This is a genomic window from Binatus sp. (SeqCode) (assembly GCF_049584895.1).
GTDB lineage: Bacteria > Desulfobacterota > Binatia > Binatales > Binataceae > Binatus.
The window spans coordinates 1-57480 of sequence record NZ_JBAUYR010000043.1 but is presented as its reverse complement, the minus strand read 5'-3'; the positions used below and the strand labels follow the sequence as shown (position 1 = coordinate 57480).

Annotated in this window: 55 protein-coding genes and 2 pseudogenes (1 of these 57 only partly in view); 25 read left to right on the top strand and 32 right to left on the bottom strand. The window is 60.4% G+C overall.

Features of this window, described 5'->3' with window-relative positions; translation table 11 throughout:
- The 4 genes in view from WB650_RS08995 to WB650_RS08980 are tightly spaced (at most 26 nt apart) and all read right to left on the bottom strand, a layout consistent with a single transcriptional unit that may run on beyond the window.
- Positions 1-462, bottom strand: the 5' portion of a protein-coding gene (locus WB650_RS08995; protein WP_422302642.1) for a TIGR00725 family protein. It extends 39 nt beyond the left edge of the window; 462 of the gene's 501 nt are visible here — the first part of the coding sequence; its start codon is at positions 460-462; the stop codon falls past the left edge of the window.
- Between the two features lie 14 nt (positions 463-476).
- Entirely contained in the window at positions 477-1235 is a 759-nt protein-coding gene (locus WB650_RS08990) for an HAD family hydrolase (RefSeq protein WP_422302644.1), read from the bottom strand.
- On the bottom strand, positions 1228-1698 hold the full coding sequence (locus WB650_RS08985) for a DUF4149 domain-containing protein (RefSeq protein ID WP_422302646.1): 471 nt from the start codon (positions 1696-1698) through the stop codon (positions 1228-1230). Before WB650_RS08985 ends, WB650_RS08990 begins: the two co-directional genes overlap by 8 nt.
- A gap of 26 nt (positions 1699-1724) precedes the next feature.
- Positions 1725-2150, bottom strand: coding sequence for a DUF2203 domain-containing protein (locus tag WB650_RS08980; RefSeq protein WP_422302647.1), 426 nt, complete (start codon positions 2148-2150; stop codon positions 1725-1727).
- 155 nt (positions 2151-2305) lie between these two features.
- On the opposite strand from WB650_RS08980, the gene lon reads away from it, so the two are divergent.
- The 3 genes and pseudogenes from lon to WB650_RS08965 form a co-directional block, all read left to right on the top strand.
- Positions 2306-4750 carry an endopeptidase La gene (gene lon / locus WB650_RS08975; protein WP_423960205.1) on the top strand — a complete coding sequence of 815 codons (2445 nt, stop codon included), beginning with the start codon at positions 2306-2308 and terminating at the stop codon, positions 4748-4750.
- A 347-nt stretch (positions 4751-5097) separates the two neighbouring features.
- Complete coding sequence (gene glgA, locus WB650_RS08970) at positions 5098-6555, top strand: glycogen synthase GlgA (protein ID WP_422304026.1); 1458 nt, start codon at positions 5098-5100, stop codon at positions 6553-6555.
- A 36-nt stretch (positions 6556-6591) separates the two neighbouring features.
- Positions 6592-6963 (top strand): annotated as a pseudogene (locus WB650_RS08965) (ribonuclease H family protein); the annotation flags it as partial.
- A gap of 219 nt (positions 6964-7182) precedes the next feature.
- Here WB650_RS08965 and WB650_RS08960 read toward each other — a convergent pair.
- Entirely contained in the window at positions 7183-7956 is a 774-nt protein-coding gene (locus tag WB650_RS08960; protein WP_422304025.1) for a methyltransferase family protein, read from the bottom strand.
- 314 nt (positions 7957-8270) lie between these two features.
- Between WB650_RS08960 and WB650_RS08955 the strand changes: the two genes are divergently transcribed.
- On the top strand, positions 8271-8447 hold the full coding sequence (locus WB650_RS08955) for a hypothetical protein (RefSeq protein ID WP_422304024.1): 177 nt from the start codon (positions 8271-8273) through the stop codon (positions 8445-8447).
- A gap of 31 nt (positions 8448-8478) precedes the next feature.
- Positions 8479-8655: a hypothetical protein gene (locus WB650_RS08950; RefSeq protein WP_422304023.1), complete on the top strand. Its 177-nt coding sequence runs from the start codon at positions 8479-8481 to the stop codon at positions 8653-8655.
- Here WB650_RS08950 and WB650_RS08945 read toward each other — a convergent pair.
- Both WB650_RS08945 and WB650_RS08940 read right to left on the bottom strand, forming a co-directional pair.
- Positions 8652-9272 carry a hypothetical protein gene (locus tag WB650_RS08945; protein WP_422304022.1) on the bottom strand — a complete coding sequence of 207 codons (621 nt, stop codon included), beginning with the start codon at positions 9270-9272 and terminating at the stop codon, positions 8652-8654. The genes WB650_RS08950 and WB650_RS08945 overlap by 4 nt on opposite strands.
- 175 nt (positions 9273-9447) lie before the next feature.
- Positions 9448-10806, bottom strand: a complete 1359-nt coding sequence (locus WB650_RS08940) for a GH1 family beta-glucosidase (protein WP_422304021.1) — start codon at positions 10804-10806, stop codon at positions 9448-9450.
- A gap of 143 nt (positions 10807-10949) precedes the next feature.
- On the opposite strand from WB650_RS08940, the gene WB650_RS08935 reads away from it, so the two are divergent.
- The gene (locus WB650_RS08935) at positions 10950-11483 is read left to right on the top strand and encodes a hypothetical protein (protein ID WP_422304020.1); all 534 of its coding nucleotides are present in this window, start codon (positions 10950-10952) and stop codon (positions 11481-11483) included.
- 57 nt (positions 11484-11540) lie between these two features.
- On the opposite strand, the gene trxB is transcribed toward WB650_RS08935, so the two are convergent.
- Positions 11541-12479: a thioredoxin-disulfide reductase gene (trxB, locus tag WB650_RS08930; RefSeq protein WP_422304019.1), complete on the bottom strand. Its 939-nt coding sequence runs from the start codon at positions 12477-12479 to the stop codon at positions 11541-11543.
- 101 nt (positions 12480-12580) lie between these two features.
- Between trxB and moaC the strand changes: the two genes are divergently transcribed.
- From moaC to WB650_RS08885, 9 genes are all read left to right on the top strand, one after another.
- Positions 12581-13120 carry a cyclic pyranopterin monophosphate synthase MoaC gene (gene moaC / locus WB650_RS08925; protein WP_422304018.1) on the top strand — a complete coding sequence of 180 codons (540 nt, stop codon included), beginning with the start codon at positions 12581-12583 and terminating at the stop codon, positions 13118-13120.
- Positions 13105-14301 (top strand): class I SAM-dependent rRNA methyltransferase, encoded by a 1197-nt coding sequence (locus tag WB650_RS08920; RefSeq protein WP_423960201.1) that lies wholly within the window; start codon positions 13105-13107, stop codon positions 14299-14301. The genes moaC and WB650_RS08920 overlap by 16 nt, the downstream gene beginning before the upstream one ends.
- Before the next feature lie 93 nt (positions 14302-14394).
- Entirely contained in the window at positions 14395-15531 is a 1137-nt protein-coding gene (locus WB650_RS08915) for a WD40/YVTN/BNR-like repeat-containing protein (RefSeq protein ID WP_423960199.1), read from the top strand.
- 37 nt (positions 15532-15568) lie between these two features.
- A complete protein-coding gene (locus tag WB650_RS08910; RefSeq protein ID WP_423960197.1) occupies positions 15569-17959 on the top strand; it encodes an efflux RND transporter permease subunit in 2391 nt (796 codons plus the stop codon).
- Positions 17960-17997: 38 nt separating this feature from the next.
- Positions 17998-18381: a VOC family protein gene (locus tag WB650_RS08905; RefSeq protein ID WP_422303201.1), complete on the top strand. Its 384-nt coding sequence runs from the start codon at positions 17998-18000 to the stop codon at positions 18379-18381.
- Between the two features lie 40 nt (positions 18382-18421).
- A complete protein-coding gene (locus tag WB650_RS08900) occupies positions 18422-19372 on the top strand; it encodes an ABC transporter ATP-binding protein (RefSeq protein WP_422303198.1) in 951 nt (316 codons plus the stop codon).
- Positions 19373-19415: 43 nt separating this feature from the next.
- Positions 19416-21143, top strand: coding sequence for an ABC transporter permease (locus WB650_RS08895; RefSeq protein ID WP_422303197.1), 1728 nt, complete (start codon positions 19416-19418; stop codon positions 21141-21143).
- Between the two features lie 31 nt (positions 21144-21174).
- Positions 21175-21828, top strand: coding sequence for a YceI family protein (locus WB650_RS08890; protein ID WP_422303196.1), 654 nt, complete (start codon positions 21175-21177; stop codon positions 21826-21828).
- Positions 21829-21872: 44 nt separating this feature from the next.
- Positions 21873-22793 carry a ParB N-terminal domain-containing protein gene (locus WB650_RS08885; RefSeq protein ID WP_423960194.1) on the top strand — a complete coding sequence of 307 codons (921 nt, stop codon included), beginning with the start codon at positions 21873-21875 and terminating at the stop codon, positions 22791-22793.
- On the opposite strand, the gene WB650_RS08880 is transcribed toward WB650_RS08885, so the two are convergent.
- Both WB650_RS08880 and WB650_RS08875 read right to left on the bottom strand, forming a co-directional pair.
- The gene (locus tag WB650_RS08880) at positions 22790-23569 is read right to left on the bottom strand and encodes a TatD family hydrolase (protein WP_422305903.1); all 780 of its coding nucleotides are present in this window, start codon (positions 23567-23569) and stop codon (positions 22790-22792) included. The two genes, WB650_RS08885 and WB650_RS08880, sit on opposite strands and share 4 nt — an antisense overlap.
- Complete coding sequence (locus WB650_RS08875) at positions 23569-25116, bottom strand: class I tRNA ligase family protein (RefSeq protein ID WP_422305901.1); 1548 nt, start codon at positions 25114-25116, stop codon at positions 23569-23571. The genes WB650_RS08880 and WB650_RS08875 overlap by 1 nt, the downstream gene beginning before the upstream one ends.
- A 181-nt stretch (positions 25117-25297) precedes the next feature.
- Here WB650_RS08875 and WB650_RS08870 point away from each other — a divergent pair, with 181 nt between their 5' ends.
- From WB650_RS08870 to WB650_RS08850, 5 genes and pseudogenes are all read left to right on the top strand, one after another.
- Positions 25298-25486 carry a hypothetical protein gene (locus WB650_RS08870; protein ID WP_422305899.1) on the top strand — a complete coding sequence of 63 codons (189 nt, stop codon included), beginning with the start codon at positions 25298-25300 and terminating at the stop codon, positions 25484-25486.
- A gap of 65 nt (positions 25487-25551) precedes the next feature.
- A complete protein-coding gene (locus tag WB650_RS08865) occupies positions 25552-25881 on the top strand; it encodes a hypothetical protein (protein ID WP_422305897.1) in 330 nt (109 codons plus the stop codon).
- A gap of 239 nt (positions 25882-26120) precedes the next feature.
- Positions 26121-26288: pseudogene (locus tag WB650_RS08860) on the top strand (choice-of-anchor Q domain-containing protein); the annotation flags it as partial.
- Between the two features lie 319 nt (positions 26289-26607).
- Positions 26608-26835, top strand: coding sequence for a hypothetical protein (locus tag WB650_RS08855; RefSeq protein WP_423960225.1), 228 nt, complete (start codon positions 26608-26610; stop codon positions 26833-26835).
- A 237-nt stretch (positions 26836-27072) separates the two neighbouring features.
- Positions 27073-28710, top strand: coding sequence for a choice-of-anchor Q domain-containing protein (locus WB650_RS08850; RefSeq protein WP_423960191.1), 1638 nt, complete (start codon positions 27073-27075; stop codon positions 28708-28710).
- A gap of 254 nt (positions 28711-28964) precedes the next feature.
- Here the strand turns inward: WB650_RS08850 and WB650_RS08845 are convergent, their stop codons facing one another.
- From WB650_RS08845 to WB650_RS08765, 17 genes are all read right to left on the bottom strand, one after another.
- Positions 28965-31181 (bottom strand): thaumatin family protein, encoded by a 2217-nt coding sequence (locus tag WB650_RS08845; RefSeq protein WP_423960190.1) that lies wholly within the window; start codon positions 31179-31181, stop codon positions 28965-28967.
- A gap of 238 nt (positions 31182-31419) precedes the next feature.
- Positions 31420-32265 (bottom strand): PSP1 domain-containing protein, encoded by an 846-nt coding sequence (locus WB650_RS08840; protein ID WP_422305889.1) that lies wholly within the window; start codon positions 32263-32265, stop codon positions 31420-31422.
- 6 nt (positions 32266-32271) lie between these two features.
- Positions 32272-33351, bottom strand: coding sequence for an ATP-binding protein (locus WB650_RS08835; protein WP_422305887.1), 1080 nt, complete (start codon positions 33349-33351; stop codon positions 32272-32274).
- Between the two features lie 10 nt (positions 33352-33361).
- Positions 33362-34003 (bottom strand): dTMP kinase, encoded by a 642-nt coding sequence (tmk, locus tag WB650_RS08830; protein WP_422305885.1) that lies wholly within the window; start codon positions 34001-34003, stop codon positions 33362-33364.
- A 2-nt stretch (positions 34004-34005) separates the two neighbouring features.
- Entirely contained in the window at positions 34006-34845 is an 840-nt protein-coding gene (locus WB650_RS08825) for a prepilin peptidase (RefSeq protein WP_422305883.1), read from the bottom strand.
- A gap of 4 nt (positions 34846-34849) precedes the next feature.
- Positions 34850-35221, bottom strand: coding sequence for a secondary thiamine-phosphate synthase enzyme YjbQ (locus WB650_RS08820; RefSeq protein ID WP_422305905.1), 372 nt, complete (start codon positions 35219-35221; stop codon positions 34850-34852).
- Positions 35222-35273: 52 nt separating this feature from the next.
- The gene (locus WB650_RS08815; RefSeq protein WP_423960187.1) at positions 35274-36659 is read right to left on the bottom strand and encodes a M20/M25/M40 family metallo-hydrolase; all 1386 of its coding nucleotides are present in this window, start codon (positions 36657-36659) and stop codon (positions 35274-35276) included.
- Positions 36660-36769: 110 nt separating this feature from the next.
- Complete coding sequence (gene mutM, locus WB650_RS08810; RefSeq protein ID WP_422305880.1) at positions 36770-37603, bottom strand: bifunctional DNA-formamidopyrimidine glycosylase/DNA-(apurinic or apyrimidinic site) lyase; 834 nt, start codon at positions 37601-37603, stop codon at positions 36770-36772.
- Complete coding sequence (rsmA, locus tag WB650_RS08805; protein ID WP_422305878.1) at positions 37596-38468, bottom strand: 16S rRNA (adenine(1518)-N(6)/adenine(1519)-N(6))-dimethyltransferase RsmA; 873 nt, start codon at positions 38466-38468, stop codon at positions 37596-37598. Before rsmA ends, mutM begins: the two co-directional genes overlap by 8 nt.
- 10 nt (positions 38469-38478) lie before the next feature.
- On the bottom strand, positions 38479-39483 hold the full coding sequence (tsaD, locus tag WB650_RS08800) for a tRNA (adenosine(37)-N6)-threonylcarbamoyltransferase complex transferase subunit TsaD (RefSeq protein WP_422305876.1): 1005 nt from the start codon (positions 39481-39483) through the stop codon (positions 38479-38481).
- A gap of 5 nt (positions 39484-39488) precedes the next feature.
- Positions 39489-40415: a tetratricopeptide repeat protein gene (locus WB650_RS08795; protein WP_423960184.1), complete on the bottom strand. Its 927-nt coding sequence runs from the start codon at positions 40413-40415 to the stop codon at positions 39489-39491.
- A gap of 15 nt (positions 40416-40430) precedes the next feature.
- Positions 40431-42797 (bottom strand): penicillin-binding protein 1A, encoded by a 2367-nt coding sequence (locus tag WB650_RS08790; protein WP_422305872.1) that lies wholly within the window; start codon positions 42795-42797, stop codon positions 40431-40433.
- A gap of 18 nt (positions 42798-42815) precedes the next feature.
- Positions 42816-44306, bottom strand: a complete 1491-nt coding sequence (locus WB650_RS08785; protein ID WP_422305870.1) for a DegQ family serine endoprotease — start codon at positions 44304-44306, stop codon at positions 42816-42818.
- A gap of 25 nt (positions 44307-44331) precedes the next feature.
- On the bottom strand, positions 44332-44820 hold the full coding sequence (locus WB650_RS08780) for a DUF1844 domain-containing protein (RefSeq protein WP_422305868.1): 489 nt from the start codon (positions 44818-44820) through the stop codon (positions 44332-44334).
- A gap of 12 nt (positions 44821-44832) precedes the next feature.
- The gene (gene htpX, locus WB650_RS08775; RefSeq protein ID WP_422305866.1) at positions 44833-45693 is read right to left on the bottom strand and encodes a zinc metalloprotease HtpX; all 861 of its coding nucleotides are present in this window, start codon (positions 45691-45693) and stop codon (positions 44833-44835) included.
- 58 nt (positions 45694-45751) lie between these two features.
- Positions 45752-46783, bottom strand: coding sequence for a glycosyltransferase family 9 protein (locus WB650_RS08770; protein ID WP_423960181.1), 1032 nt, complete (start codon positions 46781-46783; stop codon positions 45752-45754).
- Positions 46784-47223: 440 nt separating this feature from the next.
- Positions 47224-47829, bottom strand: a complete 606-nt coding sequence (locus WB650_RS08765; protein ID WP_422305242.1) for a hypothetical protein — start codon at positions 47827-47829, stop codon at positions 47224-47226.
- Between the two features lie 515 nt (positions 47830-48344).
- On the opposite strand from WB650_RS08765, the gene WB650_RS08760 reads away from it, so the two are divergent.
- The 5 genes from WB650_RS08760 to bioB all read left to right on the top strand — a co-directional run bounded on the left by WB650_RS08760 (position 48345) and on the right by bioB (position 53795).
- On the top strand, positions 48345-48887 hold the full coding sequence (locus tag WB650_RS08760) for a hypothetical protein (RefSeq protein ID WP_422305240.1): 543 nt from the start codon (positions 48345-48347) through the stop codon (positions 48885-48887).
- A 366-nt stretch (positions 48888-49253) separates the two neighbouring features.
- Positions 49254-50189: a cysteine synthase A gene (gene cysK, locus WB650_RS08755; RefSeq protein WP_422305238.1), complete on the top strand. Its 936-nt coding sequence runs from the start codon at positions 49254-49256 to the stop codon at positions 50187-50189.
- 2 nt (positions 50190-50191) lie between these two features.
- The gene (gene larE, locus WB650_RS08750) at positions 50192-51049 is read left to right on the top strand and encodes an ATP-dependent sacrificial sulfur transferase LarE (protein WP_422305236.1); all 858 of its coding nucleotides are present in this window, start codon (positions 50192-50194) and stop codon (positions 51047-51049) included.
- A gap of 4 nt (positions 51050-51053) precedes the next feature.
- The gene (locus WB650_RS08745) at positions 51054-52712 is read left to right on the top strand and encodes a nitrilase-related carbon-nitrogen hydrolase (protein ID WP_422305234.1); all 1659 of its coding nucleotides are present in this window, start codon (positions 51054-51056) and stop codon (positions 52710-52712) included.
- Between the two features lie 90 nt (positions 52713-52802).
- Positions 52803-53795, top strand: a complete 993-nt coding sequence (gene bioB, locus WB650_RS08740; RefSeq protein ID WP_422305232.1) for a biotin synthase BioB — start codon at positions 52803-52805, stop codon at positions 53793-53795.
- 142 nt (positions 53796-53937) lie between these two features.
- On the opposite strand, the gene ispD is transcribed toward bioB, so the two are convergent.
- The 5 genes from ispD to WB650_RS08715 all read right to left on the bottom strand — a co-directional run.
- Positions 53938-54675 carry a 2-C-methyl-D-erythritol 4-phosphate cytidylyltransferase gene (gene ispD / locus WB650_RS08735; RefSeq protein ID WP_422305230.1) on the bottom strand — a complete coding sequence of 246 codons (738 nt, stop codon included), beginning with the start codon at positions 54673-54675 and terminating at the stop codon, positions 53938-53940.
- Positions 54676-54749: 74 nt separating this feature from the next.
- On the bottom strand, positions 54750-55583 hold the full coding sequence (locus WB650_RS08730; protein WP_422305228.1) for a class I SAM-dependent methyltransferase: 834 nt from the start codon (positions 55581-55583) through the stop codon (positions 54750-54752).
- Positions 55584-55613: 30 nt separating this feature from the next.
- A complete protein-coding gene (locus WB650_RS08725) occupies positions 55614-56108 on the bottom strand; it encodes a CarD family transcriptional regulator (protein WP_422305245.1) in 495 nt (164 codons plus the stop codon).
- Positions 56109-56311: 203 nt separating this feature from the next.
- Positions 56312-56761, bottom strand: a complete 450-nt coding sequence (rimI, locus tag WB650_RS08720) for a ribosomal protein S18-alanine N-acetyltransferase (protein ID WP_422303320.1) — start codon at positions 56759-56761, stop codon at positions 56312-56314.
- A 62-nt stretch (positions 56762-56823) separates the two neighbouring features.
- Positions 56824-57480, bottom strand: a 657-nt coding sequence (locus WB650_RS08715) for a hypothetical protein (RefSeq protein ID WP_423960177.1), incomplete at its 5' end; no start/stop codon positions are given.

Sequence of the window (57480 nt, the reverse complement as noted above, 5' to 3'; positions counted from 1 at the left end):
CGCGAGTGCAACCGCGTCAGCTGGGGTGTCCGCGCGATTCAGGCCGTCGATTTCGGCCCACGAATCGAGCGCGACGATCGGTTTGCCGAATTTTTTCGCGAAGCCGATCTCGGCCAGCGTGCCGCCCTCGCCCGCCAGCGCAATTATCGCGTCTGCGCTGGCGACAATCACGGCGTTGCGCGCCTCGCCGATGCCGGTGGCAATCACGAACTCGACATGCCGGTTCGCAGCGCTGCGATCGTAGCCAGGCAGTATCCCGATCGTATGCCCACCTTGCTTGCGCGCGCCGGCCGCCGCGGATTCCATCACGCCCGTTCGCCCGCCGTTCAGCAAGATGGCGTCGTGGCGAGCGATCTCGCGGCCCAGCTCGAACGCGAGCTTGCAGACAGCGGCGGGAGCGTCAGCCCCGCCGATGACCGCGACCACTTGTTGCCGTTTCGTTCTCTTCGGTGAAACCGGCACCGGCGGAATTGCTCCTACAGGCCGAGCGCGGCCGGGAGTTCTGCGAGGTCCTGGATAATGATGTCGGGCGCGGGGATTTTTTCGGGCAGCTCGCGATTGCGCGTGCGAATCCACGCGGAATGCATCCCGACGCCTTTGCTGCCGAGCACGTCGTCGAGCGGAGTGTCGCCGACGAACAGGATGTCGGCAGGCTCGAGACGCATCGCGTTGAGAAGTTTTTTGAAGATGAGCGGATTGGGTTTTCGATAACCGGTGTCGGCCGAGATGATCACTGCGGTGAAGAGCTCGCGAATACCGGTATCACGCATGATTTGGTGGCCGGTTTCGGAATCGTCGAAATTGGAGATGAGGCCGAGGCGATGATGCTCTGCGATTTTCTTCATCGCTGCGATGCGCGCGGGCGGCGCCTTGGTGACCTCACGCACGCGGGCCATGTGGATTCGGCGCAGATCCTCGGCCAGCGGCACTGCGATGCTTTCGTCGACCTCGAGAATCTTGAGCGTGCGTGCGAACCGCTCGAGGCAGGTTATCTCGACCGCGTCGGCCCTGGCCCGCTCAGAGAATATGTCGCTGTAAACCGACGCGTGCGCCTCCGAGAATTTCTCGCGGTCGAAGTCCTTGCCCAGCGCGGTTTCCAGCGTCGAGTAGAGCAGGGGAGTCGTGCTGCGAATCTCGCGCCCGCGAAACTGCATCAGCGGCAGTCCTTCCGGATTCCAGGTGACGAGCGTGTCGAACAGATCTATTACGATCGCTTTGTAACGATGCTCAGCCACGCGGAATCAATGCTCCCGAAGTGCCGACGACAGCGGCGATGTTCAACAACAGCACAGTGCCGTTGAGAATTACCGACTCGCGATGCAGTTTATCGAACTCAGCTTTTTTGACGAGGTCGGGATTTGGATCTTCGTTAACGGTGCGAATAGCGTCGGCGCGCGGGAGGATGACCGTGCCCGCATAGAAGGTGATTCCGAGCGCGATCGCGATCGCGACCGTCGTGCCGCCCCACCAAATCCGCGGGCCCCGCACTGCGGTGAAGTAGATCGCGAGTACCAAGCTGATCGTCCCCACGATGTAACCGAGCATGTAGTAGCGCGGGAAGATCGTGCTGATCAGCTGGCCGGCCTCGGCTCGCGGCAGAACCGTGAACACCGCGGGCGCGGTGAAGAATGAGAAGAAGACGATTCCTCCAAGCCAACATCCGAGTGCGGCCAGGTAAATAGTCAAAACTATGATCATCTTTTTCAGTAATAAGGGAGTGGCGATCAGTTGAGGTATCTGTTGGGCGCGCCGGGCAGCGGCTGACGCTCGGAGAATCCACTATCGACGCTGTGCCATGCGACGACCCTCGACTCACCGAACTGCCAGCAGAGGAAAACGATGTCGTCGCCGGCGTCGTACGGGAAGTCGATCAGGCCGAGGTCGATGTCCTTGAGGATGCATCCGAAGGATTCGATTTGCGCGGCTGCCTCGGCCATGTTGGTCGCGAACGACCGCAGCTCCGGATAGCGCCCCACAATTTCGCTCATCGCGGAGTGCACAATCGAAGGATCGTCGACCGACAGCTCCTCGATTCGCGCGCGCAACGACGTCGCCTGCATTTGAAGCTGGCGCATTAAAATTTCCAGCCTGGGAATCAGCTCATTGGCTTCTTCCTCGCTGAATAACTTATCAAATCCAATATTAGGCAACGTTTTTCCGTTGGTAGCGCAAACCGATCACCGTGATTAGCTTTTTACACAAGAGGTAACCTTGTCTGCATCACAACCGTATATTACGGTGAAATCCGGGTTGCGGGGAAGCGGCGTTCGCGGCGGGGTCCCTCCTTACGAGGTTCGATTGATCTATGGCAGATAAACCCAAAGGGGAAAAACGTTTCGAGATTGAAGAAGACCTGAGCAAGGTCGAGATACCCGATATCCTGCCGGTGCTGCCCTTGCGCGGCATCGTGATTTTTCCAAGTCAGATACATCCGTTCCTGGTTTCGCGGCCGTCGTCGCTGAAGCTGATCGAAGAGTGCGGCCAGACCAACAAGGTCATCGCGCTCGCGGCCCAGAAAAATCCGGAAGACGAGCAGCCCACGCCCGAGGGCTTGTTCCAAAGCGGCACCGCCGTGAGCATCGTCAAGATGTTGCGCTATCCCGATCAGAGCGTGCGCGTGCTGGTGCAGGGTCTCGCGCGCATCGAGCTGGGGCAGTTTACTCAGCGCGAGCCGTACTTTCTCGCGCACGTCAAGCGGCTGGTCGAGCCGGTTTCGTCCGACAAGGAAATCGACGCGCTGCATGCGCACCTGGTAAGTCAGTTTTCCAAGTTCGTTTCTCTGGTGCCGTACCTGCCCGATGAATTGCAGGTGATGGCGATGCAGGTGAAGGAGGCCAGCCGGCTCGCCGACATGGTCGCCTCCTACCTGAAAATACCAATCGAAGAGGCGCAGGATCTGCTGGCGACGCTCGACGTTCGCGGGCGGCTGGAAAAGCTGATTGCGATTCTGGGGCGCGAGATCGAGATGCTCGAACTCGGGCACAAGATCCAGTCGCAGGTGCAGACCGAGCTCAACAAAAATCAGCGCGAGTACTATCTGCGCCAGCAGCTTAAGGCGATTCAGAAAGAGCTGGGCGAAGGCGACGCGCGCTCATCCGAAGTCGAAGAAATCGAAAAGAAGATCGAAGAGGCGAAGATGTCGCCCGAGGCGCGCAAAGTCGCCGACAAGGAACTCGAGCGCCTCAAGATGATCCCGCCGGAGTCGGCAGAACACACCGTCGTGCGCACCTACCTCGACTGGCTGGTGAGTCTCCCGTGGGGCGTTTCGACCGAGGACAACCTCGACATTCGGCACGCGCGCCAGGTGCTCGACGAGGACCATTACGACCTCGAAAAAATCAAAGAACGCATCCTCGAGTTTCTCGCGGTGCGCAAGCTCAAGAACGACACCAAGGGACCGATCCTGTGCTTCGTCGGGCCTCCGGGCACCGGCAAGACTTCGCTCGGCAAGTCGATTGCGCGAGCGCTCGGGCGCAAATTCGTGCGGCTGTCGCTCGGCGGCATCCGCGACGAGGCCGAGATTCGCGGGCATCGCCGCACTTACATCGGATCGTTGCCGGGGCGAATAATCCAGGGGCTGCGCAATGCGGGCTCGAACAACCCGCTGTTCATTCTCGACGAAGTCGACAAGCTCGGCATGGACTTCCGCGGCGACCCGGCATCGGCGCTGCTCGAGGTGCTCGATCCCGAGCAGAACAACACCTTCGCCGATCACTACCTCGACGTGCCGTTCGATCTTTCGAAAGTGCTGTTCCTGACCACCGCCAATATGCTCGATCCGGTGCCGCACGCGCTGCGGGACAGGATGGAAGTGCTCGAGCTGCCGGGATACACCGAGGAAGAGAAGCTGCAAATCGTGCAGCGCCACCTGATTCCCAAGCAACTCAATGAGAACGGACTCGGCGATCAGAAGATCGAATTTTCGGAAGACGCGCTGCGCGAGATAATTCACAGCTACACGCGCGAGGCCGGGCTAAGAAATCTCGAGCGCGAGATAGCGCGCGTCTGCCGCAAAATCGCGCGTTCGGTCACCGAAGGCGAAACCGCGCCGGCGGTCGTCACCGGAGACGACGTGCAGAAGTATCTTGGCGCGCCGCGCTTCTTCTCGGAAGTCGCGGAACGCACGCAGGAGCCGGGGGTTGCGACCGGACTGGCGTGGACGCCCAACGGCGGCGAGATAATGTTCATCGAGAGCACTCGGATGACGGGGCAGAAGGGTCTCAACCTTACCGGCTCGCTCGGCGACGTGATGAAGGAATCGGCGCAGGCGGCGCTGTCTTACGTGCGCAGCCATGCGGCAGCGCTCGGAATCGCGCCGGACTTCTACGATAAGTCCGACATCCACGTTCACGTCCCTGCCGGTGCGATCCCGAAAGACGGGCCGTCCGGTGGCGTGACGATCGCTGCGTCGCTGGCGTCATTGCTCAGCGGCCGGCCGGTGCGGTCGGACGTTGCGATGACCGGCGAGATAACGTTGCGCGGCAAGGTGCTGCCGGTCGGCGGAATCAAGGAGAAGGTGCTCGCCGCAAGGCGCGCCGGCATCAAGACCATCATTCTGCCGCGGCGCAACGAGCGCGACCTCGAAGACATCCAGCCCGAAGTCCGCAAAGAGCTCGAGATGATTTTCGTCGACACCGTCGATGAGGTCATCCGCCACGCCCTGCGCGACGGCGACGCGGTAAAGCCGGGCGCCGAAGCCGTAGCCCCAACGCCCGCAACAGCCCGAACCGAGCGAACCGTCCTGAACTAGGCAGGCAGTCGCTCCGACTCTTACCTCGCCCGAGTTAGGGTGTTGCGTTCCGCGCCACCTCGTACCCGCCTCGCCCGCTTAGTTGCGGGAGAGGCCGCGCCGAAGGAGCGGGTGAGGGCGGACTTTACGGGAGAGGAGGCCGGCCGCATCGCGGCCGGTAGGTGAGGGTGCTGGATCATTCCACCAAACCCAGCTGGCTCTCTTTTTTGTGTAGTCCTTTTTTGTGTCATTCTAAAGCACAGCGAAGAATCCCGATCCTTCTTCGCCTCGTCGATGTGCCCAGAACCCTCACCTAACCTTTCCCGTAAAGTAACGGGCAAGGGATCAGACTCCAGAATTTCGACCCCGTGAAGATAGTGATCGTTGCGGCTGAAGCCGCGCCCTACGCAAAAGCCGGCGGCCTCGCTGACGTGATCGGCTCGTTGCCTGGCGCATTAAAAGAGGCCGGCGCGGACCCGTCGCTGATCGTGCCGGGCTACAGTTCGATCATCGAGAACGTCGAGACCGCGCCGGTCTTGCGCAACATCCCGATGCGATTCGGTGCGGGCATCGAACGTTTCTCGGTATTGCGGGCGAGCGATTCGCACGGCGTGCCGATGTATCTGATCGACCACCCGGGATTTTTCAGGCGCCCCGGAATCTACGGCGAGAACGGCAACGACTATCCCGACAACATGCGGCGCTTCATCTTCTTTGGCCGCGCCGCCGCGATCGCATCGTCGGAGATAATCGCGCCGGACATTTCGCACGCGCACGATTGGCACGCGTCGGCCGTGCCGATTGCGATGCGCGCCGACGGCGGCCTCAGCCCGATGTTCAAGCAAGCGCTGTCGGTCTTCACGATTCACAATCTCGCTTTCCAGGGAATCGGCAAACGGGAGGATTTCGCGCTGCTCAATCTCGACGCCTCATATTTTTCGCCCGCGTATCTCGAATTTTACGGCCATCTGAATTTGATGAAGGGCGCAATCGTGCTGTGCGACGGCGCGTCGACCGTGAGTCCCACCTACGCGCACGAAATTACCACCGACCCGGAACTCGGCTTTGGACTCGAAGGAGTGCTGCGCGACAAGGGCGAAAATTTCGTGGGAATCCTCAACGGCGCCGATTACCACGAATGGAATCCCGCGACCGATCGCGAAATCGCCGCGAACTACACGCCCGCGAAGCCCGACGGCAAACGCAAATGCACGCGTGCGTTGCGCGAGTCGCTCGGGCTGCCGAACCGCGAAGATTGGCCGGTCGTCGGGATGGTCACGCGAATGACCGGCCAGAAAGGCGTTGACCTGCTGAGAGACGCGCTTGACGCTGTGATGCAGCTGGATTTGCAACTCGTCATGCTCGCGAGCGGCGACGTCGAGCTCGAAAAATTTTTCAAGGACGCGGAGAAGCGTTATCCCGAAAAGCTTCGGGCGATAATCGAGTTCAACAATGCAACCGCGCATCGAATCCAGGCCGGCAGCAACGCCTTCCTGATGCCCTCGCGATTCGAGCCTTGCGGACTCACGCAAATGTACGCGCTGCGCTACGGCACCGCGCCCGTCGTCCGAGCCACCGGAGGACTGCGCGACACGGTCAGCGAATTCGACCCCGCGCGCGGGACCGGGAACGGTTTTGTGTTCGAAAAGTTCAACGCCACTGAAATGGTAGCGGCGCTGAATCGTATGGTGACGATGTTCCACGATCACGCGAAGTGGCGGCGACTGATGGCGAACTGCTTCGCATCGGATTTTTCATGGGAGGCCGCGGCGCAGCAATACCTCGACTGGTTCACGCGGCTGCGAAAAGCTCGCGGCCTCAGCTAGAATCCGGCCGTGGCGCTCAACTCTCGCGAATATCTCGTGTACGCTGACGGCTCGTGTCTCGGAAATCCCGGGCCCGGCGGATGGGGCGTCGTGGTCCGCGATCCGGATGGCGTCGTGACCGAACTCAACGGCCACGAAGACGCGACCACCAACAATCGGATGGAATTGATCGGCGCAATCGAAGGCCTGCGCGCGACCGAGCGTGGCGCCGACGTAGTTCTTCGCAGTGACAGCCAATACGTCGTCAAGTCGATGACGCTCAATTGGAAGCGCAACGCGAATCAGGACTTGTGGGCGCTGCTCGATGCCGAAACAAAGTTGCGGCGCGTGCGATTCGAGTGGGTGCGCGGACACGGCGTCGATCCGATCAACAATCGCGCCGACGAACTCGCTCTGATGGGTGCGAATGGCAGGCTGGTTGCTGACGGTGCTTTGCCGGAACAGCGAAAAGCGCGCACGGCGAAGACCTTCGACTCTTCTGAAGAAGCAGACCTGATGACGCGTCTGAAGCCGGGCGAATCGATTCGCAAATGCGCGGGATGCGGCGCGAAGTTCGTGAGCGCCGGCGATAGCAACGACTTCTGCTCTCATGCGCGCTGCCAGCTCGATGCGCGCAGTCGCTGAAAGCTACCAGATAACCGGAACCAACGCGTCCGTCACGCTTTGGTAGTCGTCGTATTCTTCGCCGAATCGCGCACGCAGCATCGCTTCTTCCGACTTTATCCGCCGCTGCGCGAGAATCGCTCCGATAATAAGCGTCAGGATCGCCGCGACAGGCGCGCCGTAAATGATCGTCCATGCGAACGTCACCAGGAAGGTGCCCGCGTAAATCGGGTGCCTGAGGTAGCGATAAAATCCGCGCGTCACCAGCACCGGCCGCTGGGGCGTTCGACCCGCTGTAAAAAATCCGAGTTGGATGCGCGCGCCCAGCGCGAGCCACATACCGAGCAGCTCGAGTAACAATCCAAGCGCGCTGGCCCAGGCAGGCGCCGAGCCGCCGTAAGCGTAGGTGCGCTCGAACGGCGCGGCTGCAAACACGAGGAGGATTGGAAGCTGCGCGGCTATCCGCCGGCTGAGCTCCTCGCGCGGTGGGCTGTCCTCGGCATCTTCGCGAACGATCAAATCGGAAAATCGGAAGCCCGCATACGCGACCAGGTATGCGAGCACGTAGTGATGCTCGGCGAAGTAGGCGGTGATTCCAAGTCCCAACGCGATCGCGCCGATGACGGCGACCAGGAAAATCGTGGTCTCGGCGAAGTGCAGTGCCAGGCTACGCATGAAACGCGGATGCTCGCCGGGCGACGCGATGGCGTCGGCGAGGAGCATCGCGGTCGTCGGCTTCAATCCTCCGGTTGCTTTGCCGTTCGATTCCGGCGTTTCTCGATTCAATTCACTCGCCATAACGCCCACTTTCGCAGATGCGACGAACAGGATCAAAGAGGCCCTGCGCCGTCTGCGCCGCAGCATAATAGCTGCACGTCCGCAGTTGTATTGTTTCGCGAAAAAGGAAATTTGCTGCGAAAATCAAATATTGGCCTGTCTCGTCTCGCATTCTGCGATTCGACCTAACTCATTGATTTTTATAACTTTTCATTAATGATCCGCTTCCTGCGGCGAAGTTTATATTCGAGAAGTCATTGGTAAATCGAGAGTTTTTTCGATGGTATGCGACTTGCTTTACCCTCTGTCAGTCAACGAATACGGAGGGACCGAAAATGAACGCAACCACTAACGAAGCAACTCTCACGGCAATCACCAACATCAGCGAAGAGGCGGAAGCCACTGCAGGAACCCGGCTCGCACAGAACAGCTTGCTGAGCGAACTGCCCGGCATCGTGTTCGGCCTGATCACACTCGGATACGTCATCAGCTCACTGGTGGCATTGGCCTAGTCGTCCGAAGAATTTTAAGGGAGGAATTGAAATGAACGCATCCACCACAGAAGCAAGGTTCGTAGGAATCGCGATCAACCAGGCGGAGGAAGTCAGCGCCGCGACCCGGCTCGCCCAGTACAACATGCTGAACGAAATCCCGGGCGCTATCTTCGGCATCATCACCGTCGCGTACATCGTCGGCTCGCTCATCGCGCTCGCGCATTAAGTCATGACGCGCGTCGCCCACATCTCAGATGCCACCGGGTGCGTCACTACCCGAGATGCACGACCCGATGTGGCGCGCGCGGAGATGCGTGACGCGGTGACGGGCTCGTCCACCGCTCGCGCGACCATGGTGAGAGATACCCAGATGACCGCCGCAGCCAGCACGATCGTGAACCACGCCATCGCGCGGATGCGCCGCAGCATCGAATTCAGCTGTTCGACGGTGAATGGATCGCCGTCGCCGTGGGCGGCCACTTCTTCCTGGCGGCCGATCCTGAAAGCCAGTCCGAACGTGATGTAGGTCTGGATGAAGATGAGAAGGAAGGCCAACAGCAGCTTCAGTTCGAGCGCGGAGCCGATTCGCGCGAAGTAGTCAAACTTCATCGACGCTTTCAAGTCCGTCAGCCGCATCGCCCCGCTAATCACAATTATTCCGAGCACGCCGATCGTGAACGGGTTGTAGAACTTGAAGCCCGCAATCAGGCTGGCGCGCCGTGCAGCCTCGTTGGGCGCGGTCTCTGCGGCCGGAATCAGCATGTAGATGACCGCGAACTGCGCGCCGACGTACGACGCCATCGCGCACAGATGCAGCCACATCAGGAATTCGCCGCCGTTCATGGCCTTCCCGACACTAACACAGCCCTTTTGTCATTGTGACCAAGGCGAGCAACGCAAGCGCGTGTTGTCATCCTGACAAAGCGAGCAACGCGAGCGGCAGGAAGGATCGCGGACAGCTTCGCGCCACACGCGAAGCCGGTTCCGGTATCCTCGTTCGCGCGCCGCGCGCGCTCCATTAGATGACCGGGTCGAAATCGAGCGCGCCGTTGCGCGCGAGTCGCGAATACCAGCGGCCGCTTTCTTTCACGATTCTTTGCTGCGTCTTGAAGTCGCAATGCACAATTCCAAAGCGCTGCTGGAATCCTTCGGCCCATTCAAAGTTATCGGTGAACGTCCACAGAAAGTAGCCGCGCACGTCGGCGCCGGCTTTCATCGCGTTTCCGACCTCACTGATAAAACGGCGCAGGAAACTGACGCGGCGCTGGTCGTTGACCTTGCCGTCGGCACCCGGCCCGTCGCCGTATGAACAACCGTTCTCGGTCACATAGATCGGGATTCCGGGGTAGTCTTTCGTGATGTGCAGGATCATTTCCGAGAGTGCCTGCGGATAGACTTCCCATCCGAACTCGGTGATTTCGTCAGCCTTGGGTCTGACCTGCTTGACGCCCATGTATTTGTCGTGCGAATCGTGAGCGACAACAGCGCGCGTGTAAAGGTTAATCCCGATAAAGTCGAGCGGCGCCTTGATCAGGTCCATGTCGCCGGCGCGTATCTCGACGTGATCCTCGACCGAACCGTGCAGGTAGGCTTGCGGATATTTGCCCTGCATCACGGTGTCGAGGAACCACATGTTGTAGAATCGATGCCATCGCTGGGCCGCCGTGCGATCCTCGAGCGACCCGGTTTCCGGATGCACCGGAGACATGCTGAACGCAGTTCCCACAGCGTCGGGATGATTTTTCGATTCGCGGATCGCCTTGATTGCCATGCCCTGCGCGAGATTTACCGTGTGCGTCGCCTTGATCGCGCTTTCCAGTTCGTGGCGTCCCGGCGCGTGTATTCCCAGGTGATATCCGAGGATCGTGAAGATCCACGGCTCGTTGAAGGCCATCCAATGCTTCACGCGATCGCCGAGCGCGTCGGCGACGACGCTTGCGTAGTCGCGGAAATATTCGGCGAGGTCGCGATTCGGCCATCCGCCGGCGTCTTCGAGCGTTTGCGGCAGATCCCAATGATAGAGCGTCACCCACGGCTGGATGTTGCGCTTGAGCATCTCGTCAACTACGCGGCGGTAGAAGTCGAGGCCCTTCTGATTAACCGGGCCCTTGCCGGTCGGCATGATGCGCGGCCATGAAAGCGAAATTCGCGCCGCGTTGAGTCCAAGATTTTCCATCAGCGCGATGTCGTCGGCGTAGCGATGGTAGAAATCGCAGGCGACGTCGCCGGTATCGCCCTGTTTAATCTTGCCGGGCGTGTGCGAAAAGCGATCCCAGATGGACTCACCCTTGCCGTCTTCGTTCCATCCGCCCTCGATTTGATAGGACGCGCTGGCGGTGCCCCACAAAAAATCTTTAGGAAATGAAATTGGCGCCATAAGCCGTTCTGTTATCACAGCAATAACAGCTTGGCGACCCCGCCTTGGTCAGCATCGGCGGTGAATGGCTTTGGAAGGGGCTGCTGAGCAGAGCGCGATGACAGCAGTTGGCAGGGAGCGCTCTTTGACGCTTAGATGACGATATGCCACAGCTCGCCGCATGGGACAGCTTCTATGTAATCGTCGGATCGGCTGCGGGCGCGCTGATCGGATTGCAGTTCGTCGTGATGACGCTGGTTGCTGCGAGGCCTTCATTAAGGGTGGCCGAGGCTGGCGCTGCGTTTGCGACGCCCACGATCATTCACTTCGGCACAGCGTTGCTTTTGTCGGCACTGCTACGGGTTCCGTGGCAATCGATCATTCCCGCCGCCGCCTGTTGGGGCCTTATCGGCCTCTGCGGAGTAGCGTACGCGCTGGTGGTAGCCCGGCGCATGCGGAGGCAAAATGTCTACCAACCGGAGTTCGAGGACTGGCTATTTCATGCGCTGCTGCCGCTGGCGGCGTATGCGACACTCGCGATATCGGCATTCGCGGTTCCATCCCGCACGCGCGAGGCCCTGTTCGGCGTCGGATCCGCGGCGCTGCTGTTGCTCTTCATCGGCATCCACAACGCCTGGGACAGCACCTCCTACCACGTGTTCTCTTACAAACGAGATGCAGACGATGAGCGAAGCTGATCGCAATTGAGCCAGTTGCACTGCGATGGCGGGCACGGCGGCCCGCCCCACTGACGATTATTCGCCCTTTGCTTCGAGCCAGCGTTCGGCGTCGATTGCCGCCATGCATCCTGTACCCGCGGCGGTGACTGCTTGACGATAGACACTGTCGACGACGTCGCCGCATGCGAATACGCCGTCGATGTTGGTGTAGGTCGAGCCCGGCTTCACCTTGAGATAGCCGATCTCGTCCATCTCGAGTTGGCCCTTGAACAGCGCACTGTTGGGATTGTGGCCGATTGCGACGAACACGGCGTCGGTTTTCCTGTGGGTGATTGCGCCGGTCTTGAGATTTTTCAGCTTGACGCCGCTGACGCCCTCTTTTTGGCCGCCGACGATTTCTTCGATCGCGGAATCCCAGATGAATCCAATCTTCGGATTCTTGTGCGCCCGATCCTGCATGATCTTCGACGCGCGCAACTGATCGCGGCGATGGACGACTGTGGCATTGTTGACGAACCGGGTCAGGAAGGTCGCTTCCTCCATCGCAGTGTCGCCGCCGCCAACCACGATCGCGTCCTTGTTCTTGAAGAACGCACCGTCGCAGGTGGCGCACGCGCTCACGCCATAACCCATCAGGCGCTTTTCGGATTCGATTCCGAGCAGCTTGGCTGTCGCACCGGTCGCGATGATGACGGCCTTGGCTTTGATCACCTTGTCGTCCGCGACTAACTCGAACGGGCGCTTGCTGAAGCGCACCTCGGTCACCGCGCCGCTCATGAAGCGGGTGCCGAAGCGCGTCACCTGGCGCCGGAACACGTCCATCATTTCGGGGCCCTGGATGCCGTGCTCGAAGCCGGGATAGTTCTCGACCTCGGTGGTGATAGTGAGCTGGCCGCCGGGCTCGTGGCCCTCGATCAGCAGCGGACTCAGATTGGCGCGGGCAGTGTAGAGCGCCGCCGTCAGTCCGGCAGGACCGGATCCGAGAATTACGACTTTATTGATTTCGTCAGGCATATGAACCGTCTGCGCAGTGGTTTGAGATGTTGGTCGAACCGAGAATCAAGAGTTTATTGTATATGCGCGGGCGGTCAACATAAGCTCTAACCACTCCTTCGATGTCGGGCAAGAAACCAACCACAACGCGGCGCGCCGGCGCTGCGCGGCTGACGCATCTTGATGCGCGCGGGCGAATCCGGATGGTCGATGTCGGCGAAAAGCCGGTCACACGGCGCGAGGCGATTGCGCGCGGCGAGGTCAGGATGGCGCGGGCGACCTTGGACGCGATCGTCGGCGGGAAACTCAAGAAGGGCGAGGCGCTAGCCGCGGCGCGAATCGCAGGAATCATGGCGGCGAAACGGACGCATGAGATGATTCCGCTCTGCCATCAGATCCCGCTCGAAGTTGTCGAAGTTGATTTTAATCCTGATGAGACCAACTCGGTGCTGCAAATCCAGGCTCGCGCTGTGACCGAGGCGCGCACGGGCGTCGAGATGGAAGCGCTGGTCGCGGTGAGTGCGGCGGCGCTGACGATTTACGATATGGCCAAGGCGATAGATCGCGCGATGGAGATCGGCGCGATTCGGCTGGTCGCAAAACGCGGCGGCCGCAGCGGCAATTTCGCTCGCGACGGCGAGCCGCCATGGCCGTCGCAGTGAGCGAGCCGCTAGCGCGCGTGATCCTCAAGCGCGGGAGGGAAGGTCCGGTCCGCGGCGGCAACCCGTGGATCTTCTCGCAGGCAATCGACCGGATTGAGCCGCCGTCGCCTGAAGCCGGCGCTCTCGTCGCCGTGCATGACGCGGCGGGCGCACTGATCGGAATGGGCTACTGCAATCCTGCGACGACAATCGCCATCCGGATGCTTGCGTGGGGAGAGACTCCCGCAATCGACGAGCTGGTCCCGCGTCGGTTGAAGAGCGCGCTCGCATTGAGAAAGCGATTCATCCGCGACGACACCAATGCGTACCGACTCATCAACGGCGACGGCGATGGGCTGTCGGGCGTCGTCGTCGATCGATTCGGTGACGTGCTGGTCGTGCAAATCCTGACCGCGGGTGCGGATCGGATGCGCGATACGATTGTGAACGCGCTGAACGAGATGCTTCATCCACGCTCGATCGTCGAACGAAGCCACGGTGCGGTGAGAAAGCAGGAAGGCCTCGACGATCGCACTGCGGTTCTGGCCGGTGAAGCCGTAACTGAAACCATCGCGGTCGAGAACGGAATTAAACTCAAGATTGATTTCGAGCACGGCCAGAAGACCGGCTATTTTCTCGATCAGCGCGACAACCGCGCGACTGCGGGCTCGATCGCGTCGGGCGCGCGCGTGCTCGACGCTTTCTGCTACCAGGGTGGTTTCTCGCTCGCGGCAATTGCGGGAGGTGCCAGCAAGGTCGTCGCGGTGGACACGTCGGCGCGTGCGCTCGAGGTCGCGCGGCAGAATCTCGAGCTGAATAAGCATCCCGCGAGTGCCGTCGATCTAGTACATGGCGAAGCCGGCAAGTTCATGGCCGAGACGGCGAATCGCTTCGATCTTATCGTGCTCGATCCGCCGCCGTTGGCGCGCAGTCGCGGCGACGCCGAGCGCGCAGGACGCCTTTACGTCGAGCTCAACACGGTCGCGATGCGCGCGTTGTCGCCTGGCGGACGTCTCATGACGTTCTCATGCTCGACGCATTTTCGCGCTGACGATTTCGTGCGCGCCGTCCGATTTGCCGCGTCCAATGCGGGTCGTACTCTTCGCCTGATTGCGCATCTCGGCCCCGGCTGCGACCATCCGGTGTTGCTCGGTCACGGCGAGGGCGAGTACCTGACTGGCCTGTTGCTGGCGGATCTGTGAGTTTTGGCGGCGGTTTCCACGCATAAAAAACGGCTTGCTAAGCTGGCGGGTTTGCTTGAGTATAGAGCCAAATTTCTCCATGGGATCGGCCGAATGGAGCGAAAACCTCGCGCATACAGCTTAATCAAGACGCTTTTTGTTCTAGTCGCGCTCGCGACCGCCGCGTGCCATCGCGAAGTAGCGATGCCGCCGCTGCCGCTGCGCAATATCACCCTCACCGACAAGTTTTTCGACGTGTGGCCGACCAGCCCGACGCGCGCGTTTGTGGTAGGCGATCGCGGCAAGGTGCTACTGACCGAAGACGGCGGCCGTAACTGGAAGCGAATCGACATCGGGACCCAGCTCGGCGTCTTCGGAATCCAGATGACCGACGCCGAGAACGGCTACCTGTGCGGGCAGGACGGCCTCGTGATGCGCACGCGCGACGGTGGCAAGACCTGGAAGCGTCTCGACTCGCGGACGCATCTGTTCATCTTCAGCCTGTCGTTTCCCGACGCGAATCACGGATTCCTGGTTGGTGACCGCGCGCTCGTGCTGAGCACGACCAACGGCGGTGAAACTTTCACCAAGCGCCAGTTGCAAAAACTATTTCCGCCCGAGATCGCGGACTACGCGCTGCCGTACGACGAGCCAGTGCTTTACAGCACGAGTTTTGTCGACGTCGATCACGGATGGGTGGTCGGTGAGTTGGGGCGAATCTGGGCGACTGAAAATGCCGGTAAAAGCTGGCAGGAACAGCAACAAATGCTGGTGCCGCAATATAAATATCCCCTCGGACCCAACGACGATCCGCGTTTCAAGGATTTTCTCCTGCCGACTTTCTTCAGCGTCTCGTTTCGCGATCAAAAGCATGGCGCGGCGTGCGGGCTCGAGGGATGGGTGATCCAGACCGACGATGGCGGCAAGAACTGGCGCTTTGCGCATCAAGCGGACAAGCCGGGCGGGCCGCCTGATACGCTGGTGCCGGGAGCGCCGCATATTCCGGCGCGCGATCCGCTGTTCTCGATCGATCTGTTTGGCAGTGACCAGGGGATTACCACGGGATTGACGGGCACTGTCTTGCGTCTTCAGCCAAACGGCGCGTGGGCGCACGATACTTCGGTGCCGGCGATACCGTTCCCGCTCAGTCAGGTGCGGTTCTTCGACGCTCAGCATGGATGGATCGTCGGCTACGGGACGATCCTGTACACCGAGGACGGCGGCAAGACGTGGCGCTTCTGCCAGGGATGAGCGCGAACGTGCGAACAGAGAGAATTCGGAGAACGCGATGACCTGGTACCGTTTTGGCGAATGGATTTTGCGTCGCCGCTTCATTGTATTGGCGGTCGTCGGCGCGCTCACCGCCTTCTTCGGATACTACGCGGCGCAGACCCAGCTGGTCACCAGCTTCGGCGACCTGCTTCCGCAGAATCATCCGTTCATTCAGGTCGCGCACAAATACGACCAGTACTTCGGCAGCGTCAACAACGTCACGATCATGATCGAAGCGCGCGAGGGGACGATCTACAACCCCGAGATCATCAAAAAGATCGTCCACATGACGCAGAACATGGATCTGGTTTACGGGATCCAGCACGGATCGGTGCGTTCGATCGCGACCGCCAGTTACTTCCGCCCGCTGGCCGGCGGCGTTATTCTCAATACACCGGTTTTGCCCAACGGCGACATTCCCAAAACTCAGTCCGACCTTAACGAACTCGAGAGCAACGTCCACAAAAATCCCGGCGTGATCTTCGGCCGCTTCGTCTCGCTCGACGATAAGGCTGCGGTTATCGAGGGCAGCTTTCTCGAATCGCGGCTCGACTACACGCGCATCTTCGACGAGATTCGAAAGATCGTCGTCGCACCCGAACGCGACGATACGGTGCATATCTATTACGGCGGACAGCCGATGCTGTACGGATGGGTCTATCACTACACGCCGGAATTTCTGTGGATCTTCGTCGCGACGGTACTCGCAGTGTGGATTCTGCTCTATCTTTATTTTCACGACTGGCGCGGTGCGCTGCGGCCGACAATCTCCGGCGTCATCTGCGCCATCTGGGGACTCGGCTTCATCCGGCTGCTCGGTTACGGACTCGACCCGCTGGTGCTCGTCATCCCGTTCCTGATAACCGCACGCGCCGTCAGCCATTCGGTGCAGATGCACGATCGGTACTACGAGGAGTTCTACCGCCTGCGCGACAAGGAAAAGGCGATCCTGTCGTCGTTCGCCGAGCTGTTCGTACCGTCGCTGTCGGGAATTCTGGCCGACGCGTTCGGCGTGCTCGTCATCCTGCTGGTGCCGGTGCTGTTTCTCCAAAGGCTGGCGGTCACGGCCAGTTTCTGGATCGCCGCGATCATCGTGAGCGAGCTGATCCTCAATCCGATCGTGTACTACTACCTCGATCCGCCGCACATCGACGTGATCGAAAAACGCGAACATGGCTTCTTCAAACGGATGCTCGAGTCGATCGCCAGGCCGATGCTCGAGCGGACCGGGCGGATCGTGACGTTCGCGGGGACGATCGCGGTGATCGCGCTGTGTGCGTTCTTCTGGACCGGCCTGAAAGTCGGCGATCCCTCTTCTGAATCGCCAATCCTGTGGCCCAATTCGCCGTACAACCGCTCGATGGCCGCGATCCAGGAAGAGTTCGGTGCGATCGAACAGTTCGTGGTCGTCGCGGAGCTATCCAAACGAGATTCGCTGAACGATCCCAAGCTGTACCACGTCATGGACGAGTACGAGCGCTACATGGAGCGCGATCCAGCGGTCGGGCGCACGTTCTCGGTCGCGGACTTGCTCTCGAACGGCGGCTCGGCACTGCGCGAGTTCCAGCCCAAGTGGAACGTGTTGCCAACGACGGCGCGCGGGACAGGACAGTTGCTCGGTGGGTTGCTGGCGGGAGCGTCGCCGCTGTCGACTGCCTACATCATAACTCCGCGCCGCGACGCGACGCAGATAACGGTGTATACCAAGGATCGCGAGGGCGAAAACGTCCAGCGCGTCGTGCTGCGCACGCAGCGGTTCTTTGATGAGCCGCAGCATCAAGTGCCCGGCGTCCATTTTGCGCTGGCCGCAGGGATAATCGGTGAACTCGCGGCCGCTAATCAGGAAATCATCGACAATGATCTTCTGCTCAATGTGCTCGCGTTCGCTACTATTTACATAATACTACTGGCTACCTATCGCTCATTCATGGCCGGTATCTATTTGCTATTTCCACTGGCTCTAGCCAATGCGGCAATCAATGCCTACATGGGCGCTCACGATATAGGTATAAACATCAATACTCTGCCAGTAGTCACTGTCGGCGTCGGATTCGGAATTGACTATTCGATTTATATAGTAAGTCGCATCATCGAGGAGCTCGCGGAGGGACGCGAACTCAAGGAGAGTACCTACATCGCCCTGGTCACCTCGGGAAAGGCGGTTGCCTTCACCGCGCTGACGCTGGTCGCGTCAGTTCTGTTCTGGTACTGGTCGAGCATCCGCTTCGACGCCGAGATGGGCCTGTTGCTGGCAGTCTGGATGTTCGTTTCGATGCTCGGGGCCATGACCATTTTACCTGTGATGATCGTGACGTTCGATCCTGCCTTCGTTCGGCGTGAAAAGGAGCGGGTAGTCGCGTCGAAGCTACTCGAGGTCGAGGGTCACCCGGTGGCCGCATCTTCCTAATCATCGACGCTCGTGGATAATCTGATCCGGTGCCCCCGATGAAACTCGAGCGGCTGGATCATTTCGGTATCGAGGTGACTGATCTCGCGCGCGCAGAGCATTTCTATACCGGCGTCCTCGGCCTTCAGGTGGTTAACCGTTTCGGCGACCAGGTTTTGCTCGATTGCGGCGGCCAGAACCTTGCCCTGTTCGAAGTACAGCGTTCCCCGCTGGACGACGCCGCGCGAAAATTGCTGATCGCGCATCCACTCGGCCGCGGTCATCACGCGTTCAAAGTGAGTGCGAACGATTTTGCGGTCGCGCGCGAACGTCTCGCCGCGGCCGGAGTCGAGAGTGCCGCGCCGATCGACTGGGGCGATCACGACTGCATGTACTTCCTCGATCCCGATGGCAATCTGCTCGAGATGGTGAGCTACCGCTGAATGCCGATCTGAAATCGCGCGCGTCCGTGGTTCACTGTCGATGAATTCGGGGCCCATGATTCGCGCGGAGGATCTCCGCAAGCGCTACGGCGACCGCGTTGCGCTCGACGGCGTGTCGTTCACCGTCAATGCCGGCGAGATCGTCGGCCTGCTCGGTCCCAACGGCGCCGGCAAGACTACGACGCTCTCGATCCTGTCGGGCGTGATTGCGCCGGACTCCGGCCGCGCTTCGATCGCCACCCACGATCTCGCCACCGATCCACGAGCAGCCCGCCGCAGCCTCGGCCTGGTGCCGCAATCGCTTGCGCTGTATCCGACCCTCACCGCGCTCGAGAACCTGATGTTCTGGGGACGAATCCAGGGGATGGCGTCGAGCGACGCGCTCAAGCACGCGCGCACTTTGCTCGAGGAAGTTGGCCTGGCAGATCGTGCTGACGACGAGGTGAACGAATTTTCCGGCGGCATGATGCGGCGCCTCAACATCGCGTGCGGCATGATGCATTTTCCGGCGGCGATCATGCTCGACGAGCCAACCGTCGGCGTCGATCCGCAGTCGCGCGGGCGAATCTTCGCGGTGGTCGAAGCTGCGGCACAGGCGGGAGCCGCACTTCTCTACAGCACGCACTACATGGAAGAGGCGGAGCGGCTGTGCAATCGAATCGTGCTGATCGATCACGGAAACATAGTTGCGCAAGGCACCGACCGCGAACTGATCGCGCTGGCGGGAACGGAACCGCGAATTGAAATCGTGACGAAAAAAGCGCTGCCACCGGGATGGTCGAAAGGGATCGCGGGCGTCGCCGAAATGCCGTGGGAAGTCGTCGACGGCTTCGCGGCCGCGGCCACGTTGAATAACCTGGAGCAGGTGCCCGACGTCATTCGTCGCGCGGTCGAATTTGGCGACGAGGTGCTCGAATTCCACGTGCATCGCCCCAATCTCCAGGACGCGTTTCTGAAACTCACCGGCCACGCACTGCGCGACGCTCCATGAACACGGCGCATCCCAACTCGAGCGACCAGGTTTTCCCGAGGCGATGATGCTGCGCGCGGTGTGGTTGACGATCGCCAAGGAATTCCTGCTCATCCGGCGCGACCGGGTCGGCTTGTTCATGCTGGTGGTGGCGCCAATCGCCGTCATCGCAGCCGCCGGCTTCTCGCTGGCAAAAATCTACGGCGGTAAAACGGCGCCACGCGGCGAATATGCGGTGACTGTTTTCGACGAAGATCACGGCGCCATCGCGGGCGCGATCCTCGAGGCACTCGGCAATCAGCCGGACCTGGCCGTCATTCATTCTTCGAGTCGCCGCGACGCCGAACTGACTGTCCGCGAGCGAAAATTGGCGGTGGTCGGTATAGTCATTCCGGCCGGCACCACCGATGCGATCGAGCATGGCCGCACCGCGCAGCTGATTCTCTACACTGATCCGGTCAAGTACCTGCAGACCATCAAAGTCGAGCTGGCGCTCTCGGATCTGTGCAGAAAAATCACCGCCGGCGCCGCCGCCGACGCGCGCAGCCAAACCGCTGATCGGACGCGCGACTTTACCCACAAGCTCGACCAGGCGCGCGAGTCTGCCGCGCAAGCCCGGGCCGAAGCCGCTCGCATGACCACGCAGGCCGACGCGTCACGCGCGGCGATCGCGCCGAAGATTCGCGCGCACATCGAAACCGCATTGAATGCCGCGCGCGAACAAACCAAGCTTGCACTCAACACGGAACTTGATCGTATCCAGCGCAAGATCGACGCCGACACCGCTGCGCAGCAGGCGAAACTCGACGAGCTCAAGGATTATTTGAACCGTCTCGAAATCGCACACGGCCAATTCGAGAGCTGGTTCGGCCAATTGAAGCAGCTCGCCGGCAGCCACGCCGCCGACATTCCGCCGCCTCCGGCCATTCCGACGCTGCCTGCTGATCTGAATCTCGGCGGAATCAACCTGGCACCGGTCGCGGAGCTTCGGGACGCGCGGTCCAATCTGGAAAATGCGCTCAAGATTCCGCCGATCGATCTCAAGCTGCCCGAGTTGCCGCCGGCGCCAAAAATTCCGCTGCTCAATATTCCGGAGGTACCCGCAATCGATCCAAGCCTCTCGGTGCCCGGCTCGCTCGGACTCACCGAAGTGGATTTGTCCGGCAAGGAAATCGGGCAGTTCGCGGGATTCAACGCGTTCGATCTCCAGGTGCCGGGGTTTGCGGTGACCTTTCTCTTGATCGGCATGCTGATGGGCGTATCGCTGGCGCTGATCGACGAGCACGACTGGGGCACGCTCGAACGCCTGCGGTCGGCGTCGGCGCCGCTGTGGGCCACACTCACGGGAAAATTGCTCGCGCGCTTCGTCGTCGGATTCATCCAGATGGCGGTGCTGTTCGCCGCCGGATACGTGTTGTTCGGAATTTCGCTGGGACGCACTCCCGCCGCGCTGATCATGCCCGCGGCGGCGGTCGCTTTCGCCGGCGCGGCCTTTGGCTTAATCGTTGCCGGAGTGGGAAAGACGCGCGACGCCGTTCTGCCCGTAGGGGCAATCGTCATCATGACGATGGCTGCGATTGGCGGGTGCTGGTGGCCGATCGATTTCGAGCCGGCTTGGATGCAGCAGGTGGCGCTCGCGCTTCCGACCACGTGGGCGATGCGCGCGTTCAACGATTTGATGATCCGCAACCTCGCCGCGTCGAGCGCAGTGGTTCCGGCGGCCGTCAATTTCGGCTTCGGAATCATCTACTCTGTTATCGGCGTCGCAATCGCGCGCCGCCGCTTCGGCTGATCGCATGAAAAGTGAAAGGGGAATTTGCCAATTGAAAAAATCCGCAAATGAAATTCGCGCCGTCTTTAATCGCGTACTGATGGTGCTGGGCGCCGCATTCGCGCTGATTGCTTTCGAGCCGGGAGCGGCCCGCGCGGCAGTGATGCGATTTAAGATCGACGTCGACCGCAGCACCGTCAGCGTGACTGTCGCTGAGCCGGCCGCCTGGATCCGCGGCGAAGCCACCGGCACGTTCAAGATTATCGACGGCGCGGTGAGTTTCGATCGCGTAAACATTTCGCGAACCGCCCGGGCGCGAATTCTGATCGATTCGAGCAGCTACAACAGCTACAACGCGTCGCGCGATCGATACGTCACTGAAAAATCGCTCGAAGCGGACAAGTATCCAACCATCGGATTCGAGAGCAGCAGCGTCGTCGGAATCGTCATGACCAGCACCAATGAAGGCACCGCGATCGTGACCGGCTACCTGACGCTCCACGGCGAATCGCACGCGATGACCATGTCGGTGCACGCGACGCTGGGTGCTGACGGCGTCTTCACCGGCGACGGCGAGGTGAAATTCAACTACGAGGATTTTGGCGTCAAGGTGCCCGCCGTCTTATTCCACACGCTACTGGCAGGCGACGAAGCCACCGTTCGCTTTCATATCGTCGCGACCGCCGCCGCGACGCCCCTGCAATAAAGTCCGGTTGTCCATGAGCCGGTAGATCAACTAGAAACTTGAGGATGGCGGAATTAGCGACTTCTCCGCGAGACGCGAAGCTCCCGGCCGCGGTAACTGAACTGGCAGAGGCCATCGAAGCTGACGGCGGTGCGGCGCTCGCCGCCTACCAGGAGCCGGTCGGCGACCATTGGCATGTGTTCGCGATGCTTCCGCTGGCGAAAGTGGAAGCGACGCCGTATCAGCGCGATCTTTCGCCGGCGCATCTCAAACGGATGATCGAGGTGATGAAGAAACTCGATCGTTTCACCGAGCCGATCGTCGCCGTTTACACCGCCGGTACCTATTGGACTCCCAACGGCAACCATCGCCGCGCCGCAGCGATGAAGTCCGGCGCCAAGATGATTCCCGCGATCGTGATACCTGATCCCGAGGTCGCTTTTCAGATTCTCGCGCTCAACACCGAGAAGGCGCACAACCTGCGCGACAAGGCGCTCGAAGTCATTCGGATGTATCGCGCGCGGCTCGAGGACCGTCCCAGATCCACCGAGAAGGACTTCGCTTTCGAGTTCGAGCGCGCGCACTACATCACGCTCGGCCTGCTCTACGAAAAGAAATCGCGATTTTCGGGCGGCGTCTACGCGCCGCTGCTGAGCCGCGTCGACACTTTCCTGACCAAGCCGCTGAAAGAGTCGATCGAGGATCGCGAGGAGCGCGCGGCCCAGGTCGAGCGCGCCGATGACCTAGCGGTTGAGTTGGTGGCAGCCGGGAAGAAGCGCGGTCTGATGCATCCGTATCTCAAAAATTTCATCGTCGCGCGATGCAATCCGCTCACCCGCGCGCGAAAGAATCTTCCGACCTGCAAAGCGGCGCTTACCAGCATGGTCAAGGCGCTCGAGGAATTCGACCTGGGCAAAATTCATTTCGGCCAGATTCGCGACGCGGCGCAAATCGCCGCCGCCACCTCAGTTGCCGATTCCAACTAACCCGGCGCAAGCCTGAAGACGCGGGCGGCGTTTGCGATCACTCGCGCGCCGAGCGTAGCGGCGTCGACGCGGCGAAGATTTGCGAGCATCTCGAGAGTGCGCGTTACGTAGGCGGGCTCGTTGCGTTTGCCGCGGTATGGCTCTGGCGCGAGATAGGGTGAATCAGTTTCGACCATCACGCCATCGTCGGGGACGATCGTCGCGGCTTCGCGAATCGCTGCGGAATTTTTGAAGGTGATGATTCCCGAGAACGAGATGCAGAAGCCGAGCGCCAGGAATTCGCGCGCCGCGTTGCTATTGCCGGTGAAGCAATGAATGACGCCCCCGCGCGCCGGAATCCCGGTCTCGCGCACTATCTCGACCAGGCGATTCTCGGCGTCGCGGCAATGAATCACGATTGGCAGATCGAGTTCCTTTGCGAGCGCGAGATGCGCACGCAATGACGCCTCCTGCGCTTCCCGCGGCGAGTGCATGTAATGGAAATCGAGTCCGCTTTCGCCGATGGCGACGACTTTTTTCGACGCGGTCAGATCGCGCAACTGCGCAATTCGTTCGGAAGTGCAATCTTTGGCGTCGTGCGGATGCACGCCGACGGCGGCAAAGATATTTTTGTGCCGCTCGGCAATCTCGACCGTCATCCGATCGTTTTCGATCGGTCCAATCGCGCCTACCGAGATGATCTGTGCGACGCCGGCGTCGGTCGCGCGCGCGATCACGGCTTCGACGTCGTCGCGGAACTTTGCGTCCGCGAGATGACAATGCGTGTCGACGATCATCAAGCGGGCGCTTTCTTATCGATGCGAGGGAACAGGGGCGTCGTCGGGTTTACGTGATGGCCGGGCTTGATGCCTTCGCCATAGGGTGCGCGCGCGAGCTTCTCGTCGACGTTCAGCAACCCTAGAATCTTTTTCGATGTCACCGGCATGAAGGGATCGAGGTTGTCGGCGACGACGCGCAGTCCTTCGACCAGGTTGGCGAGGATTTGCGCGACGCGCGGCAGCTTGTCGGCGTCCTTGGCGAGCGTGAAGGGCGCGGTCGCGACGATGTACTTGTTGGCAGCGTCGAGCGCTTGCCAGATGGCTTCCAGAGCGCGATTGAACGCCAGTTCCTCGACCAGAGGCGCTATCCGCGAAGGAATCGAGGCGAACGTCTCGACCAGCGCGACGTCGAGTGGATCGGTGCCTGCGCCGGGAGCGGCGGTGATTGCGCCTTCGAAGTAGCGCGCCGCCATCGTGAGCACGCGGCTGGTCAGGTTGCCTAAGTCGTTCGCGAGATCCGAGTTGTAGCGATCGATCACGCGCTGTTCGGTGAAGTCACCGTCGAGGCCGTAGGTGAATTCGCGCAGGACGAAGAAGCGCAGGACGTCGGGGCCGATGCTCTGCTGATAAGCGACAGGATCCTGGATGGTGCCCGCGCTCTTCGACATTTTCGCGCCGCCAAGATTCAAAAAGCCGTGGACGTTCAGATGACGATAGAGCGGCAAGCCGGCCGACAGCAGCATCGCAGGCCAGTAGGTCGCGTGCGTCTTGAGGATGTCCTTGCCGATGAAGTGCTGCGTCACCGGCAGGATCGCGTTCAGCGTTGCGTCATCGGTATTCGGCAGCTCGCTGAGGTAGGCCCAGAAGGCGTCGTACCAGACATAGGTCACGTACTTATCGTCGAAAGGGAGCGTGATGCCCCAGTCGAGGCGCGACTTGGGACGCGAGATGCATAGGTCTTCCAGCGGATCGTCAAGCATCCGGAGCGCTTCGTTGCGATAGCGTTCGGGACGGATGAAGTCGGGATTCTTCTCGATGTTGCGGCGAATCGCCTCGCGATGCTGCTCGAGCTTAAGGAAGTAGTTGCCCTCCTTTATTCGCTCGACGAGAGTGTTATGCACCGGGCAGATGTTTCCGGGTAGCAGTTCCTTCTCAGTGTAGAAGCGCTCGCATCCGACACAGTAAAGGCCTTCATAGTCCTTGAAGTAGATGTCGCCGCACTCATAGGAGCGAGCGAGCATCTTCTGCACGAACGCCTGATGCACAGGATCGGTAGTGCGGACGAAGTAGTCGTAGCTGATGTCCAGCCCGGCCCATCCTTGGCGAAAGAGCGTGCTGATCTTGTCGGCGAACGCCTTGGGATGCAGGCCGGCGGCCTCGGCGGCGCGCTTGTTCTTGTCGCCATGCTCGTCGGTGCCGGTGACGAAAGTGACGTTGGCGGCGCCGAGTTTGCGGCGCTGAAACCGCGCGAACGCGTCGGTCGCCAACACTTCGTAAGCGTGACCGACGTGCGGCGGGCCGTTGCTGTAGATGATTGCGGTCGTGATGTGGATGCGGGAAGACATTTGATTAATTGTACGCGAAATCCGCAATGGGTTTCATCTTTCACTGCCTTCCTTACGGCAAGGGTGACCATGGCTCGATTGACAGGCTGTCGGCCCGATGGAAGAATCGCCGAAATTTTCCGGATTAGTCGACCGGCGAAGAATTTGCCAACGCGGCGGGAGGTCGCTGCGGGGAGGGTCCATGGCAGTTCCGATTCGGCGCGCTACGCTTGCGGCAATTGCGCTGCCTGCTTTGTTCGTGGCGATGGCGGGATTGGCCCGCGCCAACACTATTACCGTCAATACTCTGGACAGCGGCAGCCAACCGGCGCCCTTGTGCACGCTGGAGGATGCGGTGACGGCGGCTTGTCGAGAAAGATCGTACCGGTGACGATGAATTGTATCGTGTCGGAGAATCCGGTTCCCCCCGCGCACCCATTCACCGGCGATTGCGCGTTGGCGCTGACGATCGCCTCGACCGAGGATTTGGAAATCATGGGGCCGTCCTACGGCGGTATCACGATCGACGGTGGAGGTACGCTTGAGCTGATCGACGCAGAAGACACCTCGCTCGGGTTGGAGAACCTCACGCTGGCCGACGGCTCCAGCGAGGGAGGTGGGGCACTTTTCGCGGATGACAGCGAAATTGGCATTTTCAATTGCACCTTCACGAACAACGGGGCGGCTGAGGGCGGAGCGATCCTCATCGGGTTTTCCATTGCTGATATCGTTAATGCACGTTTACCGGAAATAGTGCATTTGCCGGAGGCGCGGTCTTCGTCGTAGAGGCGGAGGTTGGTATCACCAACTGCACTTTCTCGGGGAACTCAGCCGAGGACGGCGCGGATATCGTAACTGAACCAAGCGGGAGCGGCGTCAACAACTCGATCTTCGCCAACAGTATCAGCGGCGGCAATTGTGACGGTGTCGGCGACGACGGCTACAACATCTCTGACGACGATAGCTGCGGCTTCAGCGGCACCAGCGTTAACAACAGCACCACGCTGAACCTGGACCCGCTCGGATTGCAGAACAACGGCGGTCCGACGCAGACGATCGCGCTTGAATCAGGCAGCCAGGCGATCGACTTTGTTCCAATCGCTAGTTGCGTTGACGCGTTTGACAACCCAGTAACCGACGACCAGCGGCTCTTTACCCGGCCCGATGACGGCGAAAACGTCTGCGACGTTGGTGCTTATGAGTCCGGTGCGGTCGCGCCTATCGTGCTTGCGCCCAAGAGCGAGCGGGTGCAGATAGCCCGTTCCGGCAGTGCAAATTCGGACATGGTCAACATGGCGTTTACCTTTACGATTAACGGCGACCCGGACTGCGACGCTGATGAAGACGCGCTCAACTCGGGGATCAACGTCTCGCTGTTCGGCAGCACCTGCGCCGATATCCCCGCCAACGGACTGGAACTATCTCTCAGTCCGTTCGTGGTGAGTACCGTCAATCACCAGAGCTATGGAACGCTCTTCCAATCGTTTCCGCCGGAGGACAGTCTCGGCCCGGATGTCTGCGCTCCCAACTCCGGCCGGGTCGTGCGGGGAATGGACGCTGAACCTCGAGGTGGCTGGCCTCGATACCTCGGCCCTGGGACTTGGAGGCAGCAATCCGTTCGCCCTGGTATTGACGGATACAGACGGCGACCGGGCAGGATGCTTCGACATCACGAATGCGATCGTCGGCAATCAGATTCCGACGCCCGGACACCGTGTGCGGCGCGGAGTGAGGCGTTAGGCGCGACGACGGCGCGTTTTATATATCCGAACTGCTATCAGCGCTACACCGTTCTCAGAAAAATCGCTGGCGAGGTGTCGATGACATCTCGCCTGTTGTGATTTTTCGATATTTCTGGCTGTTTTTGCTACTCGATGTTGACAGTTGGCTAGCGCCATGAGAGAGTTTGCCGAGTGAACTAGAACTAGCTAACTGTACAATTTGCCAACGCAGCTTTACTAGCGGCAGGAGGGGTCAATGGCAGATCGGATGCGGAGCTTTACGTTTGGGGCGGTTATCCTATCCCTTTTGTTTCTGGCGATGTCGGGGGTAGCCAGCGCCATCGTTCCTAGCGTAATTACTGTCAACACGCTGAGCGGAGCGCCTGCGCCCGGCCTGTGCAGTTTGCCCGACGCGATCTCGGCGCATGACGCACCAGGAACAGCGTTCAACGCCTGCGCGCTTGGTAGCGGGTTCGACATTATCGACTTCACCGTGACCGGGCAGATCACGATTGATGAAACGCTGCTCGATACCAGCGGCGACCTGTTTATCGAAGGTCCGAGCTCAGGCGGACCGCCGGGACCGGGGCCAGCAGGCGGCATCACGATCAGTGGCGGGGGGACTGTCGAAATATTGCAGGCCCTCGCTGGTACTACGCTCACGCTTACAAACCTGACCCTGAGCGACGGATTCGCGATTCCGGGCGGCGGGGCGGTATTAGCTGACGGGACAGACCTCGAGGTTTTCGATTGTCTCTTCTCGGACAACACTGCAGAAGGTCCAATCTCCTTGATTGGTGGTGTAGGTGGGGCAATCCTTGCCGAGGCCGGTACTGTAGAAATCGTCAATAGCACATTTGCCGGCAATACTGCGGTGACTGGTTCGATTCTCGGCAGCGAAGGCGGCGCCATCGAAAACACTGGCGCGACCGCGATTAAAATCACCAATGCCACGGTCTCGGGAAATACAGCTGATTTCGGCGGTGGCCTGGGTTCCACGGGTTACGACCTCAAAGGAACGATCTTAGCGGGCAACACGGCCAACTTCGTTGGCAAGAACTGCGACAATCCAGTTGCCAGCGACGTCGGCTTCAATATCGAGGACGACGACACTTGCGACTTTACCGCAGGCACCAGCCTGAACAGCACGAATCCTCTTCTGGAACCGTTGGCGAACAACGGCGGGCCGACGGATACGTTCGCGATTGAGACCTCTCCGTCGGTTAGTCCTGCGCTCAACCTGATCCCTGTCGCGAATTGCACCGATCAGACCGGCGCTCCACTGGAAACCGATCAGCGCCTGTATGCTCGACCCGATGCCGCCAATCCTCTCACTTGCGATAGTGGTGCATACGAGGCTTTTTCGGAGCCGCCTTTCACGCTGAACAGCGAGAGGGTGCAGATAGCCCGTTCGGCCAGCGCGAATTCAGACGAGGTCAATATCGGGATAACCTTCACATCGAACGGCGACCCGGACTGCGAACTTGATGAAGATGCGCTGAACAATGGCATCAAGCTCTCGCTGTTTGCGGGCACCTGCAGCGAGCTCCCCGCCAACGGGCTGATCCTGAACCTCGACCCCTTTGAGGTGAAGGTGGTCAATCACGAGGGTTACGGAACTCTCTTCCAATCGTTTGGTCCCGAGACGGTCTCGGCCAGGATGGTCGCGATTCCGTCGGCGGCATGCGGTGAATGGACGCTGAACCTCGAGGTGGCCGGTCTCGACACCGCGGCTCTCGATCTGGGAGGCAGCAATCCGTTTTCGCTGGTATTGACTGACGAAGAGGGCGACGGCGCAGGCTGCTTCGACATCACGAATGCGATAGTCGGCAATCAGATTCCTGTGCCGAGCCACACGGTAAGGCGTGGAGTTAGACGCCAGGTGCGCAGATAGCAACGACCTGAACTCATGACTGCTCAACGCGGGCGGGGTGTCGATAGCACCTCGCCCGCACTATTTCCTGGCGAGATTGTGTTTGATACTGACGGACTCCGATCTTCACGGATCGTCGGCAATCAAATCCAAACGTCGAGCATTCTGTGCAGCGCAGAGTACGTCGCTAAGTTAGGTGAGCTGCCAAATGCAGGAAAGACCTGTACCAGCTTCGCATGGGATGCATGCTGGCTGGTACAGAATTTCCTTGCAGGTCAGTGCGAGCCGGCCTCACTGACGTTGCCCGCCAGCGTTACGCCAACATTTTCAACGTCACCCGCCGGGCATATTCCCGGGGCGAACATTGCGGTTATCTCGAGGTTCGCGCTCACCCCGCCAAGGAACTTTTTCTTTGCCTTGAAGATAAGGTCATATTTGCAGGGTACGTTCGGTTTCAACTTTTTGATTGTCATACAGCTTCCGCCAACCACTGCAAAGTCGCTTGCAGCAGCGCCTGTAATCTGGGTTGAAAGGTTGAACAGATTCACCGGCGCACTGCTGGTGAGCTTGAGCATAAGCCCGCGGGAATTTCCGGCCGTGGTAGCTTTGAAGGCCGCGGTGCCGGAGGGGATGGTCGAAAAGTAGATGAAGCTGGGAGAGCATCTCGGTGTCGCCGTGCCGCTCGGCGTCGGTGTCATCGTGGGTGTTGCCGTAGCTGTTGCGGTCGAAGTCGCGGTGGCAGTGATAGTCGCGGTCGCTGTCGGTGTAAGACTCGCAGAGGACGTCGCAGTTGCAGTAACTGTGGGAGTAGCCGTGCCGGTGGCGGTCGTCGTCGGAGTGACGCTCGGCGTGGGCGTCGCGGTTGGCGTCTGCGTTGCGGCGGCCGTTGGAGTTGAAGTTGCCGTTTCAGTAGTCGTCGGTGTGGCAGTTTGAGTAGGCGTCGCCGTCGGACTGCCCGATATGCCGAAGGTCACCGTATAGTTGACGTCCTGCGTGCAGTCGAATGAACCCGAGTTGTCGTCGTATTGAAACGTGTACTGATTCGGGCAGGCTTGTGCGATGGTTTCGTAAAAGGGCGTCGTGCCGCCGCCGGCTTGAAGCGCTGCCGCCTGCCATTCCGGGTTGAGCAATCCGGCTTCTCCCGAGTAGAACGGGCTCGTGTAGGTTCCGAGACCGACGTTCTGGTTGCTCCCGCTGCCGACGGGCGGGACGCACGCATACGGTACGTCCGCGGAAGTGGTCGCTACGCAGGTGTAGCCGTAGGCCTGTCCACCGTCATTGGTCGAATATTCTCCGCACGCCTGGCCGACCTGAGAGGCAAGGCACTTTCCAGATACGTTGCAGATTCCGACACCCGTAGGAAATCCCGGCACCACACCCATTTCGCACGTTTGGCCGGGTGCACAATCGAGGTCGCCCCAGCAGACTGGCGTGGATCCGTTGGACGAGATCATTATCTGGTATTGATTTGTGGGATCTATAACGGCCGAATAGTTCTTGGCCAGGTACATATCCACGTAGTCAGCACCGTCTGCGGTCCAGCCGGTCCCGCTGGGAATCGCAGAGCAGCACTGTAGCGTTCCGTCGTTCTGCGGAGTCGTGCATTGGGGGTCGATGCTGGTGCATTGATCACCGGGATCGTTGCATCCGAGCACGCATGTGTTGTTCACGCAGGCACCGACTTGGCAATAGAGTCCGGCGCCGCATGAGATAGGTCCGACGGTCGCGGTCGGCGGGGTGGTAATCTGCAGGGCTGAGTTACACGAAGCGAGCAGGTCGGAGTTGCATTTGGATTCCTGGCAAATTCCCGAGGGAGGTACCGAAAGCTGGACCTGGATCGGGACGTTGTATCCCGAGGCGAGGCTGACGTCGTAATAGGTCAGGTTGTCCCCGGAATCGACGGTCGGCTCGAAGACTGAAGTTGGCCCGGAGGCACCCACCTTGGTACTGCCGCTGGTGCAGGAGTACTGCCCGTTGCAATCTCCGGTCGCGCAAATCCCTTCCACCAGGCAGTACTTGCTGTCGTAACAGGTCGCAGTCGATGGGCTGCCGGGAAATTGTGATTGGCAGTACGAGTCGCTTACATCCTGGCTGCAATCCGGGACGCATCGATCGGCGAAGCAGTCATAACCGGTGGCGCAAGGGTTCAATGCTGAGCAACTCGTCGGGTAGTACTTGTCGAACTGGCAATAGGTGCGCGCCCAGAATTGCGAGGACATGTAGCCGCCGGCGGCCTCGTTCGGTAGGCAAAGGTCGACCGAGCCGCCCGATGTAATTTCCCAATCGACGTTGCTGCTTCCGGTTGGCGCGATTTCGGACGGACCTTGCTCGCCGAGCCAGACCGGATAATTCAGCGCGTTTTTGAAAGTCACGTCGACGGTGTTAGCACCGCAGCTCGCGGCCACGGCAGGATGCGCACCGCCGCCAATAATTGCCAGTATCGAAACCACAGCAATAACTGCGGCAATTGTCGGCCTCGTCTTCCCAGACATAGTTGTCCCCCTTTCGCCTGACCTCGACACGTGAATTTCTACCCACCCCAACGTCAACTTTGCGCAAATATAACTAAGAGTAGGATTTTTTTACAGAATATTGACGGTCGAAGCAATGGGCCTTTGATATTTTTCTGTAAGGTGGCGATGGCTGCGCGTGCAAAATCGGGAAATCGCGACTGGAGTCGTCGCTGCGGCGCGATGGAAAGAGTGGCTGACGGAAGCGCCGGAGGGCTTGCTATTGCGGGCGGGAGGCGACCAGGTCTTCCAGCGTTACCTCTACCACCCCGCCGTCTTCTTCGCGCTGAATCAGCACCGTCTGCTTGAGGATGTTCTGGCGGACGACTTTGCCGTCGCCCTTGACGCATTGCACGCGTTTGCCGAGGTTGGGGAGCGCGCGCTTCAGTTCGACGTAAGTGGCGTATTCGTAGCGCAGGCAGCACTTGAGGCGTCCGCACATCCCGGCCAATCGCGACGGATTCAGCGCCAGGCCCTGCTCACGCGCCATCTTGACCGTGACCGCCTCGAAGTCGCGGAGCCAGCTCGAGCAACATAGCTCGCGTCCGCATGGACCGAGGCCGCCGGTGACCTTCGTCTCGTCGCGCGCGCCAATCTGTTTCATCTCGACCCGAACGCGCAGCGTGTTGGCGAGATCGCGGACCAGGTCGCGGAAATCGACGCGTCCCTCGGCGACGAAATAGAACGTGACTTTGCGCCCGTCGAAAGTATAGTCGGCGTTCACCAGCTTCATCTGGATGCGCCGATCGCGAATGCGCTCGACGCACATCCGGCGCGCGTTTGCCTCGCGCGAGATATTTTCCTTTTCGAGGTAGAAATCGTTGTCGCTGGCAATCCGGATGATAGGACGCAACTGCGAAAGATCGATCGTCTGCGCGGGCTCATGTGGTTCGATCTCGACCGTGCCGACGCGCGCGCCCGCCTCGCTTTCGACCAGTACGCGCTCACCGCGGCGCAGCTCGCGATCGCCGGCCAGGAAATTGTACAGATGGCCGGTCTGCTGCAGACTGACCGCGACAATTTTCGGCAGCGACGGCGCGCCTTCAAACGGATCGATGTCTGCCACTATTTTCTACTCACCCCGCATCGCATGACCGGCTATCGTCCACCAATTCTCCGCCTGCATCCGCGGATTGGCGTTCTCTCCAACCGCCGCGCTGGCTCGGACCGCAGCGTCGATACATTTCACGACCGCATCGACCGCCATGCTATCAGCCAGGCTCATCAGCTTCGACCGCGTCTCGGGCGGAAACGCGACGAAGTCAGTCTTGAGCAGTTTGTAGCATAGTATTTCCTCGAGCAGCCGTGCGAGCAGCTCGAAGTTGCCGGAAGCGGCGTCGCGATTGGCAAAAAACTCCTGCGCCAGCGATTGCGCACGGGCGAAGTCGATCGATTTTCCGTGGCTGAGAGCGTCGAGCAGCTCTTTCATCGGCGGCTCGTCGCCGTCGGCCAACGCGATCGCATTCGCAGCACTGCCTCGCGCGAGCAATGCAAGCGCACGCGCGTGAGCTTTGTCGATGACGCCATGCGCCGCGAGAATCGCCTCGATATCGGCGGGCTGCAGCGCCGGAAATCTGACGACGCGCATGCGTGATCGGACGGTGTCGAGCAGCGCGCGCTCGCTCGCCGACACCATGATGATAATCGCATGGCCGGGCGGTTCCTCGAGCGTCTTCAGCAGCGCGTTCTGCGCAGGCTCACCGAGCACCTCGGCGTCGTCGATAATCGCCATGCGAACTGGAGAGCGCGACGGCCGGACTCCGAGCCGAGCAATCAGGTCGCGGACCTGATCGATCAGAACTTCGGAACGGCCGACCGGCCGCGAGATATAAGTGAAATCCGGATGCACTCCCGTCGCGATTTGCACACATGCCGAACAGCAATCGCATCGCGGCGCGTCGGTGTCACCTGCGCGCGCGCGAGTGCGCTCGGTCTGCGGTGCGATTCTCACCGGGCAATGCGAGGTAGTACAGCAAAAATTCTCGCCGGGCGATCGCTCGCACATCATCGCGTGCACGAGGCTGGTTGCGACCAGCGCCTTGCCGACCCCGCGCGGACCCGCGAACAGGTAGGCGTGCGATGGACGGCTGTGCAATTCGGCCAGCAGCCGCGCCGCGATTTCGCGATGCCCCAGGATCGAAGTTATCGGCATGACGACTCAGTCATCGGCGCGCGAGCATCTCGTCCACAGCGCGGCGGATGTCGGCGGTGACGGCAGCAACTGGGCGGTCGGCGTCGATCACGACGACGCGCGACGGCTCGGCTTTTGCAATCGCGAGAAAACCGTCGCGCACCTTGCGATGAAATTCGGCGCGCTCGCCTTCGAAGCGGTCGGAGCCGCGGCCCGTGCCCTTCGCCCGCGCTCGAGTGCGTTCGAGCCCGGTCTCGACTTGCAGGTCGAGCACGATCGTGAGGTCGGGTGTCACATTATCCGTAGCGAGTCGATTCAACTCGCCCAGCAATTTGAGATCGAAGCCGCGGCCGTATCCCTGGTAGGCAGTGGTCGAATCGGAGTATCGATCGGATATCACAATCTCGCCTGCCGCCAGCGCGGGCCGCAGTTTCTCGCGTACGTGTTGCGCGCGGTCGGCGAGGACCAGCAGCAATTCCGATGCGACGTCGAGTGACACCGCGGGATCGAGAAAGATCGCGCGGATCGTTTCGCCAGCGCGCGTGCCGCCCGGCTCATGTGTGACCGTTACGGGACGGCCGTTCTTGCGCAGCGCGTCGCCGAGAATCGCGGCCTGCGTGGTCTTGCCGCTTCCCTCGACCCCTTCGAGCGTGATGAAAACGCCGGCTGCCATGGTTATCGGCTAAGATACCAGCGCGCGAGTTCCGGCTGAAACAGCGCGAACACGCCGGCGGCCAGTGCCAAATATGGCCCGAATGGAACTTCGGTTTTCAGAATCGAGACGTCCGCTTCCTCCGGATCGGTCGCGGGATCGCCGAGCGGACCGGGCGCACTCGAACCGCCGCCCGTGAGTGCGAACGCGATTCCGCCGATCGATCCGACTACCGAACCGAAAAACATCGTGAAGAAAACTCCCGGCCAGCCGAGAAATCCGCCCACCATTCCGAGCAGCCACACGTCGCCCAGGCCGACCCCCTCGCGCCCGCGCACCAGCTGGTAGAAATAGCCGGTGCCCCACAGGACGCCGCCGCCCACGAGGATTCCGATGAGCGAACTTTTCCAGCCGACGTCGGGCATCATCGTCGATGCCGCGATGAATCCCACGAGCGTGCCGGGCCAGGTGATGATGTTCGGAATCAGCCGCCAATCGTAGTCGATGATCGCGACGATCCACAGCGCGGCGCACAACACGAAGCGGGCGATCGCGTCGGGCAGTGGAAATGCGAAGTAGAGATAAAGCGCGACGAGTGCCAGTCCGAATTCGGCGAGAAAATGACGGAACGGAATCGGCGCGCCGCACATCACGCATCTACCGCGCAGTCCGAGGTAGGCGAGAATCGGGATGTTCGCCCACCACGGAATCGCGCGCTCGCAGCTCTCGCAATACGATCGCGGCGTGATGATCGACAGATCGCGCGGCAGCCGGTAGGCGACCATGCAGACGAAGCTGCCGACGCACGCGCCGAACACGAACGCAAATGCGCCGCCGATCCCGGTGGGCATATCGAGTGTCATCGAGTCACCGCCTCCCCTGCTTGACCGGACTGGTCGTCGCAACGCTCACAATAATTTTGCGCTCGCGCGGTCCGTCCAGTTCCACCAACATCACGCCCTGCCATTTGCCGAGAGCAAGCTTACCCTGGCGCATCGGAATATTTATCGAGGTCGAAAGCATCACCGACAGAATATGCGCCTGCGAGTTGCCTTCGCCATGCCTGTAACCGTTTTCGCGCGGCACGATACGTTCGAGTTGCGCGAGCATATCGGTAGTCACGTCGGGATCCCAGTTCTCGGAAACGATCACCGCGGCGGTCGTATGCGTGACGAATATGTTGCACAGCCCGCTGACCGCGCCAATTTCAGCCAGCGCATGGTTTACCTTTTCGGTGATATCGATCAGCTCGATGCGCGCCTTGGTCTTTATTTTTAGGTCGACTATGCAACTATTTTTGCGCGGCGCACAGGTCGATGGTCAAATCGTAAGTGGCCTTGATGCCGCGATTCAGATTGTCGACCGACAGGCGCTCGTCGTCGCCGTGGATGCGCGAAATTTCTCCTTCGCCGAGAATCACCGGGACGAATCCGTACGCCGGCACGCCTTTGTCGCGGATAACGCGCGAGTCAGTGCCGCCGGTCGTCATCCATGGCACCACGCGCGCATCTTTGAAATCGCTCGCAACGACACGTTTGATCGCGTCCCAGGCCTCGCCGGAAGTCGGTGACGGCGGTGCGTCATCGGGCCGTTGTATATAGTCAATCGTGAAGTCGCCGGGTCCCAGCAAATCGCGCAGACGCTTCATAAACGCGCCGGCGTCGGTGCCGGGCAGCAGACGGCAATCGAGTCCCGCTTCGGCGACAGTAGGCACAACATTCACCTTGACGCCCGAGTTCAACATCGTCAGCGAAATCGTGTCGCGTATGAGCGCCTGGATTTCGTAAGGGCTGAGGACGCCGGTCATCGCAGCCTCGGCGACATCAGGCTGATCGAGATGCGCGAGTTGGAACGACGCGGGACTTGGCTCGAGCGGCGCGATCGATTCCATCGCGTCGGCGAAAATCTTGGTGATTCGAATCGGCGGCGGTTTTTCCAGCAGTCGATGCAGCGCGTTGATCAGAATCAGATTCGGATTGTCAGGCTTCGGCACCGAGCCGTGTCCGCCCTTGCCTCGAACGGTGACGTGAAGCCAGTTCACGCGCTTCTCGGAGACCGCAACCGTGAACGTGATGCCTTTGAGTCCGAGCCAGTCGGGCGCGCCCTCGCCGCCTTCGTTGAACGCGAACGCGGGATCGATCGCGTCCCAATGATTTTTCACCATCCAGGTCGCGCCGTTCTCGCCGCCCGCTTCTTCGTCGGGATTCATCATCATTTCGACGCCGCGCCTCAGCGCGACGTGATTGCGCTTCAGCGCGAGCAGCGTCATCAGCGCCATGATCCCATGCGCCTTGTTATCAATCGAGCCGCGCGCCCATACGTAACCGTCCGCAATATCGGCGCTGAACGGCTTATGCGTCCAGTTGGCTCCCACAGCGGGCACGACGTCCGCGTGAGACATCAGCAGCAGCGGTTTCACGTCCGCGGGTCCCGGAATACGCGCGACCAGCGTCACCATTCCGGGCTTGCTTTCGAAGGTCTCAGTCGCGATTCCTTCTTTGTCGAGAATCGATTTGAGATACGCTATCGCGGAGGCAGTGTTGCTCGGCGGATTGGTCGTGTCGAAGCGAAGATAAGTGCGGAAGTAATCGAGCGCTTCGGAATTTACCTTGTTCCAGTCGATCGGCGGCGCTGTCTGAGCGAAAGATGAACCCGCGAGCGCGAGCAAGGCGACCACAACCGCTCCCAATATCGACTTAAATCTATGCGGTATTTTTCTTTGTCTCATTCTTGAGCGAAGCGAAGAATCCCGGTGCAATGCCAGCCCGTGCGCAATACTTTTGCATCTCAGCGCTGACATTTTGGACAAAAGAAACTCGCACGTTGTCCCACCACCACATTTTTGATCGGCGTCGAGCATGTGTAGCACGGTTCTCCCTCGCGACCGTATACGCGAAGGCGCGCGGCGAATCGCCCGGGCTGTCCACGCGAGTCGCGGTAGCTGCGAAAAGTGGTGCCGTTGTTGCCGATAGCGGCGCGCAGGATGATCGGCGTGGCCGCCGTTATTTTTCCGATCTCGCTTCGCGTCACGCGGCCGGCGTGCCGCGTCGGCCGCACGCCCGCCTGAAATAAAATCTCGGACGCGTAGATATTGCCGATACCCGCGACGATTCGTTGATCCATAATAAGGTTCTTGATCGCCGCGGTCCGGCCGCGGGCCTTCGCTGCAAGGTAATCCGCATTAAATTCCCGCGACAGCGGCTCGGGACCGAGACCTATCAGCTCGGCCGTGGAAGCCAACGCGGCGCGCTCGACCAGCCGGACCATGCCGAAACGCCGCGGATCGTTGTAAACCAGGCGCGACGCGTCGTCGAGTGCAAATTCGAGATGGTCGTGGCGCGGATCGAAATCGTCGGCGTCAAAGCCTTCGTGCCGATGGGTCAAGCTGCCGGACATCCCGAGATGCACGAGGACCACGTGCTCGCCGTCGAACTCAATGATCAGATATTTCGCGCGGCGCGACAGTTTAACAATTCGTCGGCCGATGATGGAGCTGCTGAAATCTGCGGTGGCGCGACGGCGCAGAGGTTTCTCGCCGATTCGAACGCTCACGATTGTTCTGCCGACCGCGGTGCGAACCAGTATTCGGCGCAGCGATTCGACTTCCGGCAGTTCAGGCATCGTCCAATTCAGTTCGCATCGCCTGCGCGAGCTTCAGAAAGTCCGGCACGCCGAGCGTCTCGGCGCGCGTGCCTGGATCGATCGTCGCACGTTCGAGCGCGCGCACGGTTTGCGTGGCGTCGATTCCCAGCGCATGGCTGAGAGCGTTGCGAATGGTTTTGCGCGGCGCAGAGAACGAGGCGCGCACGGTCTCGAGCACGTCGCGTTCTTCATCGTTACGAAACAGCCGCTTTGCATGAGGTGCGAATGCGAGAACTTCAGCATCCACCTTGGGACGCGGATAGAAGCTGCCGGCGGCGACGGTGAAATGCAGATCGATCTTCCAGTAGAGCGCGGTGAACACGCTGAGCGCGCCGTACGCGTCGTCGCCGGGAGTCGCACGGATTCGCAGCGCGACTTCGCGCTGGAACATGAGGACCATTCTCGAAATCATGCGCGAGTTGTCGCTCAGCTTGCGCAGGATTGCAGCCGCGACATTGAACGGAAGATTGCCGATTACCTTTACCGGCGAAGCGCCAGCGAGTTCTGCGAAATCGATCGCGAGGAAGTCGGCGTTGATGACGTCGACGTCCGCGAAGCGCTCATGAAGCCGCGCCGCGAGACGCGAATCAAGTTCCACCAGCGTCAGTGAACGTCGTGGCCTCCTCGCGATTTTCTCTGTAAGGATACCGAGCCCAGGACCTATCTCGACTATCGAATCCGGTTCGCAAAGCTTCGCCGCAGCGACGATTCGATCCGCGACTGCGCCGCTCGTCAGGAAATTCTGGCCGCGAGATTTGGCCGGCCGCACGCCGGCACGAGCGAGCGCCGGTGCGGGGCGCGAGGCGGTTTCGTCGATGCTGCGGGATTTTCGTGCGGTTGCCATCGGCACTGGATCAAAGTGCCAGATTGGCTTCCGCGTCGATGCTTAGCAAGTCGCGCTCGCCGCGCAACAAACGGTAGCTGCCTGCGAGCGCGATCATCGCCGCATTGTCGGTGCAATATTTCAGCGCGGGTGCTACAAGGCGGCGCCCATCGGCAGCCGCTGCCTCCGCCAGCTTGTCGCGCAATCTTGAATTCGCCGCGACTCCCCCCGTCAGCGCGATCGTATCTGCACCCAGTTCGCGCGCGGCTGCGATTGTCGGCTTCACCAGCATCTCGACGACGGCTTCCTGAAAACTCGCCGCGAGATCCTCGGGACGTTCCGCGCGGCCGTTCTCAGTGGCTAGTATCGTTGCGACCGCGGTTTTCACGCCGCTGAAACTGAAATCCATCGGCGCGCCTTTGACGTGAGCGCGCGGGATTTTCACGCTCTTTCGATTTCCGCGCCGCGACATCTCGTCGATTGCGCGGCCGCCCGGATAGCCGAGCCCCATCAGCTTGGCGACTTTGTCGAACGCCTCGCCGGCCGCGTCGTCGCGCGTGCGCCCGATGCGCCGATAACACCCGAAATCCTCGACCGCGAACAGCGCAGTGTGCCCGCCCGAAACAACCAGTGCCAGGTACGGCATCGCGATTCGATTTTCCAGCAACGGAGCCAGCAGATGCCCCTCGATATGATTCACACCGACCATCGCGACGCCGCCCGCCTGCGCCAGACCCTTCGCGAACATCAGGCCGACGAGCAGCGACCCGACTAATCCCGGGCCGCGCGTGACTGCGATTCCTTCGACGTCCGCGAGTCTGCTTCCGGCGGCGTCAAGCGCGCGCTCGATGACCGGCGCGATCGTGACGACATGATTGCGCGAGGCGAGTTCCGGCACGATACCGCCGTAAGCGCGATGGATGTCGTCCTGGTTCGCGACGGTGCTCGAACGAATTTCGACGATGCCGGGTGCCGTGGTTTCGATCACCGCGGCGGCTGCGTCGTCGCATGAAGATTCAATTCCGAGTACCAGCATCGCGCTCAGTCTGCCGGAGAGGGCGCGGACGCTGGGGGAGGGGCGGGTGCTTCGTCGGGAGGCGACGCAGCTTCGGGTTCGTTTTCGTTGGGCGCGGACTGATCCGCATCTGCGGCTGGCGCCGACGCGCTCGCGGAGGCAGGCATGAACGCCGACAGCCGCGTGACTCCCACGCGCGCCGTCAAGTTTCCCGGACTTGCGGCGAGCGCCTTCTGATAAGCTGCGACCGCATCGGCGGATTTGCCCGCCTGCTCGAGGCACACACCCTCGAACGCGTACGTCTCGCCGAGCCACACGGAATTCGACGCGACTCCTATCTCCGCCCGCTTGAAGAAGGTCAGCGCCTGCCCATAATCCTTGCGCGCAATGTACGCGCGGCCCAGATAAAAGTAGGCGTACGAGTTGCTCGGGTCGATCGAGATCGCATGCGCCAACTCGCGAATCGCGTCGTCAGTATGCCCCTGCTCGAGCTCGACGCGCTGTTGTTCGGTGATTCTCAGTGACGCGGCGCGCGCGGGTGTTGGCGCGCTAGTGATCAGTGGCGCGAGGGTAGAGTCGCTGATTTGCGGCGTCGTCGCGATCGAGCCGACGTCGATCGCGGGCGCTATTTCGGCCGGCGTGTCCGGTGGCGCCGGTACCGTTGGCGGCGCCGGGTTAGATATAGGCATTGTACTCCCAGCGGGCGCAGCTTTCCCCGCAGGTACCGCGAGCCACTCGCCGGAATCAGAATTTGTGTCGGGGATTGCGTCGGCGGCGGGCGATGCGGCCGCGCCGGGACTCGTTGCGGCGGCGGGACTCGGCGCCGCCAGATCCTGCGCCGGAATCGATTCTTCCTGCAGCTCCGCCAGGACTATCGGACGGCTCTCCGCGATCGCCGCGGTCGCCCCAATCGGCAGCGTCGACAGAAAAATTGCAAAAGCAAATTGACTCAATCGCATCATTGCGACCTAGTCGTTGGGGTCGGCTACCGGATTCGGCTCCTCGGGCACCTTGTGGTCCACGGCCGTCAACGACGTCGGAGAAGTATGATACGGGCAGTCCTGAGTTGGCGCCATCCCCTGCGGATACACACCCATCATCGTTATCGGGCAATAGGGCGTCGCCTTGTAGCCGGTAGTGGGATCGACTTTTTCCTCGACGATTCCCGGCGGCGCAGTGAAATCGAGCGCCGGTCGCGACGCGGTCGCCGCCTTCATGAAAGCGGTCCACGCCGGCAGCGACGCTTGCGCGCCGGTGAGGCCTAGCTCTTCTTTTTGATCGAAGCCCGTCCAAACCACCGTCAGAAGATTCGGCGTGAAGCCCGCGAACCACGCATCCTTCGCGTCGTTGGTGGTGCCCGTCTTGCCTGCTGCCGGCCGCGTGAAACCCATCGTGCGCGCGGCCGCGCCGGTCCCGTGATTGATCACATTTTCGAGCATGAACTGCATCATGTATGCGAGCTGGGGCGAGATAACCTGTTCGGCCGCGAGTTCATGGCCTTCGATCACCTTATTGTTTTCATCGACCACGGCGGTGACTGCGTACGGCTGAATTTCCATGCCGTCGTTCGCGATCACGGCGTAGGCGCGCGCGACCTGCATCGGTGATACTTCGATTCCGCCGAGCACTATCGACGGGTACGCAGGCAAATCGCCAAAGCCAAGCTTCGCCGCCATCGCGCGGATTCGATCCAGTCCGACGCTGTTCGCCAGCCGCGCGGTCGCGGAGTTGAGCGACTCGCCGAGCGCAAACTCGAGCGTAACGTGACCGAAGAATCGGTCGCGATAGTTATTCGGCGTCCAGCTCATGTCGCCGTACTGCCAGGTGAACGGCGCATCCTCGATATAGGTAGTCGGCAGAAACTTCTCCGGGCCTCCCGAGAGCGTCTCGTCGAAAGCCGCCAAGTATGTCACCGGCTTGAAGACCGAACCGGGCTGACGTTTGGACTGAGTAACGCGATTGAACTGGCTCGAGCGATAGTCGCGTCCGCCCGCCATCGTGCGAATCTTTCCACTCTGCGGCTCGAGCGCGACCAAACACGACTCGAGGCGATCCTTCAACTCGCGGCGCGCGAGCTTCGGATGCTTGGCTTCCAGGTCGGCGAGATTGTGCGTGATTGCCGCCTCCGCGAGTTTTTCCATGTGCACGTCGAGCGAGGTGAAGATGCGTAAACCCTCGCCATTCAGCACTTGCGCAGGATATCGCTCCGCCAGCTCCTTCTTGACGTAGTCGACGAAGTAGGGCGCGTCGTTGCCCTCGGCATAAACTTCGCGCGCATGCAGCGGCTCGCTGATGGCGGCGTCATATGCGCTCTTGTCGATGTACCCATCCTCGAGCATCGAGGCCAGCACCTCGTCGCGTCGCGGGCGCGCAGCTTCCGGATGGTGCAACGGGTTGAGCCGATTCGGCGAACTAATCAGCCCGGCGATAGTAGCCATTTCACCAATAGTCAGATCGCGCGGCTCTTTCGAGAAGTAGTACTCACTCGCTTCCCAGACACCGTATATACCTTCCTGCCCGCGCTGGCCCAGGTATATATCGTTAATATAGTTCTCGAGGATTTCATCCTTCGAGTAATCGCGCTCCGCGATGTACGCCATCATCGCTTCCTTGAGCTTGCGCTTGTAGCTTCGCTCGCGGGTCAGGAAGAAGTTCTTCATCAGCTGCTGCGTGAGAGTCGATCCGCCCTGGCGCACGTGCCCCGAATGGAAATCGATGTACGCAGCCTTGATCGTGCGGACGATGTCGACCCCGTGATGCTCGTAGAAACGATGGTCTTCGGCGGCCAGGATCGCATTGATCATCGTCGGCGGTATCTGGCTGAGACGCACCAGCCGGCGCTGTTCCCATTCACCTTCGAAGATGCCGCTGATCAGTTCCGGTTCGAGCTCGATCGAGAAGATCGGTTTATGCGTGACCGGATCGCTCATCGAGTCGATCGTATCTCCCTTGAGATTCAACTCGACGAATTCGCCCCCGAAGTTGCCGTACGGATACGCAAAGCTGTGCAGGAAGATGTCGAGTTTGCCGCGTTTCTTGTCAAAGCTGTATTCGCCGCGAGTCGAAACCTTGCCGGAATCGACCGGATGGTAATTCAGGCGCGCGAGCCGTTCGAAGAAACCCAGGTCCTGCAAGTCCTGCCCCGGGTATATAAGGATGGAGTCTGAAAAAATGCGCGACGGGATGTTCCATCGCTTGCCCGAAAAGCGCGCGACGACTTCGTTTTCGAGCTGATGGTAGTAGCTGAAGAACAGCCACAGAGTCGGCGGCACGGCGAACAAGATCAGCGCGCCAACGCCGATTAGCGCGAATTTCAGCAGTCGTTTTGGGGACATCGGAAATGCGTCCCCGGCTCAGGCCTCCGGTTTGACGGGTACATAGATCGTGTTGTCCCCGCGCTTGATCAGCAGCAGGACGCTCTTGCCTTTCTCGCTGGTCTTGACCGCGTTCTGGTACGAGTCGACGCTGGTGACGGCCTTGCGATTGACCTCGATTATCACGTCGCGAGCGCGTAGTCCCGCTTCATCGGCGCGGCTGCCTGGTTGAACCGACGCAATCACGACGCCGCCGGGCGCATCGAGACCGAGTTCCTTGGCGAGGTCGGGGCTCAGGTCCTTGACGTGAAGGCCGAACGGCGAGACCGCACCGAGATCGGGCTTTTCCGATTTTTCCTCAGCCGCCACGATTTCAGGCTCGCGTGACTGCGTGATCGTGACCGGCAGATCGATCGTCTGCTTGTCGCGAATCACTTTCAGAATGCCTTTATGCCCAAGGTCGGTGCGGCCGACCAGCAACGGCAATTCGCGCGAGTCGTCGACCGGCTGATTGTCGAATGCGACGATCACGTCGCCGCGCTTGACTCCCGCCGCCTGCGCCGGGCCATTCGGCAGTACGTTGGCAACCAGCGCGCCGCGCGAGTCCGCCAGTCCTAGCGACTCCGCCAACTCAGGCGTCACCTTCTGGATGTACACGCCGAGCCATCCGCGGACGACTTTGCCCGAGCTCTTCAGTTGCGGCAGTTCTTCCTTGACCAGGTCGATCGGAACCGCAAAGCCGATTCCCATGCTCGCGCCGGTGTGCGTATAGATCGCGCAATTGACGCCGATCACGTTGCCACGCAAGTCGATCAGCGGCCCGCCGGAGTTGCCAGGATTGATCGACGCGTCGGTCTGGATGAAGTCCTCGTAGTTGCCGGGGATGAAGCGTCCCTTCGCGCTGACGATTCCGGCCGTCACCGAATGATCGAAGCCGAACGGGTTGCCGATCGCCATCACCCATTCGCCGACTTTCAAATCCTCGGAATTGCCGAGTGGCGCGACTGCCAGGTCGTGCTTCGCGTCGATTTTCAGCAGCGCGATGTCACTCTTGTCGTCATGGCCGATAATCTTCGCGATGTAGTTGCGGCCGTCCTGCGTCGTCACCGTGACTTTGCCCGGGCTGTCGACCACGTGCTCGTTAGTCAGGACGTAGCCGTCCTTGGTAATGATGAAGCCGGAGCCGAGCGCCTTGGCGTGCGGCGCGCCGCCGAACTCCTCCAACGGACCGTGCGAATGCGGAGAATCTTCGGGTGGCGGCTCAGCACCTTCCGCCGCCGGCTCGTCGGCCTCGTCGGTCGAGATGTTCACCACCGCGGGGCTGAGCTTTGCAGCAAGGTCGACGAAGTCCGGCATCGTCTGCGCCTTGGGCGCGTGCGCCGGATCGACCAGCTCGGTCCAGAAGTGCGCGGGCGCTGGCGGCGCCGAATCCGCGGCACGAGCCTGCATCCGTGAGGTACTCAGGGTGAGAGTCGCCACAAAAATCGCGACGCCCGTGAAGGCCATGGGTCGAAACAACTTATTCGTCATGTGTGATTAATACGAAGACCGCCGCTCAACGGTTCGGCTGTCTCGCCAATTCAACGTACTTCATTTGCAGACTGGAAAGAATCTCTTCGAGCATCGCTCGTTCCTGAGGGTCGAGGTTTCCCCGCGTCTTGTCGCGCAACATCGCGATTATATCGATCATCTGCTGCGCCAGGACCAGGTCGTGCGACACCTTGCCGCTCATCGGGTCGGGCACTTCGCCGAGCGCCGCCAGCGCCTGCTCGGACAGGCTCCACAAAAATGCGGCGAAGGTCAGCTCGGGCGGCGGCTCATTCGATTGACGACTCGATTCAGATTGGCGGCTCGATTCAGAACGCGCCTCAGAGGCCGCGGGCTTGGATGCCGTCTCTGCTCCCGATGCGGCAGGCTTGGATTTTATATCCGGCGATTCGCTGTGCTCCGGCGGAGCCTCGCTGCCTTCCTTGGTCTCGCCTTCCGCCGAAAAACGCCGGCGGTCCTGAACTTTGAATCCGCGTTTATCTTCTTGCTCTTCCATTGATTGCCACCGTCAGCCTTGCGCGACCTGTCCCGACGACGCCATCTGCTCGAGCCTATGGATTCGCTCCTCGATCGGCGGATGGGTCGAGAACAGCCGCGAGATTCCCGCCGCGCTCAGCGGGTTCACGATAAACATGTGAGCCGTCGCCGGGCTGGCGTCCAGCGGCATCCGCTCGTTGGCAGCCTCGAGTTTGCGCAGCGCGCTGGCGAGATACAGAGGATTATGCGTGAGCTTGGCGCCGCTGGCGTCGGCCTGGTACTCGCGCGTGCGCGAAATCGCGAGCTGAATGAGAGTCGCCGCAATCGGCGCGAGGACGCCCGCGATCAGCAGTCCCGCGATGCCGCCTTCTTCGTCGTCGCGATTGCCAAGTCCGAAAATCGCGCCCCATCGAATCATCGTCCCGATCATCATAACGGCGCCCGCGAGCGTCGCCGCGATCGAGCTGGTCAGAATATCGTGGTTGGTGACGTGCGAGAGTTCATGCCCGATGACGCCCTTCAACTCTTCGCGCGTGCAGATTCGCATGATACCCCGCGTCACGGCGACGGCGGCATGATGCACGTTGCGGCCGGTCGCGAACGCGTTAGGCGTGTCGGAATCGATCATGTACAGGCGCGGCATCGGGATTCCCGCCGAATGCGCCAGCTCGTTGACGATTGAATAGAGCTCGGGCGCCGACGACGCGTCGAGTTCCTGCGCGCCGTACGCCTTCAGCACGATCTTGTCGGAGAACCAGTAGCTGAAGAAGTTCATCACGGCGGCGATCACAAAAAAGATCACAACGCCGTGCCTGCCTCCAATCAGGCCGCCGATTACCATCAACAGCCCCGTCATCAACCCCAGCAGCAGCGTCGTCTTGAGGAAGCTCATAGCCCTCCACGCTCGCAAGGTAAGGAAGTTGTCCGACGAATCACAGGTCTCCAGTCTATTATCTTTGACGTTGCGCCACAAATTTCGATATAGCGCTGGCAACTTCGCCGACCTCGATGGAATCGATGGGCTCGCGCCTGAGAACGCAGATCTGCGAACCTCTGGGACGCCATCGCACAGGATCAGTCGGCCCGAAAATCACGACGCCCGGCGCGCCAACCGCCGCCGCAAGATGCGACACCCCCGAATCATTGCCGACGAACGCCGACGCCAGCCGCGCGACAGCCGCAACCGTCGGCAAATCGAGATCTTTCAGCACCGGAACGCCAGCCTCGCGAAAAACCGGCTCCATCGAACTCTCAGCCGGCCCCAACACGATCACGCACCGACCCCCTCCGCCATTCGGTCGCGCCCCTGTGTCATTCAGACCAGCTCCCCCTCTTGTGTCATTCAGAGCGGAGTCTGCGCAGCGAAGAATCTCGGATCTTTTTGCCAGTTTCACCGCCAACGCCGCGAACTTCTCCGCCGCCCAATTCTTCCCAGGGCTCCCGCTGCCAGGAAAAATCACGATAAAATCCGAACTGTCGCAATTAGATTCCGCCAGTACGCGCGCGCCCGCCGCCAAATCATCCGGCGTCGGCTCAAGCCGCGCATCCATCTGCGGATCGCCCCCGCCGATCGCCTTCAAATAACCCGCCGATACATGCCCCTCGCCCCCCGGCCGGAACGGATGAAACGAAACCTCGCCATCGGTAGCCGCCGCCAGCCGCTCGCGAAACCGCAAATCATCGGAAGCAAAAAACGAATAGACCCGATCGAACTCGCCAAAGAACCGCCGCGCCCCGCCCGCCGCCCCATCAGCAAACAATTCGGAGACCTCGCGCGCATCAATAGAATGCCCACGCACCACGACACTCCTCCCCGCCACCAGCCGCGCCAACTCCAACCGCGCCATCAGCTCCACGGATGCCCCCGGATACCGCCGCGAAATCGCCCCCAGCGCCGGCATCAAGCACATCAAATCCCCAAGCGCCCCGGGAAAAATAACCAGCACCCGCCGAATAGAACCCGCACTCTTCTCACCGCTCATCATCGGAATGACAGGCTAGCAGGGGTGACCCCTGCACCCAGTATTAAAAGAGAGTTGGCTCGTAGGGCGAGATGGGGCGTTTTTGTGTCATTCTAGAGCGAAGCGAAGAATCCCGGATCTTCTCTCTGTTCTCTGGATTCCATCCCCTCTCCCGCAGGGAGAGGATTGAAGGTGAGGGACCTTACTCAGCGCGCGCCTCGCGCGCGATTCAAGATTCTGCTTCTGTATCTTTACCCGCCGCCAGTCATCTTTGTGTCATCCCGACCGAAGCCGAGGGACCCCGGTTCCTGCCTCGCCCGTCGTGGGGAGAGGCCGCGCCTCCGGCGCGGGTGAGGGACGATTATTTCAAGATTGTCTGCCGCGCCGCATACTGTCCTTAAGCCAACTCGCAAGACGAATCTGTTTGCGTGACTATGGCCAAATTGTGTGCCTGAACGAGTTTAGTTTGGTTTCCGCTTAGCGCTTTTTTCGCGGTACTTCTGCTTCGCGTGAAGGCGTCGCTTCTCCTTCTTATCCGCTTGTTTTCGATAAGTGCTGCTCGCGATAAGGTTTGCGCATCGATGCCCGCAATAGATTTGAGAGCGCCGCTCCGCGAAAAAGATTTGCGCACAAGCTTCGTTTGCACAGCTCTTCACACGTAACGCAACGGCTTCGCTAAGATCATCGACGGCGACTTGCACTACAGCGTCCGTCAAGCTGGCATCGTGATACGAAAGGGCATTGTCGGAGGGTAGCTGACTAGCATCAAACACTAACTCTCCGTTTCCATAGCGATATCTGAACGAGCCTCTTTCAGCCACCTGGGTCAATAGTTCGCGCACGGTCGCTATTGTCGATAGTAATGTCAGCGGATCGCGTTCAGCCCGATTCAGTTCTTTTTCGACTCTGTCATCGTCCGGTTCAACTCGAAGGTACCGGCGGAGATCGAATAGCAAATTGACTAGGTCGCCAGGCCGGCCATTTGAGAGCGTGTCTTTGGTCGATTTGCTGAATGAAAGGAGCCACCTAATCGACTCCTCAAGCTCCATAGGCTCAATCGTGTTCACTCGTCGGTCTCCAAAACCAAAATAGGTTCAAATTCTCTTAGCGGACTCAAAAACACATCCAATATGTAACAATGTGGTCAGTATTTATTCTTGTTATCATATTGACTGTAATATTCGAGATGGTCAAGAATCGCGGAGAGGTAAAGAACCATGCTGAACGGACCTTTTTGCATTTCTGGATTTCAGTTTTCGTGGCTTCTGGCAGAGCCCGGAGCATACGTCCTGTCGCGTGACGGGAGATCCGCTCACTATGTGGGGCGAGCGGAAAGAGACTTAGGCGAGAGGCTAAGAAGCTCTGCGAAGGAAGGGAACTACACTCACTTCTGGTACGAATGCGCTAGCAGTGCCACGGCCGCTTACCGGCTCGAATGTCGCTTTTATCATGAGTACAGTCCGTCCGATAATCTGATTCACCCATCATCACCGAACGGGATCCTACTTTTTTGCGAAATCTGCCCGCTCCGGTTGGCACACTTACGGTAAAAGAAGGCGCACCGCACCGGAATGAGTGACCAATGCTGAATTCAATCCTAGATAGTCAGTTGCTCTCAGCGCTCGTCGGTGGGCTTTTGAGCGGACTTCTGACTTTCATCGCTACATGGTGGACGCTCAAGAAAGGTTTCACGAACCAAATCAAAGTCCTCGAAGACGACCTGCACGAAAAACAGCGAGGCGCGGGATGGGCTCTAATCGCGGAGATGTCTGAGAACCTCGCTCGCTTGCAGACTCTTTCGAGTCTCGCCAAGGAGAACGCTCCAGTCGCAAATTTGGTTCAGAATCTAAAACTCAATAGATACGTCTTCGATAGGCAGTTGCCTTTGATCTCCTTGCGTCTCGGTCTCGAGGATTTGAGGGTTGTGACCGCAGCGTATGCGGGCGTGTCCAATCTTTTCGGAATCCTTCAAGGCAAATGGCACTGGGCAGCAAACGATTCTCCGCCGAGCGAGCAAGATGCCAAGTCGATCGTTTACGCGGCCGATGACTACGAGAAAGCACTTCGAACTATTGGGAAAATCATTCTCGCGCCAGAAGAATTACGAACGTCGGGGCTCGAGTAAGCGTCGGTAGCAGGCCTATCGATGCGTGCATAAATCCTCGGCAGACGCACAATGACGTGCGTCGGGCCATCTCATGTTCCCGGGCGAGGCGAAGAAGGAGTCGGGATTCTTCGCTTCGCTCTAAAATGACACGAGGATGAAACGCAGACGGTAAGATACGCGGAGGCGGGATCTTGAATCGCGCGCGAAGCGCGCGCTGCAATTGGACCCTCACCTTCGATCCTCTCCCTCGCAGGGTCGCAGGGAGAGGGGAAGAAATTCGCGCTCGTGTGCTGGACGCGGGAAGCGCCGATCAGATTTAGCCTGTAGCGGATTCACACTTCCCTACATTCCAACCATCGCTACTTTCTGGATACAATCGGGGGCATGCCTATCAGTGTTGCGCGGTCGCCGCTTGAACTCATCGGGAATACTCCCGTTGTTCGGCTTAATCGCATTCCCGGCAAAGACGATGCCGAGATTTGGGCGAAGCTCGAGAATTTCAATCCTGGTGGGAGCGTCAAGGATCGGATTTGTCTCGCGATGATCGAGGCGGCGGAGAAGGCCGGGAAGTTGAAGCCTGGGGATACTATCGTCGAGCCTACCTCCGGCAACACTGGGATTGGGTTGGCGCTGGTCGCTGCCGTCAAGGGTTACAAGCTCATTCTCACGATGCCCGATACTATGAGCGAGGAGCGGCGTTCCTTACTCGTCGCGTACGGGGCGAAGCTGGTGCTGACGCCAGATACGCGCGGGATGCATGGCGCGATCGCGAAGGCCGAGGAGCTGTGCCGCGAGAATCCCGGCTACTTCATGCCGCAGCAGTTCAGCAACAGCGCCAATCCCGACATCCACTATCGATGCACCGGGCCCGAGTTGCTCCAACAGTTCAAGCGTATCGACGCGTTCGTCGCCGGCGTCGGCACCGGCGGGACGATCACGGGCGCGGGGCACTATCTGCGCGAGCATCTCGATAACAAAGTGCTGATCGTCGCGGTCGAGCCGAAGAACTCACAGGTGCTGTCGGGCGGCGAGCCGGGCTTTCACAAAATACAGGGAATCGGCGCGGGCTTCGTGCCGAGCAACCTCGACACAAAAGTTTATGATGAGATAATTCCCGTCAGTGACGAGGATGCGACCCTGTTCTCGCGGCGGCTCGCGCGCGAGGAAGGCCTGCTGGTCGGTATCTCGTCGGGCGCGCATTGCTGTGCCGCGTTGCAGGTAGCGCGGCGGCTCGGCAAGGGTAATATCGTGGTCGTGGTTTTCTGCGATACCGGTGAGCGCTATCTGACGACCGATCTGTTCCAGGCCGAAGGAATCTAGAATTGGACACGACTCTGACCGCGAAGCTCGATCGGATGCGCGCGACATTTGCCCCGATGCGCAGCGTGATCGTGGCGTTTTCCGGCGGCGTCGATTCCACCTTCGTGCTGAAGGTTGCGCATGAAACGCTCGGCGAATCGGTGCTCGCGCTCACGACAACCTCGCCGACGATGCCTGACGAGGATCGCGACTCGGCGCTTTCAATGGCGCAACTAATCGGCGCGCGTCACCTGATTGTCGAATCCAACGAGCTCGAGATTCCCGGCTACTCGGCGAATCCGCTTAACCGATGCTACCTGTGCAAGCACAACTTGTTCACGGTGTGCGAGGCGAAGGCAGCCGAACTTGGTATCGACGAGATTGTCGACGGCCTAAATCTCGACGACCTGCACGACTACCGCCCCGGGATGCAGGCCGCCACTGAAAAATGCGTGCGGCATCCGCTGGTCGAGGCCGAGATGACCAAGGCCGACGTGCGCGAGCTGTCGCGCTCGATGGGTTTGCCGACGTGGGATCGGCCCGCATCGCCGTGCCTGTCGTCGCGGTTTCCGTACGGGACCGAGATAACGCCTGACGGGCTCCGGCAAGTTGCGGCGGGCGAGAAGCTGCTTCATTCGATGGGCTTTGCGATTGCGCGCGTGCGGTACCATGGCGAGGTCGCGCGGCTCGAGCTCGAGCAAAGCGAGATGGCGCGCGTGTTCGAGCCAGCCATCCGCGAAACTATCGATCGCGAATTCAAAAAAATCGGCTTTCGATTCGTCGCGATCGATCTGAAGGGCTTTCGATCGGGCTCGCTCAATGAAGGCCTGGTTGCGAACGCAGTAACGCCGGCGACTCCTCCGCCGCGCAATCAAGTCTGACAGTATGGCGGACCGCCCAATCGTCGGTTCGTCACGGTCGGGTGTGCCTCGCGCATCGATTTTTGGATCGAGCACTCCGCGCGAACCGACAGGCGTTCTGGTAACTGCTGCGGTGGCCGCGGTCGCTACTGCTCTACTCTTCGCGCTTGGGGGAACGGATCCGAGGATGTGGGCGTGTGCGCTGTTCGCGCCCATGCCGATGCTCGCGATGGCGCCGGAGCTGCGCATCGAAACCGCGGCGGAGCTGGCGTTCGCGGCCTTTCTGATCGGCAACCTGGGCGCGTGGGGTGGCGAGAGCTTCGCGGTGCCGCTGGTGACGATGCTCGCGTCGCACGTGGCGGGTGCAGCGTTTTTTGCACTCTTCGTGGTGTGCGCGGCCGAGGCGACGCGGCGATGGTCCGGGTGGCTGGCGGCGCTGGTGTTCCCGACCTTCGAAGTCGCTTTCTATTACACGCTCTCGCTGAAATCTCCGCACGGCACCTGGGGCAGCCCGGCGTATTCGCAAGTCGATTTTCTGCCGCTGCTGCAGACTGCGTCGTGGATCGGGCTGTGCGGCGTGATGTTCATCATGTCGCTGTTGCCGTCGGGACTGGCGGTCGCGTGGTATCGGCGTCGATGGAACATGGGCGAGTGGACGCGTCCCGCGACGATAGCGATCGGCGTTTTCGCAGTCGCGATTTTGTTTGGCGTGATTCGCGTGTTCCTGACGCCCAGGACTCCGTCGGTGCGAGTCGCGATGATCGCCAGCGAGAGCCTGATACCGGAGTCCGAATCGAGCGACCCGACCGACGCCGCCGATATCATGGCGGTGTACGCAAAAATGGTGAAGCAGGCGGCGGGCGCCGGCGCGCAAATCGTGGTGATGCCAGAAGAAATTATCGGAGTCGCGCCGAACTACGAATGGGACGTGGTGCTCGGACTCGAGCGAGTCGCGCAGATGTCGCACGTGTGGATAGTGGTGGGCCTCAACCAGATTGGGCGGTCGCCGAAAAGAAATATCGCGGTCGTGTTCGATCCTGACGGGAAGATCGTCGCGACCTACGCCAAGCATCATCTGATCCCGAGTCTCGAATGGGACTACAAGGCGGGATCGAAGCCCGCGATTTTCGATGCTCCATGGGGACGCACCGCGGTTCTGATTTCGCAGGACCTGGATTTTCCGGATACCGCGCGCCAGCTTGCGGCGGACGATGTGCGCGTGGTGGTCGCGCCGGCGTCGGATTGGCAGGGATCCGAAGTGATCCATCAGCGGATGTCGGTGGTGCGCGGCGTCGAATCGGGATTCTCGCTCGCTCGCGCGGCGCGCGGCGGGATGCTCTCGGCGAACGATTCTCGCGGCCGGCTGATCGCGTCGCGCGAGCCGGTGCACGGCGAAGACACGATGGCATTCGGCAACCTGCCGATCGGCACCGGCCGCACGCTGTATTCGCGGACTGACGACTGGTTCGGGCGGCTGTGCGTGATATTCGCAGTCCTGCTGATGCTGCGACTGGCGGTGGGCGTCCTGGCTTCGGCGCAGACGCGGCGACGCGGTGCCGCAAAGCGGATCAAGCGTCCTGAGGGAGTTGTCTCGGTTGAGATAAACGGGCCGGCGCAGGAAGTCGAAAAACCTGAAGAGCCCGATCCGGAGATCTACCGGCCTCCTCCGCGCCCGCGCGAATAGACGTCGCGCGCTTGATCCTTCTGCGGGAAACCTCTAAATCTGCGGCGCGTGTCTGTTTCTTCTATCCCTGAAAAAGAAAGGAAATCGGTGATGTTGAAGTTTGGGGAAATCGATCTCGATCGGATGGTCGAGGAAGTTCTGGCCGGAAAAGAAATCGCACGCGAGACGGCCGCGGCAATCCTGAATTGTCCCGACGAGCGGCTGCCAGATTTGCTCGCGGCGACGCGGACCGTGCGCGAGGCCGCATTCGGCCGCCGCGTGAAGATTTGCATGCTGCGCAACGCGCAGAGCGGCATCTGTCCCGAGGATTGCTCGTACTGCTCGCAATCAAAAATCTCGAAGGCGGAAATTCCCGTCTACAAGATGCAGAGCGTCGCCAAATTGATCGAGGGTGCGCGAATCGCGGTCGAGAGCGGCGCGCGCCGATACTGCATGGTCTGCAGCATGCGCGGGCCGGCGCGGAATGACGTCGAACATCTCGGCGAAGCATGCGACCGAATCCGCGCCGAGCTGCCGGGGCTCGAGCTGTGCCTGTCGATCGGCTTGATGAATCGCGAGCAGGCGGACGAACTCAAGATGGCGGGTGCGGGATGGATAAATCACAACCTCAATACCAGCCGGCGTTTCTATCCGGAAATATGCACGACGCATACCTACGACGATCGGGTCGAGACGATCGAGAACGTGCGCGCGGCGGGGCTGTCGACGTGCTCGGGCGGAATAATCGGGATGGGCGAGACGGAAGACGATATTATCGATCTCGCGTACTCGACGCGGCGCCTCGCGATCGATTCGGTGCCGCTGAATTTTCTGCATCCGATAAAGGGCACGCCGCTCGAAGCGCAGCGCGCGCTCACGCCCGAGAAATGTCTCAAGGCGGCGTGCCTCTTCCGTCTGCTGAATCCACGCAGTGAGGTTCGCGCGGCAGGCGGGCGCGAATTAAACGTCGGCGCGCGGCAGGCGGATTTGTTCAACGCGGTGAATTCGATTTTCGTCAACGGCTACCTGACCACTGCGGGATGGGACTGGTCGCAAACCCGCGAACTGATCGAAAGGGCAGGGTATGAGCCAGAGCCGGTGTAAGCGGATTGTAGTGGACGCAGCGACTCAGAACCGGAACCGGCTTACGCGAAGCTGTCCGGAGGCCGGAAGCCAGTTCCTGCCGCTCGCGTCGCTCGCTTCGTCAGGATGACACGAAAAGTGAGCGCCTCACGTTGGCGCGAACTCATTTGCGGGCGGCTATGATTGCTTCGACGATTGCCAGATCTGAAGGGGTCGTGATCTTGATGTTCTCGGTTGGGGCCTCTACGACCTCGACGCGCGCGCCGGCGCGCTCGACCAGGTCGGCGTCGTCGGTTGCGGTGATTTTCTCGACGACTGCGCGCTGATGGGCCGCTATCAGCAGGTCGCGGCGAAATGCTTGCGGAGTTTGCGCCTGCCATAATCCCGCTCGCGCGACCGTCGCATTGATCGCTCCGTCGGCGACGCGCTTCAAGGTGTCAGCTACTGGTATTGCTGCGATCGCGCCGCCGATGCGTGTTGCGGCGATAATGCATGCCTCGAAGATCGCGGGCGTCGAGAGCGGGCGGGCCGCGTCGTGAACGATCACAATCTCGCTCTCGGCGCTGGTGAGTTCCAGCGCGATTCGAACTGAGTCCTGGCGCTCGATTCCACCTGGCGCAATCTTGACCGGCACGCCAAGCCCGGCCGCTGCGACTTCGGCGCGCGCTGCATTTTCGAATCCCGCGGGAACCGTTATCACGACCTCGTCAATCGAGCTCACTTGTCGGACTGTGACGAGCGAATAGGAGAGCATCGTCCGGCCGCCAATCTTCACGAACGCTTTGGGCACCGACGACCCGAGCCGCACGCCGCTGCCTGCCCCGACTATGATGGCCGAGGCTTTCAATTCGACGCCGCTTGCGGTGCCGACGGTGCACCCGCGGGCGGAACGCCACCGCATCGAGCAGCGGGAAGAATCGCGAGCACAAGGAAAACACCGCCCAGCAAAAGTATTCGCCTCGGCAGATTCTCAGGCTAGGGTTTGGTTGCGACTGCGATGATGCGGCCGCCGTGCGCAGGATTTTCGCGTGGGGTGTCGTCAGCTCGGCGGCGCGCGATAAGGCTTTCGAGATCGCGCTTGATCTCTTCGCGCGCGGAGACCTGTAAATCCTCGGGCAGATGCCCGAGAAAATTGCCGAACGAACTGGCCTCGGCGAAATCCAGTGCGCCCTCGGCGGTCCATTGCCCGCGCATCGAGGCGCTCACGCGCGTTTCGAGCAGAGCGACCTCGAAGCCGTTCTCCAGCAGCAGTTTCCCGATTCCTTCCTCGCTGAGGCGATACTGGCTCGCCTGCGCTTCGGGATATTTGTTGTAAGGTTCGCGCGCGAGCACTCGATCCCTGATCACGTTGAGCCATCTGCGGGCTGCGGGAGGCGCGGTGGTGATGCCCAACCGGCCGCCCAGTTTCAGCGCGCGGAGTATCGCGCGAAGCGGCGCCGACTTCTCGGGCAGCCAGTGAAAGACCGCGTTCATATACACGACGTCGAAACTGTCGGGGGCAAATTCGCCGAGGTCGTTGGCGTTGCCGACCTTGAAGCTCAGATTGGGCGCGCTGCGCTTTTTCGCGATCTCAATTCGAAGTGGCAGCGGATCGATCCCGACTATCGAACCGGTGGGACCGACCAGGCTCGCCGCATACTCGGCGAGCATCCCGGTCCCGCATCCGATGTCGAGCACCGTCTGACCCGGGGCGAGCGCCAACTCCCGGAGCAGTTCCTTGCCGCCACGGAACTGCCGATCCGCGCTGATCCGCTCATAACGTTGTGCGAGATCCTCGGTATCGAGGTTCAGACTGACGCCGCCCGGCATTTCAATTCACACTTGCGGGCTGAACGCGGGCTAGTTGGCGAAGATCGTCTTCAGCTCTTCCATTATTTTTTCTTCTGGATGAGCTTTGGCGATCGACAATTCCTTAACGAGCAAGGAGCGCGCCGTGTCGAGCATCTTGCGCTCACCGAACGATAACTCCTTGTCGCTCTTGAGCACCAGCAGATCGCGGAGCACCTTTGCGATTTCGAGCGGAGAACCAGTCTTGATTTTTTCCGTGTATTCGCGGTAACGGCGATTCCAGGTTTGCGTATCGACCTCGACCTTGCGCTGACGGAGAATACGGTAGATTTTTTCCACCATATCTTTGCCGATCACCCGTCGCAGACCGACCGACTCGACGTTTTCCGTCGGAATCATGATGGTCATCTTTTCGGTGCCCAGGATCCGCAGCATGTAAAAACGCCTTTCGGTCCCGGAAATGACGCGCATCTGGATGTCTTCGATGACGGCAACCCCATGGGCGGGGTAAACCACCTTTTCACCCTTCTTGAACGGCAGACTCATCGTAATATTGGCATTCGAGAGCAGGCCATAGATTTCGGACACGGGTTGATGACCGCGCAGTCACGGGTTCATCACCGATCCGATCAGCCTTGAATGAATTCCAGTATGACACAAAATTAGCAAATTTGTAACCCCAGTCTCAAAAAGAAACTGAAGGTTTCCGTGCCGAATAGAACAATGTTCGGTGCAGAAGGCCGAATTAGTCAGCCGAGACGTAGTTCCATGATGATCGCGTCTTCGCCGGGACCATAGTAATGCCGTCTCAAACGACGTTCTTCAAACTCAAACTTGCGGTAAAGCTGTCTCGCAGCCAGATTCGACCGGCGAACTTCCAGCGTAACCACATTAGTTCCGGTCGACTTTGCCTCGTTTATTGATTCTGACATCAATACACTGGCTATCCCGAGCCGGCGCGACTCCGGATGGACCGCGATGTTCAGGATATGGCATTCGTCAGCAATCAGCCATCGACAGAGAAAGCCAGCGGTCGCACCAGTGCCGTTTTCCGGAATCGCCAGCACGATCCGCGAGAAGGGGAGCGTCAGTTCGCGCTCGAATGAGGCCAGCGTCCAGGGAGCCGGAAATGCGAGCCGTTCGATCTCGATGATCCGAGGCAGGTCGCGACCTGTGGCGTTCCGAATGTGGATCGCCATCTAAGCCAAACTCAACTACACGTCGGCGTCGCGACTATCGCCGGTTAAGATCGCAAGGCTTTTCAAGCGGCGCGCTGAAATTGGGCCGCATCCGCCTTAAAAACGATAACCTCGAGCACTTTGTCGCGCATCCGATGCTTGAACGCACCGACCGGCTTGCCGAACTCGATTCGCGTCGTGAAGTCGGCCGGAAACGACGACGAGACGTAGGAAAGGCGGCGGATCGTTTCGCCGCGCACGCTGGCGCTGATCGCGATCACGTTGTCACCGAGCATGATGTTGTAATCGTAGTCCGGCATCTCGTCGGGCAGATTCCAGAGCCGCTTGAGCGAGGACGGCGGCAACTGACGCGGCATCTCGAGCCGCACCAGGTACGCGTTCGAATATTCGGCGACCGTATACACGGTTCCGTAGCGGCGGTCGCGCTCGGTTTTGTCTTCATGCATGGTGCCCTCGAAACCATCGAAGGCGACCTTGCGCTCTGTCCGACGGCCCTTGCCACCCGCACGCACCAGAATCGATCCCAGGGGCGCAAGCGCAAGGCCGTACCAGCATCCCCGATATGTCAACTCGCTGGCTGGCTTGGCGTGAATCACGCCCTCGCGCAGGCGCCACGCGGCCTCGCCCGCGGCAATCAATACGCCGAGCATGATCCATCCGCCGGTGCTTTGCGAAAAAAGCCGGTCGCCGCGCACAGCGACCGCGAACGCCGTCAGCAG

Excerpts from the sequence above, each read along its gene's own strand:
- WB650_RS08985 (WP_422302646.1), bottom strand. The coding sequence starts at position 1,698 with ATGATCATAGTTTTGACTATTTACCTGGCCGCACTCGGATGTTGGCTT.
- lon (WP_423960205.1), top strand. The coding sequence starts at position 2,306 with ATGGCAGATAAACCCAAAGGGGAAAAACGTTTCGAGATTGAAGAAGAC.
- WB650_RS08960 (WP_422304025.1), bottom strand. The coding sequence starts at position 7,956 with ATGGCGAGTGAATTGAATCGAGAAACGCCGGAATCGAACGGCAAAGCA.
- WB650_RS08955 (WP_422304024.1), top strand. The coding sequence starts at position 8,271 with ATGAACGCAACCACTAACGAAGCAACTCTCACGGCAATCACCAACATC.
- WB650_RS08950 (WP_422304023.1), top strand. The coding sequence starts at position 8,479 with ATGAACGCATCCACCACAGAAGCAAGGTTCGTAGGAATCGCGATCAAC.
- WB650_RS08945 (WP_422304022.1), bottom strand. The coding sequence starts at position 9,272 with ATGAACGGCGGCGAATTCCTGATGTGGCTGCATCTGTGCGCGATGGCG.
- WB650_RS08940 (WP_422304021.1), bottom strand. The coding sequence starts at position 10,806 with ATGGCGCCAATTTCATTTCCTAAAGATTTTTTGTGGGGCACCGCCAGC.
- WB650_RS08935 (WP_422304020.1), top strand. The coding sequence starts at position 10,950 with ATGCCACAGCTCGCCGCATGGGACAGCTTCTATGTAATCGTCGGATCG.
- trxB (WP_422304019.1), bottom strand. The coding sequence starts at position 12,479 with ATGCCTGACGAAATCAATAAAGTCGTAATTCTCGGATCCGGTCCTGCC.
- moaC (WP_422304018.1), top strand. The coding sequence starts at position 12,581 with ATGTCGGGCAAGAAACCAACCACAACGCGGCGCGCCGGCGCTGCGCGG.
- WB650_RS08920 (WP_423960201.1), top strand. The coding sequence starts at position 13,105 with ATGGCCGTCGCAGTGAGCGAGCCGCTAGCGCGCGTGATCCTCAAGCGC.
- WB650_RS08915 (WP_423960199.1), top strand. The coding sequence starts at position 14,395 with ATGGAGCGAAAACCTCGCGCATACAGCTTAATCAAGACGCTTTTTGTT.
- WB650_RS08910 (WP_423960197.1), top strand. The coding sequence starts at position 15,569 with ATGACCTGGTACCGTTTTGGCGAATGGATTTTGCGTCGCCGCTTCATT.
- WB650_RS08905 (WP_422303201.1), top strand. The coding sequence starts at position 17,998 with ATGAAACTCGAGCGGCTGGATCATTTCGGTATCGAGGTGACTGATCTC.
- WB650_RS08900 (WP_422303198.1), top strand. The coding sequence starts at position 18,422 with ATGAATTCGGGGCCCATGATTCGCGCGGAGGATCTCCGCAAGCGCTAC.
- WB650_RS08895 (WP_422303197.1), top strand. The coding sequence starts at position 19,416 with ATGATGCTGCGCGCGGTGTGGTTGACGATCGCCAAGGAATTCCTGCTC.
- WB650_RS08885 (WP_423960194.1), top strand. The coding sequence starts at position 21,873 with ATGGCGGAATTAGCGACTTCTCCGCGAGACGCGAAGCTCCCGGCCGCG.
- WB650_RS08880 (WP_422305903.1), bottom strand. The coding sequence starts at position 23,569 with ATGATCGTCGACACGCATTGTCATCTCGCGGACGCAAAGTTCCGCGAC.
- WB650_RS08875 (WP_422305901.1), bottom strand. The coding sequence starts at position 25,116 with ATGTCTTCCCGCATCCACATCACGACCGCAATCATCTACAGCAACGGC.
- WB650_RS08870 (WP_422305899.1), top strand. The coding sequence starts at position 25,298 with ATGGCAGTTCCGATTCGGCGCGCTACGCTTGCGGCAATTGCGCTGCCT.
- WB650_RS08855 (WP_423960225.1), top strand. The coding sequence starts at position 26,608 with ATGTCTGCGCTCCCAACTCCGGCCGGGTCGTGCGGGGAATGGACGCTG.
- WB650_RS08850 (WP_423960191.1), top strand. The coding sequence starts at position 27,073 with ATGGCAGATCGGATGCGGAGCTTTACGTTTGGGGCGGTTATCCTATCC.
- WB650_RS08845 (WP_423960190.1), bottom strand. The coding sequence starts at position 31,181 with ATGTCTGGGAAGACGAGGCCGACAATTGCCGCAGTTATTGCTGTGGTT.
- WB650_RS08835 (WP_422305887.1), bottom strand. The coding sequence starts at position 33,351 with ATGCCGATAACTTCGATCCTGGGGCATCGCGAAATCGCGGCGCGGCTG.
- tmk (WP_422305885.1), bottom strand. The coding sequence starts at position 34,003 with ATGGCAGCCGGCGTTTTCATCACGCTCGAAGGGGTCGAGGGAAGCGGC.
- WB650_RS08825 (WP_422305883.1), bottom strand. The coding sequence starts at position 34,845 with ATGACACTCGATATGCCCACCGGGATCGGCGGCGCATTTGCGTTCGTG.
- mutM (WP_422305880.1), bottom strand. The coding sequence starts at position 37,603 with ATGCCTGAACTGCCGGAAGTCGAATCGCTGCGCCGAATACTGGTTCGC.
- rsmA (WP_422305878.1), bottom strand. The coding sequence starts at position 38,468 with ATGGCAACCGCACGAAAATCCCGCAGCATCGACGAAACCGCCTCGCGC.
- tsaD (WP_422305876.1), bottom strand. The coding sequence starts at position 39,483 with ATGCTGGTACTCGGAATTGAATCTTCATGCGACGACGCAGCCGCCGCG.
- WB650_RS08790 (WP_422305872.1), bottom strand. The coding sequence starts at position 42,797 with ATGTCCCCAAAACGACTGCTGAAATTCGCGCTAATCGGCGTTGGCGCG.
- WB650_RS08785 (WP_422305870.1), bottom strand. The coding sequence starts at position 44,306 with ATGACGAATAAGTTGTTTCGACCCATGGCCTTCACGGGCGTCGCGATT.
- WB650_RS08780 (WP_422305868.1), bottom strand. The coding sequence starts at position 44,820 with ATGGAAGAGCAAGAAGATAAACGCGGATTCAAAGTTCAGGACCGCCGG.
- htpX (WP_422305866.1), bottom strand. The coding sequence starts at position 45,693 with ATGAGCTTCCTCAAGACGACGCTGCTGCTGGGGTTGATGACGGGGCTG.
- WB650_RS08770 (WP_423960181.1), bottom strand. The coding sequence starts at position 46,783 with ATGAGCGGTGAGAAGAGTGCGGGTTCTATTCGGCGGGTGCTGGTTATT.
- WB650_RS08760 (WP_422305240.1), top strand. The coding sequence starts at position 48,345 with ATGCTGAATTCAATCCTAGATAGTCAGTTGCTCTCAGCGCTCGTCGGT.
- cysK (WP_422305238.1), top strand. The coding sequence starts at position 49,254 with ATGCCTATCAGTGTTGCGCGGTCGCCGCTTGAACTCATCGGGAATACT.
- WB650_RS08745 (WP_422305234.1), top strand. The coding sequence starts at position 51,054 with ATGGCGGACCGCCCAATCGTCGGTTCGTCACGGTCGGGTGTGCCTCGC.
- bioB (WP_422305232.1), top strand. The coding sequence starts at position 52,803 with ATGTTGAAGTTTGGGGAAATCGATCTCGATCGGATGGTCGAGGAAGTT.
- ispD (WP_422305230.1), bottom strand. The coding sequence starts at position 54,675 with ATGCGGTGGCGTTCCGCCCGCGGGTGCACCGTCGGCACCGCAAGCGGC.
- WB650_RS08730 (WP_422305228.1), bottom strand. The coding sequence starts at position 55,583 with ATGCCGGGCGGCGTCAGTCTGAACCTCGATACCGAGGATCTCGCACAA.
- WB650_RS08725 (WP_422305245.1), bottom strand. The coding sequence starts at position 56,108 with ATGAGTCTGCCGTTCAAGAAGGGTGAAAAGGTGGTTTACCCCGCCCAT.
- rimI (WP_422303320.1), bottom strand. The coding sequence starts at position 56,761 with ATGGCGATCCACATTCGGAACGCCACAGGTCGCGACCTGCCTCGGATC.